We start from the raw sequence: 57,057 nt of genomic DNA, 5'->3' as shown, positions 1-57,057 counted from the left end.
CTTTCCAAGGATAGGGCAAGGGGGTGCTTCGACCCCATGCATGACGGGAGGAAGATCCTCATTCTTGCGCAGAGTAGCCAGCTGAGCTGGCAGTTCGTCAACCAAGAAGCAATCTGCAGATATTACCTATTTATGAGCAAATCGCCATGAATCGGAAGCCGGCATCGCGTAGCGATTCGGCCGCGACAATCGGGGAACTTCTAATTCCGGGTGCATGCGTGGCCGATTCCAATCACCTGTGAGCGTCCCTTGCCGAAAAAAGCTACTGGGTCTTTTTTTCTCCAAATCCAGCCCTTCCGGCCGAAAGCTTGCGGTTGAAGCAAAGTGAAGATTTATTGGCTATGATCACCAGCTTGAGATGTCGCAACCGACAGGCTCCTGGAGCTGTCGGCCAGTGAGATGAGAGACCTTGATACGAAGAGACCTATCGACGCTTCCGGCAGGAAAGACCGCCCGAGCATTTCGCACCCTGGGTTTGAGTCTGCTGCCGGTGACGATGGTGGTGGGCTTACTCAGTGCGGCTCCCGCCGACGCAGCGGAGGCCAGCAGCGGTGTCGCTCCTGCCACCGACCGTGGCCGAGTGCTGGAGATGTGGAAGGCGGGGGGCCCCGGACTCAAGGCCGCAGCTGAAGTCGCCCTGACGGGCAGTGACACCGAAGTCAGGGCGTTTCTGGACCGGTTGGCGGGCGAAGCCGAGCATCAGGACAACCAGGTGGCCGCGACGCAGGTGGCCAGCGTTGGAGGCCGGAGCCTGCAGGACGCAGTGCGCAAGGCTCTGGGAGGCACTGATGCTGAGCTGAAGGCCTTCCTCAAGGACGGTTGGAGGGCGCCGCTGGAAGAGGACCAGAGGGTCCGTGTCACACAGATCGTCAGTACTGGTGGACCTGAGGTCAAGGAAGCGGGCCGTGTCGCGCTCAACGGCAAGCCTGAGGACGTCAGAAATTTCCTCGAGTATGGTCAGTTCCTGGGGCAGGAGCAGGATGACAGGGTCCAGCTCACTCAGATCCTGAGCACCGGCGGCCCCAACGTCCGCAAGGCTGGCAGGATCGCCATCAACGGGTCGGCCGAGGACATCCGTGAGTTCCTGCAGGTCGGCCAGCACACCGCCCGCGCTCAGGACCAGGAGCTTGCCACTGTCGAGGAGCTCGTCCAGCAGGCGACCGAAGCCGGCCGCCAGGCGGCCGCTGAGACCGAGGCGTCGAAGATCGCCTCCGCCTCAGCAGTCGCCGCTGCCAAGATGGCGAAGGAAGCAGCTGCGAAGGCCGCCGTCGAAACCGAGGCCGCCAGGGGCGACTCTCTACGCGCCGCGGGTGCGGCCCGCAGAGCCGCTGCGGCAGCTCAGCAGGCCGCGACAGCGTCCCAGCAGGCCATCAGCGCGGCTCGTGCCGCGAACAACTCCGCGCGAATCGCCTCCAACGCCGCTAGCCAGGCGGCGGCAGCCGCCGCAGGTGCGGGCCGATACGCAACGTACGCGCAGAATGCAGCCGCTCACGCCGCTACCAGTGCCGGTGATGCCGGTGCTGCGAGGAAGGCCGCCGAAGACGCACGTAACGCCGCCAAGGGCGCCCGCTTGGCAGCCGAAGCCGCCGGCAAAACCGGAGACGCCGCCGAGGCCGCAGGAAGCGCTGCACGAGCTGCGGCCAGCGCGGGCGCAGACGCAGACAGTGCCGCCAATTCCGCGTCTACCGCGAGCAACTACGCCGACCAGGCCGGTGCCCACTCGGACGAGGCTTCCGCAGCAGCGGCTTCCGCTAAGCGACACGCGAGGGAGGCCACACGCGCAGCCAACGCCGCCGAGGCTTTGGCTCGTGAGTCCGCAGCAGCGGCCCGTGACTCCCGCAACGCCGCCAACAGTGCAGCAGAGCACGCCGAGAACGCGGCCAGGGCAGCTGATGAAGCCGCCGACCACGCCGGCGAGGCAGCCGGGGCAGCCGAAAAAGCGAACTTGCACGCTGACGGGGCAAAGAAGGCCGCCGACGCCGCGACAGCGGCCGTCGCAAAGGCCAAGGCGGTACACGCCCTCGCGCGAAAGATTGAAACTGAGCAGCTGACAGCCCGCACCAACGAGGCCATGGAAAAGGCGCGGGATCTCGCAACTCAGACAGAACAGCGCGACAAGGCTCGCGTATCTGCAGCGCAGGCTATCAAAGCCATTGATGCCGACGCCCATGCTCTGGCGACTGCAGCGGCTCAGCCCGGCGCCGACATCAAAACCATCGCGACAAAAGGTCGTAATATCGCTCTCCAAACAATGAAGTTCGGAGAGCCCTGGAGCCGGACCGCTGCCCAGGTGGCCGTTGCAAGCTCCGACGCCGCTGTTGCGGACTACATTCGCACCGGGCGCAACACCGCCAAACAACAGGACATTCGGGCCCGTGTTGAAGGCCTATCTGTAGACGCGAAATCCTCTAAGCTCCGTGCAGCAGCGACCGAATCCCTCACTGGGGACCCGGCAAGTGTGGCGGCCTTTCTCACCACCGGCCAATATCAGGTAGCCGCCGAGGACCTCCGCCTGCGCATCACTCAGTTGATATCTACAGGAGGGCCGGTCCTCAAGGACAAGGGTCGATCCGCACTCAACTCTAACAACGTTGACGCCTATCGAGACTTTCTCAACACGGGGCAGTACGCTGCCCGCACGGAAGACGAGCGTGTAACCGCCACGCAGCTGATCAGCAGCGACTGTCCAGAAAACAGCTGTCCAGAACTCAAGGCGGCAGCGCGCATCGCGCTGGAGGGACCGGCAGACCTGCTTCACGTCTTTATTGAGACGGGTCAACACAAGGCGGCACGCAAGGACCAGCTCTCCACCACCCACATCACGCAGATCGAGCAGCTGATATCCGCCGCGAACAGCATCGCGGCCACCGCTCGACAGAAGGCTGCCGAAGCCGCAGGTGCCGCCGCGACCGCAAGCGGTGCTGCTGAGCAAGCCGAAAAGTACGCCGAACAAGCCCGCGCATCATCCAGCGAAGCCAAGGGATACGCCGACCAAGCCGCCAAGTCAGCAAAAGACGCTGCAGCGTCCGCTGCCAAAGCTGCAGCTTCCGCGAAGGCTGCACGGCAGGCCGAGGCCGATGCCCAGCGGGCAGCAGCCAGTGCAGTCAACTCTGCCACGCGGGCACAGAAGTCCGCCAACCAAGCACGGAGCTCTGCTGAACAGGCTGCAGCAGCCGCCCAAAGCGCCCGTAACTCGGCCACCGCTGCTGGAAAGGACTGGGCAAGCGCAGAGACTGCTGCAGTGGAAGCCAGGCAGGCTGTCATCGACAAGCAGCAAGCTGAACTGGCTGAGTGGCAGAAGCAGAAGGAGGCCTGGCTCAAGGCTCATTCGGTGCCAGAGAAGGAGGATGGTGACTGGGTCCCGGACTGGATGAAGAATGCTGCCCGTGTGGGCGGCGCATACCTGCAAGAAATCTTCAGCCAGCCTGACGTATGGATAGGTGCAGCAGAAACCGCCGGCGGGTTCGCGATGATGGCGGCGGGTGCGGGCGGTGATGTCGGTGGCGGCGCGCTCTGCCTCACCGGCATCGGATGTCTCGCGGGAGCGCCGGCGGTCGTCATGTCCACGGGGCTCGTTGTCGGGGGCGCCTATGCTGCCGGCGACGGAATCCAGCGGTTCAGCAATGGTTTCGGTACAGCTCTTCGTGAGGCAGAGTCGGCTTCCACCGGCCGGACCGCGGCGGGTGGAGCGAACGAACAGCTCGCGATGGACTTGGCCAAGGATAATCCCTCTTACGGGACCCAACTGCCGACAGTCCTCAAAGACCCTCGCTGGCCCGCCGAGGAAGGCTGGGTGAAAATGGAGATGAAGGTAAAAGGCGTGGAAGTGCACTACGTCTACAACCGGAGTACGCTAGAAGCCCGCGACTTCAAGTTCAAGGATCGGTCCGAGTGAGTGAAGAAATCGACAAAAATCCCATAGATGACGCCGCACATCTTGGCGCATTTTCTACCGGAGATCGAGTTACGGTAATTCAGGATCCGGGATGGTCCGGACCCTGGCAGCGAGAGTTCGAGGGAGTGATTAGCGACCTGGAAAGCCCCGTCCTGGTGGAGCACCCAATGGCTCAGGATGGAGAGATGGTGTATTGGGTAGACTTCGATGAGCCGCAGTATGAAAGCAATGGCGACGGTCCATATAGCAAAGCTCAAATCTGGGGTCGTTATCTGAGGAAGTCGACACTCTAGGCTCGACACTTCGTGACGGTCCGTCGGTTGTTTCGGCGGACCGTTTCGGCTTGTTCGGCTGAGTTGGGGGGCGCGCCGGTACGAGACTTACTACCGAGAGGCGATCACGGCGAAGGACTACAGCCAGGCCGTGTCGGCCGTTGTCACCACTCTGGAGCAGCTGACGGAGCACGGCGCGGACGCGGCGGTGTGGCGGCCCCTGGGGCGCAAGGACGAGCAGACCCTGACCGAGCCGCTCGACCACCCCGACCCCTCAGGTGCGTCGAAGCCGAGGGCGGCGAGCTGGTCGAGGCGGACGCTGCCGTCGGTCTCCCAGGCCTTGCGGCCATCCTGCTCCGGGGCCTCGATCAGGTCGGGTGCCTCGTGGGGGTCGTGCTCGTCGCGGACTTCGCCGACGACCTCCCACGTTCACCACCGAGCCCGGCACGGAGCGGTTCATCGTACCCACCGCTCGGTACCGGTGACCTGGCCGTGGACCGGCATCGAAGGCGGCGGGGGTCATGAGGCCAGCCCCATGTTGAGGAGCTTGGCGGCCGCGCCGATCGATCCTGGCATGAGGTGCCGGTAGATCTTGAACGTGATCTCGATGCTGTTGTGCCCCATCCATTCGGCGACGTCGGTGATGGGGATGTTGTGCCGCAGGCAGTTGGAGGCGAAGTAGTGACGGAGGCTGTAGATGACCATGCCGTCCGGCATGTCGAGTTCGCCCCGTCGTTTGAGCCGCTGCCATTGGTTCTGCAGGAGGTAGGGCTGGAACGCCCGGCTCGGGTCGCGGGGGTGCCGGAGGAGGTAGCCGTCGACGGTGCCGTGCTTGTCCGCGTACCACTCGATGGTGTCCCTGATCCGTGCCGGCAACGGTACGTCGCGGTACTCGCCGGTCTTGCGGTGCTTGAGCCTGCCGTACGTCTTCGTGGTCTGGTTGACCTGCTCGGTCACTCGGTAGACGTCGTCGGCCACGATGTTGTTGAGGTTGACCGCCGCGGCTTCCGCGTTTCGTAGACCGCAACCGCTCATCAGGTCCGCCAGGAGCAGGAAGGTGTCGTCGCCTGCCACGCGCATGCCCTGGAGCTGGGCCGGCGAGGGGATCACACCTCGTCCAGGGTCGTACTGGGGCGGTCTGACGCCCGACAGCGGGTTGTCGTCGAAGAGGCCCAGCCGGTGTGCGTCGAGCAGGATCGACTTCACCTTGTCGTAGGCGTTCGACTGCGCCGCCAGGCCTACGCCGTTACGCTCCATGGTCCGTATGAACCCATTGACCACCTTGTGGTCGAAGGCGCTCATTCGACGGCTCCCGAGGGCCGGGAAGATGTGGTGCTGGAGGAGCGATTCCAGGTGGCTGATGGAGGAGGGCGCGAGGTGCCGCTGGCCCGCCTTCCACCCCTTGGTGTAATCGCGGAACGTCATCTGCCCGTACTTCTCGATCCGCTCCAGCTTCGCCTGCTGACGAGGAGCGGCCTTCTTGGCTTTGTAGACAGCGGTCAATCGGTCGATGGCCTTGTCCTGGGTGGCGAAGCCGGCTTCCTCCACCTGCTTCCCGCCGGCGTTCCGGTAGCGGATCTTGTAGAGGTGGGGGCACTTCGCCCACCGGGACGCGGGGTGGTCGCAGTCCTTGAAGAAGGTGCCCATTCCTCGTGCGAGCGTCTTGGCGGCCATACGGCAGGGACTCCTCGGATACCGATGCTGACGGTTTGCTGACCGTCAGCGATCCGAAGCCCACTTGACCTGCGGAAACGTGCCATTGCCGCGTTATGTTCTGGAACTGGATCGGCCGCTCCCACGAGGACATCGCGCAGGCCCGCGAAGACTGGATGAACGGGTCCCGCTTCGGCGAGGTAAAGGGCTATGACGGAGCTCCGCTTCCGGCGCCGGAACTACCTCCGACCCACCTGAAGCCGCGTGGGCGAGTGCGCTGACCTGCGAAAATGGCGAAGGACTGCTACTGCGCCCTGATGGTGGAACCATCCTCCGGTTATGCACTCCGCGGGACAGTCGAAAACGCCCCGCGCTCTCCTCTCGGGAGCGCGAGGCGTTTGCATTCCGTAGTTGGGCGTAGGGGTGGCCGTTGCGGAGGTGGGCAAGGGCGAGCAGGGCCTGCCGGCCGGCACTCAGGCGCCGCCATCGGGTGCCGAGCAGCCGGCGGTGTTCTTTCAGGCGAGTGGTGAGGAAGCGCAGGGCAGAGCTGGACAGGTCCAGTCCGGAGGGGTAGACAAGCACACGAAGCCCTTGGTGGAGACGGTTCTTCTTGGTCGAAAACCCATCTACCAGGGGCTTCGCTACGTTGTCAGCCCAACCACCGCATCCTGCCGACAGGTTGGAAAAGGCTCATTGCCAGACTGGTTGATCTTCCATGGAGGTCCGCTATGAGTAAGAGGCAATTGGTAGAGCGCATCACGCGCTCGGTACAGCCAAAGTGGAGGGTGTTGTACGCGGCAGGAGTCGCCCACGTACTCGGCCTACGCAACACCAACCAGGTCAACCAGATGGCCCGCGATCTCGGCGGCTCGTTTTCTCAACACGCCAAACGATGAAGCGGGAGCTCCTACACCTGTCAAATGGCGGGAGCCGTCTGGGTGGGGCCCTTCTCCCAGGTGGGCGGGCCGACGGTGCCGTTGTGAGCGGCCAGCGACTGCTCCAGTCGCTTGATGTGGTAGTACTGCACCCGCGCTGTGCGCTGCAGGGCCATGACCGCAGTGAGGAACTGGTCCATCTCGGCTGCCCGGGTGAGGATGTCGTCCGGCACATGATCGTCCCGCAAGCAGGCCTCCGCGTCCTGGCTGAGCACGGCCTGTGCCCAGTTACGGGTGATCGGTTTGAACAAGCCCGGGTGGTTGGCCACGATCCGCGCCCGGATCGCCAGGTCGTTCTCGGCGGCTTCCACGTGCAGTCCTGTGTCCTTGTTGCGCGCCCCGAACAGCGGCTCATGGATGTGGTGAGCATCGAAACCGTGCTCGACGCAGCCGATCCAGAAGTCCCAGTCTTCCCCGGCCCGCATTCCCTCGTTGTACCCGCCCACGGTCTGCCATGCCTCACGGCGGAACAGCGAGCAGTAGAACATGATGAGCCGTTGGAGCAGCAGTTCTCTGCTGTAGGCGGGGAAGGGCATCGCCTGCGGAGGCAGATCGTCGTCGGTGAAGGCGAACACATCGGTTGAGGCGATGGCGACGCCGGGGTCGCTGTCCAGTACCGCGACGGTCTTCTCCAGCATCGTGGCCGCGATCACGTCGTCGGCGTCCAGCGGAAGGATGTACCGGCCGGCGCTGGCCTCGATCCCCGTGTTGCGCGCGGCGGAGACCCCGGCATTGGCCTGCTGGAGCAGCCTGATGCGCCGGTCGGGGTGGTGGGCGATGAGGGCCTCGGCCACGTCGACGCTGTTGTCGGTACTGCCGTCGTCGACGATGACGATCTCCCAGTCGCGGAACGTCTGTGAAATGACGCTGGACACCGCCTCGGGCAGATAGCGGCCGTAGTCATGACACGGGATGACCACCGAGACCACGGGGTCGGAACTGTGGGGCATGCGCCGTCCTTTGCTTCGGAACGGGAGCGGGAAGGAAGGAGAACCGGGTGATGGGTGGTCGCGCTCGACAGGCCCGGCGTGGCCCCCCGCCCCGTTCCGGGGTCACGCCGGAGCAGACCTGCTGAACCACGTGCTAGCTCTGGCGCTCCAGCGACCCGTAGTCGGGCCAGTGGTCGGGCTTGTGGTCGGGCCTGTGAGGCCCGTGCTCGTCGTGGTCGTGCTCGCGGCAGTACCCGTAGTCCGGGATCGTGATGTTGCCGACGGGCGTGCAGCAGTGCCCGTAGTCCGGGATCGTGATGTTGCCGACGGGCGTGCAGCAGTGCCCGTAGTCCGTGATCGTGACGTTGGCGAACGGGGGGCAGGGGTGTTCCGCCCCCGGGGTGAGGGTGACGTCACCCAGCGGCTGGATCTGCTGCCCGTACTTCGCCGAGACCGTCGTCTTCGGACCGAGGGAGGCGTACGCCGCCTCCGCGGTGCTGAGCAGTCCGGCGGTGGCCAGTGCGGCAGGAAGGGCGAGGGAAGTGATGGCGCGGGCTTTCACGGTGGCGCCTTTCTGTTGTGGGTGGGGAACTGCCCTGGGATGCCGGTGAACTCCACGGCAGGGCAGTAGTGCCACCGTAAGTTTGCCTACCAACCGTGTCAAAACGGACACTCTCTGCGAGGGGGCGCTGGTAGGCGTACAGGCTGTGCCGACGGCCCTGTGGCCCCGGATCAGGACACCGAGACGGCCTCGGTGGCCACAGGCGCCTGGGCGTGATGCGGATGCAGCACTTCCAGGTCGGTCAGCGCCCAGCAGGCGCTGCCCATGTCCCGGGCCATCGCTGCGAACCCTTCGGTCTCGATCAGGTGCTGGTACGGGAAGGGCGGGAAGATCAGGCCGTCACGATGAAGGTCGGCGCGTACCAGCAATGTGGTGCCGCCGACCGAGTCGACGCGCAGGAGTCCTCGCCCGCGCAACTCCTCGAGGTACGTCCGGCCGAAGCCCCTGGGGGGCTGAAGGATGCCGTCACGCAGCCATTGGGACCAGTTGAGCGTGCCGGCCCTCGGGTGAAGGACGAAGGTGTTGAGATCGTACGTAGGCCCACCGGGCGTGGTGGCACAGTGCGGGACGACGATGTCCTTGCGGGCCCCGAGCAGACGCTGGACCAGGTCGGCCGGGTAGCCGGTGACGTCGACGTCGAGCCACAGCACCCACTCCTCGTCGACGAGGGCCCGGGAGAGCAGATGGTTTCGCGCCTTGGCCAGCACCGACCGGCGTCGGCGCTGGATGGCGGGCTCCCAACGGGGTCCGGTCAACTGGAGGCCGAAGTCGCGGCGCACGAGGGTGACCCGCCGGTACTCCGCCTCAAGTTCGGGCAGAACCTGCTGGAGCAGTTCCGGTGTCGTGTCCCGGCTGTCGCCCTCCAGTAGACCCAACGAGATGGCCTCGCGCGGATAGTCCAGCCTGCGAAGGCTGTCCAGGTAGCCGGGCAGGAACGCGGACGCGTCCTTGAGCGGGGTGAGCACCAGCACGAGGGGTCGCTCACTCGCCGGGGCCGTCGCGGACTCGACGGCCGGCCGTCGAGTCCGCTCGGAGGTTCGGGCGGTGGGGGTGCCGGCCTCCGCAGGGGCGATGTCCCCGGGCTCGATCGGCAGCCGAGTCGCCATGGCCAGCAACCGCTCCGCGTAGGCACCGGGTTCGGCCCAGATCTCGGTCGCCACGTCGAAGTGCTCCGCGAAATGGGACTCGTTGAACGTATTGCTCCCGTGGCACACATACGTGTACAGTTCGGGCGCGTCAACCGATACGACCCGACAGGTCCGGACCACCTCTTCCGCTACTGGGGTATCCTCGCCCCGGCGTTGCGCCGGGTAGCGCGGGAGCCGGTCCTTCGCACACACCATCGACCCCTCCCAGACACGTGCGCAGGAGACCGCGAGCTTGCGGCGGGCGGGCCACCACAGTTGTTCTCGGGCGAGGAAGCACGCCTCGGCGCCGAGCGCGAGAATCGCCGCCATCTGCGTCTCGACCCGCTCCGGGTCATAAAGGTCGTCGTCGTCCCACTGGCATACGTAGGGCCCGGTGGCCCGGTCCACCGCCTCATTGCGCAGTTCGCCCAACGGCCGCCCCTCCGGGGGAAGCCGGTGATAGCGGATCCGGGAGTCGCCCAGGTCGCGGATGTGCTGCTCGAGGGCGTCCCCCGTGCCGTCCTCCACGACAACCAGCTCGAGGTTCCGGTAGGTCTGGTTACGGAAGCACGTGATCGCCCGTCGCGCCGTCGCCAAGCGGTCCTTGGTCACCATCAGGCATGACACCGTCGGCGCGGGCGCGCCCGAGGCCCAGCGGCGGCGCTGCGCGTCGAGGCTGAGCGCACCGTCGGCGAGCGGTTGCAGCTCCTGGCTCGCCCAGAACGGAAACCGCTTGCCGGCCGAGATCCGCGGCGTCCCGGAGGTGTCGCACGCCCAACTGTCCGACCAGTGGTGCACGGCGTACGCGCGGTCGTAGTCGGCTTCCTGCGGGCCGAACAGCTCTGTCGCGTACGGACTCACCTTGGGGTACAGGACCTCCGGGCCGAGAACCGTGATCGAGTCAGGCTCCGGGGTGCTGTCGATCGCTCTGGTGAGGAAGAACGGGCCTGTCGCGTCCAGAGTGCTGGGCAGCTTGTGGGCACTGACCAGTTGGCGGTGGACATGGGCCCAGAAGGGGTGGCCTGGCCGTGACGCCATGAACGCGTTGCCGACGATGCGGCCGAATCCGCGCTGGCGGGCCAGAAGGAGCTGGGTGTGTGCCTCGGGCTCGCATCCGAGGACAAGCTCGTGCCCGTCAAGGATTCCGGAGACCGGGCTGAGGCACTCGAAGTCCAGATCCACATACAGCCCGCCGAAATGGTCGAGCAGGAAATAGCGAATCGCGTCGGCCCGCATGATCGCTTCGGGGTAGCCGTCGTAGACCGGCAGGAACCACGGATAGTGCTCCTGGAGGAATGCGCGATTGTCCGCGTCGGTCCACAATCGATACCCCCAGTCGGGGTGGTGCAGTCGCCAGGAATCAGACCACTTCTGCCATTCCTGAGGTAGGTCCGTATCTTTCCATGTCTGGTGGATAAGCGGGGGAATTTTCTCCTGTGCGGACATTCGTGCAGTATGACCGGCTACCTGGCCGAGCCGAGATCTCAAAGACCCTGTCGGCAGTACATTCACCCGGGCGGTCCACGAGACACCGCTGTGTGTGTCGGCACGTACGACAACGCCGCGGGCATCGCCTTGCTGGACGCGCCAAGCCGAAACGCCTCGTCAAGCTCGACGTCCTCGCCGAGGTCGACACCGGCCGCTTCACCAAGAAGCAGTAGCCGACCGAAGCCCCGCGACCAGCAGCCCTGCCCCGACCTCACCTGAAAACGGGCATCTACGTCGCTCGCCGCGACGGTGCTTCATACCCGGCGGCGCTCGTGCGCGCCGCGACTGCATTCACTGCTGCGCTGACCACGGCAGCATCCCTCGTAGTTGCTGCTGATGTCCTAGCGCACTGACCCATGTGCAATCGGCGCTGGCGACGGCGGCATGCCCCGCATGTAGCAACAAGCAGGCCAAAAGCAGTCCGCCGGCTCGGATAGGTCGGGGGCTCCGGCCCCCGGCCAGGCTCTGGGTTGGATTGGCTTTCGGTCAGGGCTTGTCGCTGTGGGACACAGCTTGGGCTTCGGCGGCCGTCGCCGCTCCGTCGGTGGAGGGGCTGACCAACGCATTTCACCGATGCATGCCCGAGTGTGACGAGGGCCCTCGTTCAAGAGCCGATTCGTCTGGAAATAGTCTGGCTCCCCGCAGTGTTGTCCCTCCGCGCGCACGAGAAGAGGGGGTGTCGGGTCTGAAGCTGTTCAACGCGGCAAACGGCGTGACCGAAGTTAGGCCACGGATGGCTGACACGGAGGCCGAGGTGCAGGCTCTCGTCGAGGGGGCGATGGAGACCATGCTCGGTGTCCGGTTCCTGGCCACTGAGTACAGTACCGGCCCCGTGCACGGCGGGCGCATCGACTCGCTCGGCTTGGATGAGAACGGCGCACCAGTCGTTGTCGAGTACAAGCGGGCAACCGACCCGGGCATTATCAACCAAGGCCTCTTCTATTGATCAGAAACGGTTTGGGTTCTGGGATCCACCCCGAAGCGCCTCCCGGGCGCCTTCCCCGCATGTGGTGACGGCACCCTGCCGCGGAGCGGGGCAAGGAGGAGGTCGCCAAGGCTCAACCAAGCCGAAGCTCTACTGAGGCCGAGGCCGAGGCCGGGGTCGTTCCCCTGGCGCCGACCTCGACCGAGGCCTGGGCACTCTTTCCGTCCGCCGCGGTGCCCTGCACCGTGTAGACGCCCTCGGTGGACACGGAGAACGAGAACCGACCGTCGGCGCCGGTCAGGGCGGCGATGTCGGGGAAGGGCCCGGGCCCCTCGGCGATGGCGACGGCGACGCCCGGCACCGGATCACCGTGCGCGTCGAGCACCGCTCCGCTGATCGGGTACGTACGGCCGCCGCCGTCTGCGCTCATAGGCCGGGTCACGCCTTCCAGAGCAGCAGGTTGTCGTAGACGGCCTTGGTGATGCGGGTCCCGGAGTTGACCGTCGCGCCGCCGTAGGCGTGGACCGCGATGCCGTAGCGGCCGCCATTGTGGATGCGGTAGACGGCGCTGCCGCTCTGTCCGCCGAACGTGTCGATGTCGTAGAAGACCTTCAGGGGGTTCACCGAGCTGATGCCTCGGCCGTCGTACCACTGGGTCCCCGGGGGCTTGTCGCCCGGGTATCCGGAGATGTTGGCGGAGATCTTGAGCAGATCGGCATCCGGCCAGGCGCCGAAGCCGAACCAGCCGGTGGTGGCGCCGAGTTCGGTGGGGATGATGATGGCGCCGTAGTCGAAGTTCTCGTCGCCGCTGTTGGTCCAGCCGGTGACAGAGCGGAAGTTCGTGCTGGTGACAGAGCCGAAGGGCAGCGAGGTGCCGTTGCGGCCCGGCATGACCTGGATGCTCTTGACCCAGCCGTCGCGTCCGGGCACGCCGCTGTTCTTGATGTGCACGACGTGTCCTGCGGTGGCCAGCGTGTGTGGCCCGATGAACCAACCGGTGCCGATCCACTGAGAGTTGTCGGCTGCGGTGATGAGCAGCGAGGCGTGGGCCCGCCACGGATAGCTCGTGGTGTCCGTGATCTGGACCCGGTCGTCCGGACCGTGCACCGTCTCCAGCATGTCCAGGGGCCCGAAGGATGCCTCCCCGATGTCGGACAGCGGTGTCGTGGGCGCCACCCACGTCTCGGCCGGCACCTCTTCGAACAGGCTGCGGGTGTGGCCGACCTGTTCCAGGCCGTCGGAGGTGAAGGGTGTGGGGCTGCCCTGCACACCCTCGGAGGGCCCTTCGAAGATCGGCTGGTCCGCAACGACGGTGGTCAGCTCCTCGGGCTGGTTGGATACAGCCGTGTGCGGACCGTTCGCGTTCGGCATGAAGACTCCTTGGGTGAGTCGCCTGAAGGCACGTAAGGGCATTCGAGAAGGGGCCGCACCCACGACGGATCCACCTCAACGACACACCAGGTCTGAGCGCGTACCGTCCGGAGGGCGCCCCCACAACCATGTAAAGCCGATCCGTCGTTGATCGCCACGCGACAACCCCCGGCCGAGCTCCGGTTCAGGGCAGGTCGGCACCCGCGGGGGTTTCGTCGAGGGAACCGCCCGACTGGTGCTGCCACAGCTTTGCGTAGGCGCCGTCCGTGGTCGAGGACGACGAGCCGGTCCATGGTGGCGACCGTACTCAGCCGGCGCGCCGCCACCAGCGTCGTCCGCCCGTCCATGAGCCGCCACAGCCACCGCCAGGAACATCCAGACGGGTGGTGTCGATGTGGATCTGCTCCCCGGGCGGCAGCGCCACGGTCGGGGTGAACCCGCGACCGTCGCTGGTGATGGGCGAGGTGCGCACGGGGGCGGCCGTGGAGCTCAGCGGGCCGGGCGAGCTGGCGAACGAGCCGGTAGAGCGTGGCGTGCGACGGCGCGGGCACGGCGCCTGGTCTGTGCCGGTCTTCAAGGATCTGCAGGACGAGGTGTCGGTGTACCGGTGTACCCGTGCGCCGCTGGCATTCGCTGCGCATCCCGGCCTGCGAGACCCCGCGCGGCGGGCGGCCGGAGAAGTTTGCCGGTGTCCCGGCAGGCTCCGATGTGGAGCCGTGTGGGGAGCCGGCCAGCGCCGATCCCGCGTTGGACCAGCCACGTGGGCCGCTCCTGCACCGCCGCCGGTTTCCGGGCGGTGGCGGCCTCGCGCTCGGCTGCGGCGAGGGCTTGTTCCGCGCGGCCGAGTTCGCCGCGCAGGTATTGATCCGCAACGGTTGGGGTTCTGGGTCGTCGTATGGGTGTGAGCGATCTGGTGGGGGACGCGCGGCATCTGTCGCCGTCGGCGCAGGAAGCGTTGCGGCTGCGGGCGGTGGCCGCGTTGGTGGAGGGCCGGGACCGTGAGGAGGTCGCGGCGGTGTTCAGGGTCTCGCTGAAGGCGGTGGATGGCTGGTGGGTGAAGTGGCGGGCCGGTGGCCGTGAGGCTCTGACCGCTCGCCCGCGGGGCAAGCGTGTGGGTGAGCATCAGGTGCTGTCCGAGGCCGAGCAGGCGGCCCTTCGGCAGGCGGTACTCGATCACCGCCCTTGTGACCTGGGGCTTTCGGGGCAGTTGTGGACTCGTGGCCAGGTCGGTGTGCTGATCTCGAAGCTGTACCGGGTGAGGCTCACCGAGCCGGGAGTGGGCAAGTACCTCAAGCGATGGGGACGGTCGTTCCAGCGACCCGACAAGCGGGCGATCGAGCAGGATCCGCAGGCGGTGCGGGCCTGGCTGGAGGAGACCTGGCCGGCGATCCGCGCGAAGGCGAAGGCCGAGGGCGGCGAGATCCTCTTCGCGGATCAGGTCGGCATCCGCTCCGACCAGGTCAGCGGCCGCACTTGGGGCGAACGGGGCCGCACCCCGATCGTGCGGCGGACCGGGAACCGGATCTCGGTGAATGCGATGTCAGCGATCAGCACGAAGGGCCGCATGCACTTCATGGTGTTCACCGAGAGCTTCGACGCGAAAGTGATGTGCCGTTTCCTCGACCGTCTGGCCGGCCACTTCGACCGCAAGGTTCCACCTCGTGGTGGACCGGCACTCCGCCCACCGCTCCCGCACGGTCCGCGACGGGCTGGCCGATCACTCCGACCGAGTCGAGCTGCACTTCCTGCCGTCGTACTCACCCGAGCTGAACCCCGACGAACTCGTCAACGCCGACCTCAAGCGCAGCCTGCCCGCGAGCAGCAAGGCACGCAGCCAGGCCCAACTCGCCAGCGAGACCAGACGGTTCTTCCACCGCCGTCAGCATCAGCCGCACGTCGTCCGCAGCTACTTCCACGGCCCCCACGTCCGATACACCCTCGACGAGAACCCTTTGAGTTTCTGATCAATACATGGCGTGGCTGATGGACCACCGCTCCGAGTTCCAGACGCTGGTTCGCGACCGCCTCGGGGCGACGGCAGCTTCGCAGGTGCTTTGGAGTGCGCCGCGTCTGATCTGCATCGCTGGCGACTTCAGTAGGTACGACCTGCACGCGGTGCACGAGCACCGCCACTCGATCGACCTGGTGAGGTACCGCCTCTACAGCGATCACCACATCGCGCTGGACACGCTCGCTTCGGTCGGCGCCCGGGTCAGGTCGGCTTCACACGGGCGCCGGAGTCGTGGCGCGGAGGCGGTGCCTGCCCGACGCGAGACCGGGGCTGTGGCGGAGCTGGCGGCGGTGGATGAGGTGTTGCTCAGCTTGGGGGAGGACGTGTCGAAGGTCCGGCGCAAGCAGTACGACGCGTACCAGCGGCTCCGGAATTTCGCCTGCCTCACGACGCGCCAGGACAAGATCCTCGTTTACCTCAAGTGCGCGCTAGGAGCCGTCGACCTGGAGACGGGCTTCACCAGGGACGTGACGGGGCTGGGGCATCACGGCACGGGGAATCTGGAGGCCGATCCGCCCTCGCGGAGGCCGAGGGCGTCAAGCGCGGCGAGCCCGATCGCGCCCGGCGTGCGCCATCGCCGACGCCGTCCTCCAGCAGGGCGAGGCTGAAGTCACTGCCGGCGGCGATCTCCTTGACCTTGCCCAGGCCCCCGACCCGGCCCGGAGCGGTCCGGTCGTCGCCGGTGGTGGCGCTGCCGAGCTGTCCGTAGGTGTTGTCACCCCAGGCGTACACCTTGCCGACGGCGTCGAGCGCCAGGGCGTGCCGCCCCCGGCAGCGACGTCCTTGATACCCGCGAGCTGGGAGACGGACACCGGCTCCGAGTGCTGCGTGGTGCTGCCGTCGCCGAGCTGACCCGCGTGGTTGGCGCCCCATGACTTGACCGTGCCGCCGGTGCCCAGGGCGAGCGTGAGGGTGTCGGGGGAGTTCGTTCCCCCGCTGGCGATCTTCACCACATCGGCCGGCACCAGCCCCGTCACCGCCCGGGGCTCAACCGGTCCGCGGTCGTCCCGTCACCCATCTGCCCGACCCTCCCCGCTCCCCAGGCCAGAACCGTTGCGGCAGTGCTGCGCGGCGAAGGCGCCATGGCTGTCCTCCAAGTCAAAGATCGTCATGCGTCCGCACCAGCCTCTTGTTCCCGATCCCCAAGATCGACCAGCCCCGCCGTGGGTCTTTCGAAAGGGGGAGCGGCGCAAGAGCTGACCGAAAGCCGTCGGGCTTTGACCAGGCAGGGGTGGCCGGATCGGCGTCGGGGGCTTGCTGCTCGGGGCAGTGATGCGGCGGGTGCGGAACACTACTAAGGATCCATGGTTTCCTGAATTCAGGATTCTGTGTACTGTCGTGGTGTGCTGACTGTTGCCCCCGACATCGAGGTGCTGGCCCGGTTCGGCCGCGCTCTCGCCGACCCGATCCGCTGCCGCATCCTGCTTGCCCTGCGTGATGCCCCCGCCTATCCGGCCGATCTCGCCGACGCGCTCGGGATCTCCCGTACGCGGCTGTCCAACCACCTGGCGTGCCTGCGGGACTGCGGCCTCGTCGTCACCGTGCCCGACGGCCGCCGCACCCGCTACGAGCTGGCCGACGAACGCCTCGGCCACGCCCTGGACGATCTGCGCACGGCCGTGGTGGCCGTGGAGAGCGACCGTTCGTGCGTGGATACCGAGACGAAGGGCTGCTGCTGACCATGGCCGCCGAGACATCCCTGTCCCTCGGACCGTCCTCGGCCCGCCGCGAAGCGCTCGCCAGGCGCATACGCCTGCTGGTCGCCGCGACCATCACCTACAACGTGATCGAGGCGGTCGTCGCCCTCACCGCCGGCACGATCGCCTCCTCCACGGCCCTGATCGGCTTCGGCCTCGACTCGATCATCGAGGTGTCCTCCGCCGCCGCGGTCGCCTGGCAGTTCTCCGCCCGCGACCACGCCGTCCGCGAAGCGCGCGAGCAGCGCACCCTGCGGATCATCGCGGTGTCGTTCTTCGCCCTCGCCGCGTACGTCACCTTCGACGCCGTCCGCGCGCTCACCGGCACCGGCGAGGCCGAAGGGTCCGTCCCCGGCATCGTCATCGCCGCCCTGTCCCTGGCGGTCATGCCGTTCCTCTCCTTCGCCCAGCGCAAGGCCGGCCGCGAACTCGGCTCCGCCTCCACGGTCGCGGACTCCAAGCAGACCCTGCTGTGCACCTACCTGTCCGCCGTGCTGTTGGTCGGCCTGGTCCTCAACGCCACGCTCGGCTGGTCCTGGGCCGACCCGATCGCCGCCCTCGTGATCGCCGTCATCGCGGTGAAGGAGGGGCGCGACGCCTGGCAGGGCAAGGGCTGCTGCGCCCCCACCGCCCGCACGCCGGCCCCCGTCGGAGCGGCCGAGGCCGAGGCGGACGCGTGCGGCTGCAAGCCGGGCTGCACCTGCTGCTCGTGAACATCTCATTGCCGCCCCGCCCTCCCTCCGGGTGCTCCGTCGATACTGACCGGGCAATTACGGAGCGGCGGGGGCAGCGGTGGAGTGGACGATCTGGGCCGGGTTCGCGGCCGGCCTGCTGATCTCGGCGGTGACCGCGCCGGTCGGCGTGTCCGGGGCGGTCTTCCTCCTGCCGGTCCAGCTCAGCATCCTCGGCGTGCCGAGTCCCGCCGTCACGCCGACGAACCTGCTGTTCAACGTGGTCGCCGGGCCAGGCGCACTGTGGCGCTACCGCCGCGACGGCGCCCTGCGCGGCCCACTGGCCCGGCGCCTCGTCGCCTGGACACTGCCCGGCGTCATCGCCGGCGCCGCCCTCCGCGTCTTCGCCCTCCCCGGCCCCGACGTCTTCCGCATCCTGGTCGCCGCGCTCCTGCTGCCGCTCGGCGCGTGGCTGTGCCTGCGCACCCTGCGCCCCGCCCGGCGGCGGCCGGACACGGCCGAACCGTCGGCGCGCGTACTCGCCGCTCTCGCCCTGACGGTCGGGGTGGTCGGCGGGATCTACGGGATCGGCGGCGGTTCCCTGCTCGGGCCCGTCCTCGCCGCGCGCGGCATGCCCATGGCCCGCATCGCACCGGCCACCCTCGCCGCCACCTTCACGACCTCCCTCGCCGGGGCCGCCGCGTACGCCGTGCTGAGCCTGGCGAGTCAAGGGGCCGTCGCGCCCGACTGGTGGCTGGGCCTGGCCTGCGGCGCCGGAGGGCTGATCGGCGGCTACCTCGGCGCACGGCTCCAGCCCCGCGTTCCCGAAACCGCGCTCCGGCTCCTGCTCGGCGCCCTCGCGGCGGCCCTCGGCGCGGTGTACGCCACCCAGGCCCTGGCCTGACCCCGAGGCGGCCGGCTCAGGCAACGAAGGCCCCGCACCCCCTGCCCGACGAACGCTCGCGGCCGGCCCTCAGGCCACGCGGCGCTGCCGAGCCCAATCCGGCCAGGGTCCGGCGGCCCCGCCGCCAGCGGGGCCGCCCTGTCAAACGAGGCCGGTGGCTGCTACAGGAGGCCGCCGGCAAGGGGGAGCGGTGCCACGGCGGAGTGGCCGGCGGGGAGGAAGTGGCCCCTGGCGTGGCTTTCGCCCCTGGCGTTGCCGAGGAGCTGGCCGCCGACGCCGAGGCCCAGGCCGTGCAGGATGTGGTTGAGATCGATCCCGAGGATCCCGTCAGCCGGAACGGCCCTGCTGGGGCCGTTCGCCGTCGCGGCCTCGGCGTGGGCAGCTCCCGACACGGTCAGGACGGTTCCGGAAAGGATGAGGGCGACAAGTACGCGCTTGGTGTTGTTCATACAGGAGTGAACGATCTTGGACAGCACTGGTCACCATCCCTTCCGAGTCGTGGGCGTGCCTGGTCAGGGAGCGGGGTCCGGACCGCCGTGCGTGAAGCCTTCTACTTCTCCGTGTCATGTTTCCCGAGCCAGGAGGGAACGCCGCCCCAGGCGGGGTGCCAGCGCCGCGGCCCGACTCGTGGGCGGGCGGGGCGATACGGCGCCTCTCCCACCGGGACTCGGAACGCGCGGCCGGGTCGGGCCTGGGGTCCTGGCGTCCCCGAGTACAGCGTCTGCCGCAGCGGGCACGACAGTTGAATCCCTGCTCACCCCAGAGCGATCGGCCCTTGCAACTTGTAGAGCTGGCCGCTGGTGGAGGAGCCGTCAGTCGACTTTTGGGGCGGCGGCGGGAACCCGGCTCCCACCACGGGGGCCGAGCCGGTCATCAGGGCACGCGGAGCGATGACCTCCTCCCCGTCGACCACGACCTCGTCCACGAGGCCCTGCTCGGCTGCCACCTGAGACAGGACCTCAGCGACTTCCTCCGCGCTCTGATCCTCACAGGGGACGATACGGACCACGTCGTCGTTCACGATGCCCTCCGGCTCTCAGGGGCCCGGGACGATACCCCAGCCCAACTCCGTCAGCGCATCATGCCCGGCCGCACCCCGCAGCGCGGCAAGCCCCGGCTTCACCTATACGAGCGTCGGCATGACGGGCGGTCGGCGGCACGCTCACCGCTCGTTCGTCGACCGTAGTCACTGAACAGGTGATCACGCCCTCCGCTGCACACTCAAATGAGGACGGGGAGGGCCTGTATCTGCTCTGCCACGCCGTGCTGGCGGGCTGGATGCCCGTGGAGATCGTCGTACGCCCGCGCCAGCGGCCCGCACCCGATGGGCGAGGCCGGTACGGTGCTGGCCGGGCCGCACCACGCCACCGGACCCGCTCTGCGGGGAAGAGCCACGGTGACGGCCGGGTCGAGCGCGAGGTCCGCGTGCACGGTGAAGCCGTGTCGGCGGAGATCGTGGACGGTCTGCCGGGCCCGGCGCCGCAGATCCTGGTCGGGCTCGTACACCCTGTACCCGAAATCTCTCCCTGGTGGTCGGGTGCAGGGCTTGCTCAGCCGGCTCCGACGGACAGCAGACCAAGCTGGTTCTCGAGCCGGGCCGGCAGGGGCAGCAGGCGGACGCCCTCTTGTTCGTTCGGGTCGGTCCGCGCGACCAGGCACACCATGTCCTGGTCGCCGCTGTTCACCGGCATGTGCGGGGTGTCTGGGGGGATGTAGATGTAGTCACCCGCGCGCAGCACCGTGTGCTCGGCCAGGTCCTCCCCGTGCCACACCTCGACCTGCCCGGACTGGATGAAGATGGCCGACTCGTGTCCCTCGTGCAGGTGAGGGCGGCCCCGGGTGCCCGCGGGCATCACCAGCCGATGGAGACACAACCGCTCTGACCCGGCCGATTGCGCGCTGACACCCGTGCCGAAGGTGCCGCCCTGGACTCCCTCGTACTCTCCGGTTCGGACCACCGTGCACTGCTTCTGATCTGTCACGTGCGCAGTACATCAGTCCGGTGACGACAGCCGATCGGTTCACGCCATGCCTCTCATTGAGGGCTGTCCTCCCGGCACACGGCGTCCAGCACTTCATTCCGGCAGACGCCACGCCCCTCCGTACTCAAGACGCCCGGTCCATCCCTCAGCCTGCCGGCGTCGGATCCCGCCAGGGACGTGCTCGCCGCGCTGCACACCTTCTTCACCTCCCCGAAACCGGTACGGGCAGCGGCTGACGGCTGCTCCCGTACCGGCCCCCGGCGTCGTTGACCCCGTGGGCCCGGCGGGGCGGGTCAGTGCCGTGAGTCGGTGCGCTCGTTGCCGTTGGCCTGCTCGGAGAAGCTGCTCAGGTCGCTGTTGAGGCTGGCGCCGGGGGCGTTGAGGCTGTTCGCCGCGCCGGCGTTGTCGCCGAGGCCGTCGAGGATCGAGGCGTGGTCGGGAGCGGCCGCCGGCAGGGGCGGGCCGGCCGCGAGCGTGGCCGCCGCGGCGAGGGGCCGGTTCATCCTCATACGGTGATCCACGCGGCGAAGGAGCGCAGGACACGCGCCGCGGCGGCCCCCCTGCCCCGCCCGTGCGGGGGTGCGGACCGCACGGGCCCGTTCCGTTCACGGCCGGGGCAGCGGCTGCCCCGGCCGTGAACGGGGTGGCTACTTCGCGCCGGCCACGAGGTAGGTGCCGGTCCAGTCCTGGCTCGCGCCGGCGGTCCGGGCCTGGGAGAGGCCCGCGGACCTGGCGGCGGTGGTGATGTCTCCGCTTCCGAGGTAGCCGGGCAGGCCGCTCTTGGGCGTCAGGAGCCAGATGCCGCCGTCGGCGCTCACCGCCGCCGTCCTCCTCGCGGCACCAGAGCAGCACCGGGTTGGCGATCTCGTCGGACTCGCTGTCCACGAGTCCGCAGGCGCGTTCAGTTCGTCAGCCATGGCAGTCCCCTCTCGCGGCCCGGCCCCTGCCGGGCCACCGCGATCACGGCATGACCAAGAGCCGGCGAGTCGGTGCCTCTTGACAGATCCAAGGTCCGGCAGCCCCACGAATCCCGGAGCCACCCCACCGTGCCGAGCCTCGACAGGTGTCCCCAGACCGTGCGGGCTGTCGGTTCGGGGGCCACTACCTGAAGTGCGGTGTCGTGTTGGTCAAAACACGCGAACAGCCGCCGATGCTGCGGTCCCCGTGAATGACCACTCGCGTTGGGCACACCACCGCGAAGGAGAGTCCCATGGCAGATTCCGTGTCGTCCCCGGGCGTCTACGTCGAGGAGTTGTTCGCCCTCAGCCTGTCCGTCCATGGCGGGCCGACCGCGGTGACGGCGTTCGTCGGTGACTTCCCCGGCGTGCCGGCGTCCGGGACCCGGCTGAGCAGCTGGCTGGACTTCACCAAGCTGGCCGACGAGGACGGCAACGCGGACCTGCGCAAGGCGCTGGGTGCGGTCCTCAAGAGCTACTTCCAGAACGGCGGCGGGCACTGCTACCTGGTCAGCACCGCCGGCTCCTCCCTCACGGAGGCGCTGAAGGCGGTCACGACGGACGTGACGATCCTGGTCGCCCCCGGCCTGTGGGACCAGGGCGCCGAGGCCGCCGGGGAGTGGGCCCGCGCCCTGACCGGCTGGGCCGCGCGCAACCAGGCGGTGGCGATCCTGCACACCGACCGCGACCACACCCCCGAACAGGCCGGCACGGCGATCGACGCCTGGAACCTGGACGCGGACACGCGCGGCTACGCGGCGGTGTACTTCCCCTGGCTGCGGCAGAGCGGCGACGACGAGCCGGTCGTGCCCAGCGGCGCGGTCGCGGGCGCCTGGACCGCGGTCGACCGCGAACGCGGCGTGTGGAAGGCCCCCGCCAACATCGCCCTGCGGGGCGTCGACGCCCCGCTCCACCCGAGCACCGACGCCGACCAGGCCGCCCACCTCAACCTCAACTTCATCCGCGCCTTCGAAGGGCGGGGCACGCTGATCTGGGGTGCGCGTACCCTCTCCGCCGCCGACCAGTGGCGCTATGTACCCGTCCGCCGGATCGCCAACGCGGTCGAGCGCGACATCCAGCGTGCGCTGCACTCCACGGTGTTCGAGCCCAACACCCCGGCCACCTGGGAGCGGGTGCGCTCCGCCGTCGACACCTACCTGAACGACCTGTGGCGGCAGGGCGCCTTCATGGGCAGCACCCCGCAGGAGGCGTACTTCGTCCAGATCGGCAAGGGCCTCACCATGGACGACGACCTCACGGCAGGCCGCCTCATCATCAAGGTCGGCCTCGCCACCATGCGACCCGCCGAATTCATCGTCCTGCAGCTCACTCAGGAGATGTACCAGGCATGACCCGCCACCGGGGGCCCCGGCATCCCTGCTCCCAGAGCCACCCGAACACCATCACAACCGCGATCACAACCAGCGCCGGCGCCGCGCTGGACACGCCGCTCGCCGTCGCCGTCCTTTGACTGGCCCACGCATGTGTGAGCTGCAACGGGCCCCAGTGCCGAGATCGCCCGGGGGTGGATTCGTGGGGGTTCTCCGGCACCGGGGTGGGGCCGGGGTGGGCGGGGACGGTTGTCGGGCCGGCCCGCCCACCCCGGTGGTCACTCGGCCGCGATCTCGTTCACGAGCCACGCCCCGAGTTCTTCGGTGATCGTGGTGTGGCCCTCGTTGCGCCCTGCGCAGTGGAAGGCGTCGAGCGCGCTGTCACCCGCCGCGATCGGGTTGTGCAGCGCCTGCGCGTCGGTGATGTCGCCCGACGCGACGGCGCTGATGCTGGGGATGAAGCAGGACGTGGTGATGACGTCAGGGTCGACCACGTTGCCGAGAAGGCTCATGAGGAGGGCGGCGAGGCCGAAGCTGCCGGTATCGCCGACCGGGGACTGCATGGTGAACAGACCGCCGGGAGCGCCGTCGATGTCGGGCAGCCCGCTGGTGCGGACCATGGTCGCCTCGTCGCCCGCCGCCTGCAGCCGGGCGACGATCTGCTCACCCTGGGCCTGGATCTTCAGCCAGGTGTCCTGCAGCGTCTCTCCGTCGCCCCTCACCGCGGTCGCACCGGCCTCGGCGCCGTTTCCGACGCCGGTCTTCACGCCGTTGGCGACACCGATCTTGCGGACGTTGCGCGGCCATCCGCCGAGTTCGGCGAGCTTGTTGAGGAACGCCAGCCGCTCCGGTGCCTGCGCCGGCTCGGCGTCGACCTTGCCGATGTGCCAGGCGGCCATCTCCTTGGCTGCCGGGCTGTTGAGCAGCCCGGAAAGCTGTCGCAGCACAGGGCCCAGGGTGGGGGTGTCTCCCCACTTGTCCGTCGCGTAGTGGGTGAAGGCTTGGAGGGAGACGGGGAACCACGCCCCCTGGTGCGGGGTGTCGTAGGAGAGGTAGGTGGCGGTCTCGTGGTCCGGAAGGCTGGGATCGTTCTCCATCCTGGCCAGCGCGTAACGGGTGATGAGCCCGCCCATGCTGAAGCCGCCCACGGCCAGCTTCGCGGTACCCACCCGCTCGTGGATGGCCCGGCGGATGCACTCGATCGCGGTCTCGGCGTTGGTCGTGATCGGGGCCGTACGGTCGTGGTAGCCGAGGATGATCACATCGCGGCCGGCGGCGTGGAGTTCGCTGACGAAACGGTAGTTTCCGTTCTCTTCCAGCCCTTGCCAGATCTGGTCCAGGTCGGTGGATCCGCCCGAGAAGCCGTCGGAGAGGATCACGGGCCGGATGAGCTGCCGGCGGTTCAGCGGGCTGTAGTACACCCAGGCCGTTCCGCCCTCCAGGGGCCACTCGTCGTGCGCTGCCGGCGCGGGGGGAAAGGAGGAACGGGCCTGCGGGGAGGCGGGCCCCCAGATGTCAACGACAGGGGTGGACATGCTTGGTCGGCTCCTTGCGTAGTCATGGAATCACCGCACGGCACGCGCGGTGACCCGGGGCGGACGGGGAGCTCCTGAGAGTCGGCAGCTCCCTGCCGCACGGCATCCTCACACTGCCGTCTCGGTCGCTCCCCGTGCCTCTGATCAGCGAAACCATCCCTCCGAGTGATCATTTGGAGCAGTCGGGTCGTTTACGGCACACCAAAATCGTTTCACCGTCGGGAGGATGCTGAGCGCGGACCTGTCATCGACGCAGCGGTGGCGGCACCGAGCCGAGGAGGGAGGGCGCAGGGGCGGGGTCAGCCTCCGGCCTTGCGCTTGTTGTAGACGTCGAAGCCGACGGCCGCCAGCAGGACCAGGCCCTTGATCACCTGCTGGTAGTCGGTACCCACGCCGACCAGCGACATGCCGTTGTTCAGCACGCCCAGCACCAGACCTCCGGTGAGCGCACCGAGGACGGTACCCACACCGCCGCTCGCGGAGGCCCCGCCGATGAAGGCTGCGGCGATCGCCTCCAACTCGAAGTTGATGCCGGCCTGCGGTGTACCGGCGTTGAGCCGCGCGGCGAAGACCATCCCGGCCAGGGCCGCGAGAACGCCCATGTTCACGAAGGCCAGGAAGACGACCCGCTTGCTCTTCACCCCGGACAGCCGCGCCGCGGCCTCGTTGCCGCCGATGGCGTAGGTGTGCCGGCCGAGGATCGAGTTGCGCATCACGTATCCGAAGCCGACCAGCAGGACGCCGAGGATCAGCAGGACGATCGGCACCCCGTGGTAGCTGGCCAGCAGCAGCGTGAAGGCCACCACGGCCGCGGTGATCGCGCCGAGCTTCGCCAGGAACAGCCCGGCCGGGAGCGGCTCCAGCCCGTACGAGGCGGCTCGCCGCCGTCCGCGCACCTCCTGCAGGATCGCGACGGCCAGCACCGCGAGGCCCAGCAGGAGGGTGAGGTTGTGGTAGTCGGTGTGGGGGCCGACGGCGGGGAGGAAGCCGCTGCTGATGTTCTGGAAGCCCTTGGGGAACGGCGCCACCGACTGGCCCTGCAGGAGGATCTGGGTCCCACCGCGGAACAGCAGCATGCCGGCCAGCGTGACGATGAACGAGGGGATCCCGAGATAGGCGATCCAAAAACCCTGCCAGGCTCCGGCGAGGGCCCCGATCAGCAGCGCGGCCACCAGCGCCACGGGCCACGGCACGTGGTGCTCGACCATCATCACCGCGGCGGCGGCCCCGACGAAGGCGGCGAGCGACCCGACCGACAGGTCGATGTGCCCGGCGATGATGACGATCATCATGCCGATGGCCAGGATGAGGATGTAGCCGTTCTGCTGGATCAGATTGGTGATGTTGAGCGGCTGGAGCAGGATGCCGTCCGTCCAGAACTGGAACAGCAGCACGATCAGCGCCAGCGCGAGCAGCATCCCGTACTGGCGCAGGTCGCCGCGCAGCGCTCGGGCCAGTACGGCACCGGCCGACGTACGCCGGCCGGTCTGCGGTGTGCTGGGCGTGGTCTCTGGGGTGGTCTTGGTCTGGGCCATGCCTCATACCTGCTTGTCGGGGTATGCCGCGCTCATGGTCATGAGCCGCATGAGGGATTCCTGGGTGGCTTCCGCGCGGTCGACCTCACCGGTGATCCGGCCCTCGGCCATGGTGTAGATCCGGTCGCACAGGCCCAGGAGTTCAGGGAGTTCGGAGGAGATGACGAGTACCGTCTTGCCCTGGGCGGCGAGTTCGGCGATGACGGTGTAGATCTCCGCCTTGGCGCCGATGTCGATGCCCCGGGTGGGTTCGTCGAGGATCAGCACCTCCGGCTCGGCGAAGATCCACTTGCTGAGGACGACCTTCTGCTGGTTGCCGCCGCTGAGCTTGCCGGTCTCCGCGAACACCGAGGGGGCCTTGATGTTCATGGTCCGCCGGAACGATTCGGCGATCCGGGTCTCCTCGTGCCGGTCGACCCAGCCCCGCCGGGCGACCTTGCCGAGGGCGCTCAGCGAGATGTTCCGGCTGATGTCGTCGTTGAGGTTGAGGCCGAGCTGCTTGCGGTCCTCGGTCACGTAGGCGATGCCGTGGCCGATCGCCTCCGGCACCGTCCGGGTACGGATCTCCCGGCCGTCCAGCCGCACCCGGCCGCCGGTCCACCGACCGTACGAGCGGCCGAAGACGCTCATGGCCAGTTCGGTGCGGCCGGCGCCCATGAGGCCGGCGATGCCGACGATCTCGCCTCGACGGACGTTGAGCGAGACGCCGTCGACCACCTTGCGCCGGTGGTCGATCGGGTGCTGGACGCTCCAGTCCTCGATCTCGAAGGCGACCTCGCCGATCTCGGGGGCGCGCTCGGGGTAGCGGTGTTCCAGGTCGCGGCCGACCATGCCACGGATGATCCGCTCCTCGGAGATGCCCTCGGGACCGATCGCGAGGGTCTCGATGGTCCGCCCGTCGCGCAGGATGGTGACGGAGTCGGCGACCCGGGCGATCTCGTTCAGCTTGTGCGAGATGAGGATGCAGGAGATGCCCTGGGCCTTGAGTTCGAGGATCAGGTCGAGCAGCTTGCGGCTGTCCTCGTCGTTCAGGGCGGCCGTCGGCTCGTCCAGGATGAGCAGCTTGACCTTCTTGGCGAGCGCCTTGGCGATTTCGACCAACTGCTGTTTGCCCACGCCGAGATCGGCGATCCTGGTGTGCGGGCTCTCGTCGAGTCCGACCTGCCGGATCAGCGCGGCGGCGTGGGTCAGCGTCTTGTGCCAGCTGATGACGCCCCGGGTGGCGTGCTCGTTGCCGAGGAAGATGTTCTCGGCGATGGACAGGTAGGGCACCAGCGCGAGTTCCTGGTGGATGATCACGATGCCGCGCTGCTCGCTGGCCCGGATGTCCCGGAACCGGCAGGGCTCGCCCTCGAAGTAGATATCGCCCTCGTAGCCGCCGTGGGGGTAGACCCCGCTGAGCACCTTCATCAGCGTGGACTTGCCGGCGCCGTTCTCGCCGCAGACGGCGTGCACCTCACCTGTGGCGACGGTCAGGTTGACCTCGGAGAGGGCCTTGACACCGGGAAACGTCTTGCTGATCGACCGCATCTCGAGAACGGGTCGGGCCATGGTTGTGCATCCGTATCGTCGGGGCGGTGCGGTGCCCGGCGGTCTCCCGGGCGTCGCACCGCCGTTTCGTCGTCGCCGGACCCGCCGGTCGGGCCCCGCGGGCTACTTCAGCTGGTCCGCGGTGTACTGGCCGCTGTCCACCAGGACCTTCTGGTAGTTCTCCTTGTCGACGCTGACGGGCTGGAGCAGCTGCGCCGGCACGGTCTTGACCCCGTTGTTGTACTGGCTGGTGTCGTTGACCTCGGGCTTGCCGCCGGTCAGCAGCGCGTCGCCCATCTGGACGGCGGCCTTGGCCAGTTGGCGGGTGTCCTTGTAGACGGTCTGGGTCTGCTCGCCCGCGATGATCGACTTCACCGAGGCCAGCTCGCCGTCCTGGCCCGTGACGACGGGCAGCGGCCGGCCGGCGCCGTAGCCGACGCCCTTGAGCGAGGAGATGATGCCGATCGAGATGCCGTCGTACGGCGAGAGCACGGCGTCGACGCGGGCGGCTGTATACGACTTGCTCAGCAGGTTGTCCATCCGGGACTGGGCGAGACCGCCGTCCCAGCGCAGTGTGGCGATCTGGTTGAGGGAGGTCTGGCCGCTCTGCACGACCAGCTTCTTGTCGTCGATGTACGGCTTGAGGACGCTCATCGCGCCGTTGTAGAAGAACGCGGCGTTGTTGTCGTCCGGCGAGCCGGCGAACAGCTCGACGTTGAAGGGGCCCTTGCCTTCCTTCACGCCGAGCTTGTCGACGATGTAACTGCCCTGGAGGACGCCGACCTTGTAGTTGTCGAAGGTCGCGTAGTAGTCGACGTTCCCGGTGCCGCGGATCAACCGGTCGTAGGAGATGACGGGGACGTGGGCGTCGGCGGCCTTCTGCAGCACGTTCGTGAGCGAGGAACCGTCGATGGCGGCGATCACCAGCAGCTTGGCCCCCTTGGTGATCATGTTCTCCACCTGGGCGACCTGGTTCTCCACGACGTTGTCGCCGTACTGGAGGTCGGTCTTGTACCCCTTGGCCTGGAACTCCTTGACCATGTTGTTGCCGTCGTTGATCCAGCGCTCCGACGACTTGGTCGGCATCGCGATGCCGATGAGGCCGCCCTTGGCGTTCCCGGCGGCCCCGGCGTCGCCCGTTCCGTTGGCGCTCTGGCCGCAGGCTGCCAGCGACAGCGTCAGACCCAGGGTGACAAGTCCCGCTGAAAGCTTCCGCACAGTTCCTCCAGTGATGTTCCGCGACCGGCACAGTGCGACCCGGCTGGGAGAACCGGAAGCGGTCGAGCGGGGCCGGCCGGGAGTCGTTCCTCGCGCCGGCGCGAAGTTCAGGTCTGCAGCGGCTCCGGCCTGGCGATACCTGAGTGTTAACGCTCACAAGTGTGTCGTCAAGGGTCTGTTCGGATCACCATGGGGCAACATCGCCGCAGGCGGGCAGCCTCCTCGCCGGGGCGGCTCCCCGGCGGGACGTCCGGGCGCGCCGGCCACGGACGGCTTCCGCGGTTTCTGCGGCTTTGCCGAGCGCGGCGACGGGAGTGGGGGTGCAGGGGCCGGCTGCCGGGTGGGATCGCGGATCGCCGGTCCGGGAGGCGTCCCGCCGTCTTCCGTGCCGACGATGACATCGTCCTCGGTCTGCTGCGCGCGTGCCCCGCACGACTCCGGCCGTTCGCTTCCCGGAGGCATCGGCTCTGCGGCCTCGACGGCGTTCTGAGTCCACCTGCTGCACTCCGCCCTTGGCTGCCGTCCGGCCGGGTTTCGGCGACCCCGGCCGCCGGCCCTGCAGCCTGCGCCGTCGGACCCGGGGCCGGCCGCAGCGTCGGCCGAGGCCCTCCGCCCCGCCGGTCGCACCTTTTCGAGGCCTCGTCCAGTTCCTTGACAGGCATATTGTGAGCGCTAACAATATGCCTCATCGGGAGAGGTGACGTTTCAATCCCGAGGACTGGGCGAGGCGCGGTGAACGCGACCACCAGCTTCGTCCGTCGCCAAGTCGGCGACCTCCACCAGGAACTCGTCCGCCACGGCCTGGTGGTCCGGACGGTGGGCAATGCCTCCTTCCCGCGTTCCCGTGGACCTCGATGGGGGCGTCGCCGAAGGCGACCGTGCGCCCTCCTCTCCTCCGGCGCCACCGCACACCCCGACGTCTGGTGATCGACGCCGGCACCGTCATCCGCCGGTTCACCGAGGAACTGAGCTGGGGCCCGGCCCGCCGCCGACCGGCCGACGCCGTGTCTCGGCGCCACCTGGGACGAGGGCCTGGTGCGCCGGGTCGCCGAGGCGGTCTCGACCGCCCGGACCTGCGGGGCGAGGCCCCCCGAGGCCGCCGAGCCTCGTCTCCCCGTCTCCCCGTCTCCCTGTCTCCCCGTCACGCCTTCAAGCCGTCACCTCTCCGACCGGAGGAAGCCCCCCATGCCGCTCACAGACCTCGGCGCGGACGAACTCATCGACTACCGCCCCGAGTTGCCGGATCCGACAGGTTTCGACGACTTCTGGCGACGGACCCTCGCCGAAGCCCGCTCACACGACGGGGCGATCAAGGTTGAGCGGGTCACCGCCCGGCACATGCTGCACACCGTCGAGGTCGACGACGTACGCTTCCCCGGCTGGAACGGCGAACCGGTGGCCGCCTGGCTGCTGCGCCCGCGCGACGCGGCCGGCCCGCTGCCGGTCGTCGTCACCTACATCGGCTACGGCGGCGGTCGCGGACTTCCCACCGACCACCTGCTCTGGTCCGCCGCCGGCTACGCCCAACTCGTCGTCGACAGCCGGGGCCAGGGCCGCGACACCCCGGACCGGGGCCTGGGCGACGGCACGCAGTGGGTCGAGGGGTTCATGACCCGTGGCATCGACTCACCCGACACCTACTACTACCGGCGATTGATCACCGACTGCGTGCGAGCCGTGGACGCGGTCGCGGAGCTGCCCGGACTCGACAGCCGTCGGATCGTGGTGGCCGGAGGCAGCCAGGGGGGCGGTCTGGCGCTCGCCGTCGCCGGTCTCGCCGGGGACCGCGTGGCGGCCGCGATGCCGGACGTCCCGTTCCTGTGCCACTTCCGCCACGCCGCCGCGATCTGCGGCGAAGGCCCGTACCAGGAGATCGCCAAGTACCTGCGCTGGCACAGCCGACACCGCGTGGAGCCGGCCTTCGCCACCCTCGGCCACTTCGACGGCGTCCACTTCGCCCGGCGGGCCAGCGCGCCGACGCTGTTCAGCGTGGCCCTGATGGATCCGGTCTGCCCGCCCTCCACGGTCTACGCCGCCTTCAACCACTACGCGGGCGCGGACCGCACCATGACCGTATGGCCGTTCGGCGACCACGGCGGCGGCCTCGGCTCCAACCCGCCCGTCCAACTGGCCTGGCTGCGCGAGCGCGGCCTGGCGCCGGAGCTCTGACCGCCCGCACCCCCGGACCGGGCGCAGCGCGCGAGGACGGCTCCCGGGCCGAGCAGACCGCTCGGCCGCCCCGCGCACTGAGCCCCGCCCGGTCTCTGCTGGACGACTCCGAGTGGGCGCGTGCTACGGCCGGCGCTTCGGCCTGGCCGTGGTTCCGGGCCCTGATCGCCGCGCACCGAGCGCGGACGGCGGAAGCCACCCGGTGGACGGCCCGGTGGTCGAGCTCAGTGCGGGTGAGCTGTCGCTGCGGGTGGGCACAGCCGCCTGCACGGCAGCAAGTCCTACCGCGTTCCGTGGGAGTACGGGGAGGAGGCCGTCGAGGTCACCCGGGAGTTCACCCTGCTCAAGCACCGCCTCGCCCCGTAGCTCCAGCGCGCCGCCCAACAGGCCCACGCCACCGGCATCCCCGTCATGCGCGCCATGGCGTTGGAATTCCCCGACGCCCCCGCCGCGGCCGCGCTGGAGCGGCAGTACATGCTCGGAGACGACCTGCTCGTCGCCCCGGTCTTCACCGACGACGGCACGGTCGACTACTGCGTGCCGGAAGGGACGTGGACGAACGTCCTGACCGGTGCCCGGATCAACGGTCCCCGCTGGGTCCGTGAACACCACGGCTTCCACACCCTGCCGCTGCTGGCCCGCCCCGACTCCGTCATCCCGCTCGGCGCCGACGACCAGCGCCCGGTCTCCGCCTGGGCGGACGGCGTCGAACCCACCCGGCCTGAGCCGGCAGGCCGGCGCGAAGGCGCCGGCCCCCTGGGGAGTGGCGGAGCCGGGCCGTGGATCCGTCACGGCCCGGCTCTTGCGCGCACCGGCTCAGCGGGCGCCGAGGAGGTGTTCGAGGGCGAGCTGGTCCAGCTGTTCGAAGGCCATGCCGCGGCGGGCGGCGGCATCGACGTCGAACTCGTCGAAGGCGGACCGGTCGGCCAGCAGCCCGGCCAGGCCGTCCTCGGCGGTGGGCAGGGCGAGCTCGGGCAGCCGGGAGGCGGCGAGCGCGGCCTGGACCGCCGGATCGGACCGGAAGGCGCGGGCTCGCTCCGCCAGGAGCAGGTAGTTGCGCATGCAGGCGGCCGCCGAGGCCCAGACGCCGTCGGAGTCCTCGGTGCGCGGCGGCTTGAAGTCGAAGTGGCGGGGGCCGTCGTAGCCCGCCGACTCCAGCAGGTCGACCAGCCAGAAGGCCTGGCGCAGGTCGCCCGCGCCGAAGCGCAGGTCCTGGTCGTACTTGATGCCGGTCTGGCCGTTGAGGTCGATGTGGAACAGCTTGCCGTGCCACAGCGCCTGGGCGATGCCGTGCGGGAAGTTCAGTCCGGCCATCTGCTCGTGGCCGACCTCCGGGTTGAGGCCGACCCGGTCCGGCCGGTCCAGCTCGTTGATGAACGCCAGGGCGTGGCCGATGGTGGGCAGCAGGATGTCGCCGCGCGGCTCGTTGGGCTTGGGTTCGATCGCGAAGCGCAGGTCGTAACCCTGGTTCTCGACGTACTCGCCCAGCAGGTTGAAGGCCTCCTTCAGCCGGTCGAGGGCGGTGCGCACGTCCTTGGCCGCGCCGGACTCCGCGCCTTCGCGGCCGCCCCAGGCGACGTATACCGGCGCGCCGAGTTCCACGGCCAGGTCGATGTTGCGGATCGTCTTGCGCAGCGCGTACCGGCGCACGTCCCGGTCGTTGGCGGTGAAGGCGCCGTCCTTGAACACCGGGTGGGTGAAGAGGTTCGTCGTGGCCATCGGCACCTTCAGCCCGGCCGTGTCGAGTGCGGTGCGGAAGCGCTTGACCGCCTGCTCGCGGGCGGCGTCGCCGGCGCCGAAGGGGACCAGGTCGTCGTCGTGGAACGTGACGCCGTAGGCGCCGAGCTCGGCCAGCCGCTCCACGCTCTCGACGGGATCGAGGGCGGTCCGGGTGGCGTCGCCGAAGGGGTCCCGCCCCTGCCAGCCGACGGTCCACAGGCCGAAGGTGAACCTGTGCGCGGGGGTGGGAACGAGCGGGTCGCTGGTCATGAGGCGCTCCGGATCAGGCCGAGGGCTATTTGTAATGACGAAAAACAAATTAGTATCCCGAGACGTCAGAAGGAACCCCACCGGAGGAACGCATGTCTGCTCAGCGTGTCGTGATCGGTGTCGACAGCTCGACCCAGTCCACCAAGGCCCTCGCCGTCGACCTGGAAACCGGCGCCGTCCTGGGCGAGGGCCGCGCCTCGCACGCCGTAAGCGCCGGCGCCGGACGCGAGAGCGACCCCGAACAGTGGTGGCGGGCGCTCGGCGAGGCCACGGCCGGCACCGGCTGGGCGGATCGCGCGGCCGCCTGCTCGATCGCCGGCCAGCAGCACGGCCTGGTCACCCTCGACGCGGCCGGCCGGCCGGTGCGCCCGGCGCTGCTGTGGAACGACGTCCGCTCCGCCCCGCAGGCCGCCGCACTCGCAGCCGCGTTCGGCCCGGCAGAGCTCGCGCGCCGCACCGGCAGCGTCCCGACGGCCGCCTTCACGGCCGCCAAGTGGGCCTGGCTGCACGCGAACGAGCGTGCCGCGGCCGACCGCGTCGCGGCCGTCCGGCTTCCCCACGACTTCCTGACGGAGCGGCTGACCGGCGAGGCGGTGACGGACCGCGGTGACGCGTCGGGAACCGGCTGGTGGGGCCCGGACGGCTACGACCAGGACGTCCTCGGCCGGATCGGCCTCGACCCCGGGCTGCTCCCACACGTCCTCCCGCCGGGCGCCCTCGCGGGCACCGTACGGGCCGGTATGCCGCTGCGCGAGGGCGCGCCGGTGGCCGCCGGGACCGGTGACAACATGGCCGCCGCCCTCGGGCTGGGCCTGACCCCCGGACGTCCCGTGCTGAGCCTCGGTACCTCCGGCACCGTCTACGCCGTCGGCCGGACCCGGCCGGCCGACCCGAGCGGAACCGTCGCCGGCTTCGCCGATGCCCTCGGCGGCTGGCTGCCGCTCGCCTGCACGCTCAACTGCACCCTCGCCGTCGACCGCTTCGCCGCCCTCGTCGGCCGCGACCGCGAGGACGTCGAGGCAGGCGGCACGGTGGTGGTGCTTCCGTATCTGGACGGCGAGCGCACTCCGGACCTCCCGGGCGCTTCCGGCCTGGTCCACGGCCTCCGCCACGACACCACGCCGGGCCGGCTGCTCCAGGCCGCCTACGACGGCGCCGCCCACGCCCTCCTCACGGCCCTGGACGACGTACTGCGCGCCGGAGGCGAGAACCCCGCTCCCGACGAACCACTGCTGCTGATCGGCGGCGGAGCCCGCGGCAGGGCCTGGCAGCAGACCGTCCTGCGACTGTCCGGCCGAGCGGTCCAGGTGCCCGAGGCCCGGGAGCTGGTCGCGCTGGGGGCCGCCGCCCAGGCCGCCGCACTGCTCACGGGTGAGCCCGCCGACGCCGTCGCCCGGCGCTGGCGGACCGCCGGGGGCCGGGTCCTGGACCCCGTACCCCGTGACGACGACACGCTCGAACGGATCACCAGTACGCTGCGGCGGGCGCGGGCCTTGCAGGAGCTCCCGCCGGCACAACGATAGGAAGGTCGGCCCAATGGCGGGGATCGGCAGGGCGAGCGGGGGCGTGGAGGCCGTGCCCGCCTCGCAGCAGGGCATGCGTCGGCAGAACCTCGCGGTGGTGATCGGCGCGGTCGCCGCGCACGGTCCGCTCTCCCGGGCGGACGTCGCCGGGCACACGGGCCTGACCAGGCCGGCCGTCTCCTCCATGGTCGACGAGCTCATCGGCCGCGGCGCGCTGACCGAGACGGAGACCGCGCCCAGCGGCCGCGTCGGCCGCCCCGGGCGGGCGCTGGCCCTGAACGACCGGGGTCCCGCGGGCCTCGGCCTGGAGATCGGCGTCACGCATCTCGCCGCGTGCGTCGTGGACCTGCGCGGTGAACCCCGGGTGTGGCGCCGGGTGGAGCGGGCCAACGCGGGCCGGCCGGCCGGGCAGGTACTGGCGGAGGCCGCCGCGCTGGGCGCCGAGGCGGAGGCCGAGGCCGCCGCCCTCGGGCTGCGCGCCGCGGGCCGCGTCCTGGCCGTGCCGGGGGTGGTGCCGAACGAGCCGGGCGGGCTGGTCGGACACGCCCCCAACCTCGGCTGGCAAGCGGTACGCCCCGCCGACCACTGGCCCGACCCCGACACTGTGCCCGAGCCGGAGAACGAGGCCAACCTCGGGGCGCTGGCCGAGCAGTGGCACCGGGGAGACCCCACCGGGACCTTCGTGCACGTCTCCGCCGAGGCCGGAATCGGTGCCGCACTGGTCGTCGGCGGGCAGTTGTTCCGCGGCGCCCGCGGATTCGCGGGGGAACTCGGCCACCTGCCCGTCCACCCGGAGGGCACCCGCTGCGCCTGCGGGGCACGCGGCTGCCTGGAGCAGTACGCGGGCGAAGCGGCCGTGCTGCGCGAGGCCGGGCTCGCACCCGCCGGCGACCCGGTGGCCCTGCTGGCCGAGCGGGCGGCCGCCGGGGACGCGGCGACCCTGCGCGCCCTGGACGGTGCGGGACGGGCCCTGGGCCTCGCCCTCACCTCTGCGGTGAACCTGATCGACCCGGACGGCCTCGTTCTGGGCGGCGCCTACGCCGAACTCGCCGACTGGCTCCTCCCGGCCGTCCGCGCCGAACTCGCCGCCCGGATCACCGTCCGGCCCTGGACCCCGGAGGCGGTACGCCCCTCCGCCCTGGGCCGGCGCGGACCGGTGCTGGGCGCTGGATGGTCGACCGTCCGCCGGATCATCGCCGATCCCACCCGCCTGCCCGCCCGCTCCTAGGCCGTGACTTTGGACCAGGCCGGGCCTCAGACGGAGAAGGTGACGCGTGCGAGCCGCATCCGGCCGCGCAGTCGGAGGCGGACGTCGTGCACACCGGCCGCCACGACGACCGGGGCGCTCACGGTGGCGTAGTCGTACGGCCCGAGCGTGCCCGTTCGTGCAGGACGCGCGGGCGGACCGAGGAGGACGTCACGTCACGTCGCGGCCCGTCCCGTTGTTGCCGGCCCGTCGGGCCAGGAGGCGGGGGAGGGTGCCGACCCCGTGCCACAGGGCAGCGCATCGGGGTGGGCCAGGGTGGGCCGGGGCGGCGGGGAAGCGGTCGGGGTGGCCAGGTCGACGGCCACGCCGTACGCGTGCAGGCGGTCGACGTGGGCGTCGAGCCAGGTGAAGTCGTAGCGCCCCTCCTCCGGTTCGAGCAGGGACGACAGCCGCATGCGGGGGTGCTGCCGGCACAGCCGTCAACCCCGGTGAGCCGTGGACGCCCGAGAGCTTCGCGGCCGACCGTCGCAGCGCCTGCGGCGACTTCCTCCGGACGCTGCGTACGAGCCACGGGACCGGGACGGCCATCGTGGCAGTCGGTGCCGGCGGCGTGCCGGTGGGCTCGCACCGCTGCCGAGTCCACCGGCCTCGCCCGCTACGCCTCGCCGGGAGCGCGCAGCTCTCCCGTCCGGGCCACGCGGGAGTACCAGTGCGCGCTCGATTTGGGCGTGCGCTCCAGGGTGTCGTAGTCGACGTGGATGGCGCCGAACCGCTTGGCGTAGCCGTAGGCCCACTCGAAGTTGTCCAGCAGCGACCAGAGGAAGTAGCCGCGCACGTCCGCCCCGTCCGTGATCGCCCGGTGCACCGCGTCGAGGTGGGCATGGACGTAGGCGGCGCGCTCCGGGTCGTGGACCGTGCCGTCGGGTCCGACCTCGTCCTCGTACGCCGCGCCGTTCTCGCTGACCAGGAGCGGAAGCCCGGGGTACCGGGCGGCGGTCCGGGTCAGCAGGTCGTACAGGGCACCGGCGTCGACCGGCCAGTCCATCGCCGTACGTTCACCCGGCGCCCGGTGGAAGGCCACGCCCTCCGCTCCGGGCCACGGCGAGTGCTCGCTGTTGCCGTGCCCGTCGTCCTGCGGCACCGGCACCGCCCCGCCCTCCGCCGCGTGCGAGACGACCGTCGGGGTGTAGTAGTTCACGGCGAGCAGGTCCAGGGGCTGGTGCACCGTGGCGGTGTCGCCGTCCCGGACGAAGGACCAGTCGGTCAGGTGCGCGGTGTCCGCGAGGAGGTCCTCGGGGTAGGCACCCTCCAGCATCGGCCCGAGCCAGATCCGGTTGCCGACGGCGTCGACGCGCCGGGCCGCCTCCCGGTCGTCGGCCGAGGAGGTCAGGGGGCGCACCTCGTGGAGGTTGAGGGAGACCGCGACCTGACCGTCCCCGGGCAGCGCCGCCCGCAGCGCCTGGACGGCGAGGCCGTGACCGAGGTTGAGGTGATGGGCGGCGCGCAGGGCGGCGACCGGGTCCGTACGGCCGGGGGCGTGGACGCCGGAGGCGTAGCCGAGGAACGCGCTGCACCAGGGCTCGTTGAGGGTGATCCAGTGCTTCACCCGGTCCCCTAGGGCGTCGGCCACCAGGCCCGTGTACGCGGCGAACCGCTCCGCGGTCGCGCGCTCGGGCCAGCCGCCCGCGTCCTCCAGGTCCTGGGGGAGGTCCCAGTGGTAGAGGGTGAGGGCGGGGGTGACGCCGGCGGCGAGCAGTTCGTCGACGAGCCGGCGGTAGAAGTCCAGGCCCTTCTGGACGGCGGGGCCCCGGCCGGTCGGCTGGACGCGGGACCAGGAGACGGAGAACCGGTAGGCGCCCAGGCCGAGTTCCGACATGAGACGGACGTCCTCGGGGAACCGGTGGTAGTGGTCCACGGCCACGTCACCGGTGTGGCCTCCGAAGACCTTGCCGGGGGTGTGGGAGAAGGTGTCCCAGATGGAGGGGGTCCGGCCGTCCTCCTGGGCGGCGCCCTCGATCTGGTACGCGGCGGTGGCAGTGCCCCAGAGGAAGCCGGGCGGGAAGCTGCGGGTGGCCGTGAGCGGCCGGGTCTCGGACGCGGTCATAGGAGAGCGCTCCCAACGCGGGTGTGGATGAAGTGGTGCCGGATGAAGTCGTGCCGGATGGAGCGGTGGCGTAAGGCAGGGTGTGCGAACGGACCGACGGGTCGGCCGTCCTCGACGGACGCCGTCAGTTCTTGACGGCGCCGGCGGTGATGCCCCCCACGATGTGCTTGCCGAGGACGGCGAAGACCAGCAGCAGCGGCAGGGTGGATATGAGCGCCCCGGTCAGGACGACGGCCTGGTCGACGGTGTGGTTTCCCGCGCCGAGGCCGGCCAGGGCGACCTGGAGGGTGGGGCTCCCGTCGGGGGTCAGTGCGATGAACGGCCAGAAGAAGTCGTTCCATGCCTGTACGAAGACGAGCATGCCCAGGACGGCCATCGCGGGCCGGGCGACCGGGAACACCACGTGCCAGATGATGCGCAGGCTGTGCGCGCCGTCCATCCGCGCCGCCTCCACCAGCTCCACGGGCAAGGCCTCGATGAGGTACTGGCGCATGAAGAACACGCCGAAGGCGGCGACCAGCGAGGGCAGGACGACCGACTGCAGCTGGTCGACCCAGCCGAGGTCGGTGATGATCTGGTAGAGGGGGATCACACTGAGCTGCGGCGGGATCGTCATGGTGGCCACCACGAGCGCCAGCAGCGCGCCCTTTCCCCTGAAGGCCAGTTTGGCGAAGGCGAAGCCGGCCAGGGTGGAGAACAGGACGGTGGACAGGGCCACGAGCCCGGCCACGATCGTCGTGTTGACCAGCGCCTCGCCCATGTCGACCTGGTTCCAGGCGAAGGAGAGGTTGTCGAACAGCCGGGGGCCGGGCAGGAGCGGGGCCGGAGCCTCGACCACGCGCTCGCCCGTGTGGGAGGCGGCGACCAGGTTCCAGTAAAGGGGGAAGAGGGAGAGCAGGGCGGCGAGGCCGAGCAGGACGTAGGCCAGCGGTCCGGCGTGGTGCTGGCGGCCGGCCGACGGGCGAAGGCGCCCGGCGCGCGGCGCACCGGCGGAGGTCGTGTCGAGTGTGCGGCTCATGGGTTCAGCTCCCCGCCTTCGTGCGCATGCGGCCGGCGCGGTTGCGGTTGCGGTTGTGGTTACGGCTGCGGCTGCGGCTGCGGCTGCGGTTCGAGCGGGAGAGCAGGGCTTGAAGGCCGCCGATGAGCAGGAGGAGCAGGAGCATGACCCAGGCGATGGCGGAGGCCTGGCCCAGCGCGCCGGTCACCCAGCCCTTCTCGTACATGAGCAGGCTCAGCGTCTGGAACTGGTTGCCGCTGCCGCCGCTGATGCCGACACTGCCGCCGAAGAGCATCGGCTCGCCGAAGAGCTGGGTGGCCCCGATGGTCGAGACGATGACGGTGAACAGGATCGTCGGCCGGATCGAGGGGATGGTCACGCTGAGGAACTGGCGCCAGCGCGAGGCCCCGTCCAACGCGGCCGCCTCGTAGAGGTCCTGGGGCACGGCCTGCATCGCGGCCAGGTAGATGAGGGCGTTGTAGCCGGTCCAGCGCCACGTCACGATCACCGAAATCGCGATCTGAGCGGGCCACTTGGAGGATTCCCAGGCGACCGGCTCGAAGCCGGCCCAGCCCAGCACCGTGTTGATCAGCCCGTAGTCGGTGTTGAACAGCTGCGCGAAGACGAGCGTCGCCGCCGCGATCGAGGTGGCGTACGGGGCGAGCACCGCCACGCGGAAGAAGCCGCGGCCACGGAGTCTGTAGTTCAGCAGGTGGGCCAGGCCGAGGGCCATCAGCAGCTGGGGAACGGTGGAGATCACGCCGATGGTGAAGGTGTTGGCGAGGGCGTTCCAGAAGAACTCGCTTCCCGCCAGGGAGGTGTAGTTCTCCAGCCCCTTCCACTGCGCGCTGCCGCCGAGTTCCACCCGGTGGAGCGAGAGCCAGCCCGTGTAGAGCAGGGGGAAGAGTCCGAAGGCCGCGAAGGTGAGGAAGAAGGGGGCGAGGAAGACGTAGGGGACCGCCTTCAGGTCCAGGCGGTAGAGCGTGCTGCGCAGTCCGCCCCGGCCGGAGGGCCGCTGCTTGCGGGAGCCGGTGCCGGGGGCCGGGGGCTGTGCGGCGGGCGGCGCGGAGCCGCCGCTGGTCGCCCGTACGGAGGTGGCCACGGGGGCGTCCTTCCAGGTCGATGCGTGCGGTGGTGCGGTGGTGCGGACGGCGACCGCCCGCCACCACCGCGGGGAGGCGGTGGGAGGCGGGTGCGGGCGGGCCGCCGCGTGCCCCGCTACTTGTCGATCTTGTCGGCGACCAGCTTCTTGACGTTCTCCCAGGCCTTCGCCGGATCGGTGCCGCGCTGCTCGATGTCGAGGATGCCGTTGTCGGTGAGGAAGGTCTTCACCTGTCCGTCCCAGCGGCTGATCGGGGCGGGCGTGATGCCGGCCGCGGCTTCCGAGTAGATCTTGCCGACCGGGGTGTCACCGAAGTACGGCAGCTTCGCGCCCTGCACCGCAGGAGAGCTGAGGGTGTCCTTGGAGGAGGGGATGTTGCCGTTCACGCCGAAGACCTTGGCGTGCTGGGCCGGAGCGGTGAGCCAGGCGGCGAGTTCGGCCGCCTCCTTGGCGTGCTTGCCCGACTTCGGGACGGCGAGGAAGGAGCCGCCCCAGTTCCCGGCCACGGGCGGTGCGGCGATGTCCCACTTGCCCTGGTTCTCCGGGCCCGCCTGGTCCTTGATGATGCCCGTCATCCAGCTCGGGCAGGCCACGGTGGCGAACTTCGAGTTCTTGAAGGCCGCGTTCCACGTGCCCTTCTCGTCGAACTGGCGGAGCTTCGCGGTCATGTCGCCCTTGGCCGCCGCCACGGCGGTGTCCCAGGCCTTCTTCACGCCCGGACTGTTCTCGTAGTCCAGCTCGCCCTTGGCGTTGGCGTACTGCACGGGCTCGCTGGCGATCACGGCGTTGAACAGGCCGCTCGCGGAGTCGTGGAAGGAGGTCCCCTCGGGGGCGCTCTTCTTGTACGCCTCGCCGGTCTGGATGAACCTCGCCCAGTCGCCCGCCCAGAGCTTGGCGACTTCGGCGCGATCGGTCGGCAGGCCGGCCTTGGCGAAGAGGTCCTTGTTGTAGCAGATGGCCATCGGGCCGATGTCCGTGCCGAGGCCGATCACCTTGCCGTCGCCCGTCGTGGCCTGCTTGACCTTCCAGTCGAGGAACACGCCGAGGTCCGCGCCACCCGTCTTGCCGAGGTCGGCCCACTTGCCGGCCATGGCGGGTCCGGTCGCCTCCGCGATGTAGCCGACCTCCAGGGCCTGGATGTCCGCGAGGCCGCTGTCGCGGGAGAGGCGCAGCTTGAGGGTGTCCCAGTACTTCTGGCCGTCCGCGACGTTCGACTCTTCTATCTTGATGTTCGGGTGGGCCTTCGTGTACTCGGCGTAGAGCTTGGCCCCGGTCGCGTCGTCGTAGCCGAAGGAACCGAAGGTACCGATCCGCAGCGTGATCTGCTCGCCGCCGGCCGCGCCGTCACCCTTGCCCTGGTCGCCGTCACCGCCGCAGCCGGTGAGCAGGGCCGTACCGGTCGCCACGACGGCGACCGCGGCGACCGCGTGGAGCACGGTGCGGCGTCCGCGTCCGCGTCCGTGTCCGCTGCTGGAAGAACGCATTCCACTCTCCTCGTCCAAGGTGCTGCTCGGTGTGCCCCATGGGGGTCCGGCGGGCTGTTCGCGGCTCGGCCAAGGGCCCGCCCGGACCTGATGTGAAAGCCGTTGTCGCACCCCTGGATGGGAGCGCTCCCACGTCGTAGCCGGAAGGTTGCTGCCTGGCAGGTACGGGTGTCAAGAGATGAACGCGAATTCATTACACAGGAGCCTCCGACGTGCGGGGCCGCCCGTGGGGCCGCCTTCTCGGACGCGCTGCCCGTGTCAGGCGGTGAACGCGACCGTGGTGGCAGAAGGGAATGGGGAGTACTGTGGGAGCGCTCCCACCTCTGGTCGGCGTAACGTGTCCCACGGCTACGGGGCGGGTGCACCGTCCTACGTACCTGATCAGCAGGCCGGGCCCGCGCCCGGCACGGAGTGCGATGGCAGATGAGGGGAGTTCAAGAGCGTGAGCGGACGGCAGAGCGGCGGCAGGCCCACTCTGGAGGAGGTAGCGGCCCTGGCCGGTGTCGGCCGGGGCACGGTCTCCCGGGTCATCAACGGTTCGCCGCGGGTGAGCGAGCGGGCCAGGGACGCCGTGGCCCGGGCTGTCGCAGAGCTGGGGTACGTACCCAATCAGGCGGCCAGGGCGCTGGCCGGCAGCCGGACCGACGCGGTGGCCCTGGTCATTCCGGAAACCGAGGCCCGGCTGTTCTCGGAGCCGTACTTCCTCGACCTGATCCGCGGGGTCAGCGCCGAGCTGGCCGAGGCGGACAAGCAGTTGCTGCTCACCCTCGTCCGGACCGAGGCCGAGCGGCAGCGGTTCGAGCACTACCTGGCGGCCCAGCGGGTCGACGGCGTGCTGCTGGCATCGGTCCACGGGAACGACCCGCTGCCCGACCGGATCGCGCGGCTGGGTCTGCCGGTCGTCATGAACGGGCGGCGTTCGGAGGGCGAGCCGGTGGCCTATGTGGACTCCGACAACATCGGTGCGGGACGGGCGGCCGTCGCCCACCTCGCGGGGCGCGGCCGGTCCAGGATCGCGACCATCAGCGGGCCGTTGGACATGTACGTGGCCCGCGCCCGTCTGGGCGGCTACCGGGCGGGGCTCGCCGAGGCAGGAATCCAGCCCGACGAGTCGCTCGTGGCGACGGCGGACTTCACCGAGGAGGGCGGCCGGCTGGCGATGCGCGAGCTCCTGGAACGCGCCCCCGGCCTGGACGCCGTCTTCGCCGCCTCCGACGTGATGGCGGCGGGCGCGCGCGGGGTGCTGCGCGAGGCCGGCCGGCGGGTCCCCGAGGACGTCGCCCTCGTAGGGGTCGACGACTCCACGGTGGCCCGTCTGATGGACCCGCCCCTGACCAGCGTGCGCCAGCCCATCGAGGAGATGGGCCGCACGATGACCCGGCTCCTGCTCCAGAAGATCGCGGAGCTGTCCCGAGAAGCCGGCCCCGCCCGGGGGCGGGGCATGGGCGAGGAGCCGCGCCGGGTGCTCCCGACGGAACTGGTCGTGCGGGATTCCTCCTGAAGCCGCCCCGGCAGCCTGCCGGCAGCCCGCACTCCGGCCACGGCGCTGGCGTGCCGAGGCCCGGAGCCCCGCGGAAGGGAATGCTTCCGCAAGGCTCCGGGCTCGTCACCTGCCCTGCGTCACAGCGCCGGGTAGGCGTTCTTCATGAGCTCCTGGAACTGGGCCGAGAACCACTGGCCGGCGAGCGGTGCGTTCGGCAGGGCTCCCGACATGCTGTTGCCGTTGCGTACGTTGCCCGTGTAGGTGGGGTCGCACATCCGGTCGAATCCCTTGCCCTCGTTGTTCGGGATCTCCTTGCTCGCCCCGTCGGACTCGCCCGGGGGCTTGATCCACACGTAGGCGTCGATGCCGGCGGCCGGGGCCGCCTTCGGCCGCTCGCCGAGTCCGGCGCCGGACTGGTTGCACCAGTTGCCGAGGTGGATGCGCCGGTCGTAGCGGCCGCCGTTGACGTAGGTGTCCACGCTCGTCAGCGCGCCGGGTCCGGTCGGGCGGGCGGTGCCGCCCCAGCCGTTGCGGGAGGTGTCGATGAGCATGCCGATGCTGGCGTCGAAGCCCAGGGAGACCAGCTTGGTGCGCATGGCTTGGGCGTAGGACAGTTCGTCGGTGTAGCGGTTCCAGTCGACCCACTTCGACTGGCGCACGGAGGTGCCGTTGACGGAATCGTCGATCTTGAAGTTGTCCTCCTTCAGTGCGCTGTAGTTGGCGGTGTTGACGATGAAGCCGTGCACCTTGGAGAGCGTGGAGCCCTCGGCGGTCGCGGCTTGCTTGAACATTTCGGCGGAGGGGCCGAAGTTGTCGTCCCAGCCGAGCCAGCCGTGATGGCCGGCGTCCACGTAGTTGTAGACGTTGGCGATCGAGCCGAGCTTGTTCAGGGCGTAGCCGACGCCCTTGATGTAGTTGCCGTTGGTCTTCATCACGTCGCAGTTGGCGGTTGCGGTGGGGCGGCCGGAGACGTTGGTGACCAGGTTCGGCAGTGAGTCGATCTCGACGGTGGTGACGATCCGCAGCCCCGCGTACTTGGGTTCGGCGAGGATCGCGGCGATCGGGTCGATGTACTGCGTCTTGTACTTGTCGATCTCGGTGGGGCCCAGTTCGCCGTTGGAGGCGAGCGCGGAACAGTCCCGTCCGGGCAGGTTGTAGATCACCAGCTGGACGACGAGTTCGCCGCTGCCCTTCTGTGTCAGGGCCGCGTCGAGGTGGTCGCGCAGTCCCATCGTGCCGCTCGTGCCCGTGACGAGGGCGATGCGGTCCAGCCATACGGCGGTGGGCTGGTTGGACACCCTGCTGCCGCCCGGTTCGGCGGCGGCATGGGCGGACCACTCGGGGTTCACGTACATCTTGGCGCCGGCGTAGGGGTTGTCGGCCTTGCCGCCGGTGGGCGGAGGCGTGGTCGGCGGCGTCGTGGGCGGGGTCGTCGGGGGTGTGGTGGGGGGCTGGGTCGGGTCGGTGGCGCCGTTGCAGGTGACGCCGTTGAGCTTGAAGGTCGCGGGGACGGCGTTCGTGCCGGTGTGCGAACCGTTGAACCCGAAGGAGGTCGAACCGCCCGTGGCCAGCGACCCGTTGTAGGACATGCTCTTCGCGGTCACCGCGGCCCCGGACTGGGTGATGGTGGCGTTCCAGCCCTGGGTGACCTGCTCGCCGTTCGCGTAGGACCACTCCAGGGTCCAGGAGGCGACCGGGTCACCGGTGTTGGTGACGACCACGTTGGCACCGAAGCCGGTGTTCCACTGGTTCGAGATCTGGTACTCGACCTTGCAGCCGGCGGCGGCGCCGGCGCCGGCGCTGGTACCGAACGCCGTGGCGGTGGCGCCGGCGGCCGTGACGAGACTGAGGGCCGCCAGTAAGGCGGTGCGGGGTACGGTGCGGCTCATTTCGCGGGGTGCCTTTCAGTTCAGGGTGCGCAGGCGGTCGCGCACCCGGTGCCGAATGGGGGGAGTGCCGTTGTGCGCAGGGGTGCCGTCGTACGGAGCGGGCGCGGTCGTCGCAACCGGGCCGTGGCGCGGTCGGTGAACGCGTGTCCGCAGGTGTGCTCGCCGCTCTCGCCCGCGACCGGGGGCCCGGTCCGCGACCGAGGCGAGGGGGGGAACGGGTGGGCCACTGGCTCGGGTCGTTGTAGACGATCCCGGGGACCGGCAGGAAACTGCGGGCCCCGGTCGCATGCACGGCCTGCACCAGGTCCTGTGTGCCGGCGATGGTGTGGCCGATGCCGGCAAGTACCGCCGTCGCGCGAGGTTAGCGCCGCTCCGCCGAGCAGTGCTGACAGGCGCGGGGTCTCGATGAGCGAGTCCTTGCAGCACGTTGCGCCCTGACGGGCGCCGACTGATGGAACCGCTCCCACTGGTTGGGGCCAGACCGTAGCGCCAAGTGCCGCCAAGCAAAAGAGGAGTTGAGTAAATTCCTCGGAGATTGCTTTCGACTCTTCACAGGTCTTGACGCCGTCGGGCCACCTCTGCACAGTGGGAGCGCTCCCACTGGTTCGGAGCTTGTGCGCACCCGCTCCTCTCATCCCGTCTCCCCCGAGCCGCGAGGAGAACCATCCGCATGCCGTCACATCCCCCACCCGGATTCCACGGACGACGCACACTGCTGATCGCGTCCGCCACGGCCATGGCCCTCTCCCTCCCCCTGGTCCTCACGGCCGTCGGCGCCGCCACCACCACCACCACCACCACCGCGGCGGCGGCGGCGGTGCAGTGCAGCGTCGACTACAAGACCAACGACTGGGGTTCGGGCTTTACCGCCGAGATCACCCTCGCCAACCGGTCCGCGACCGCTCTCGACGGCTGGAATCTCACCTACGACTACTCCGGCAACCAGCAGCTGACCAACGGCTGGAACGGCGTGTGATTTCTTCGATGCGGGTCAGCATCGTGTCGGTGAACGCATTCCGCCTGTACTTGGTGACAAAAACCAATTGAACATGCAGGTTGTAGACAACATGGCGGCCAGTTCTGACGTCGGGATTCGGGTTCCATCGAGGTGACATAAACCAATGCTATGGTCGGGAACGCGAGCGAACAGGCGGCAGTGAAGCGGCAGTTCGGGCATCGCGCCCGGCTCGCGCTGTCGCCTGCCGGGGTTCGCAAGGCGGATGATCAGGCGCATGCGGCCCGCACGATGTGGAATCTCCTGCATGCGTGGTGGCAGATGATGCCGAAGGAGAAGCGGACTCTCGCACACGCGGACGCCGCGATCCGCCAGGCCCGCGAGGACATCGACTTTCTCGCTGTGCTTCCCGCGCAGGCCGCGCAAGCGGTGTTGAAGACGTACTTCCAGGCGTGGAAGAACTGCTGGGACGGCCGCGCCGACGCCCCGAATTTCAAAGGCCGTTTCCGCACGGTGATGTCCGTGGACATCCCGCAGGGCCGCGACCTGTACATCACCCGCGTGCACCGCCGCTGGGGCATGGTCAACCTGCCGAAGATCGGCCGGGTCCGCTTCCGGTGGACCAAGGACCTGCCGGTCGGCAAGCGTGCCGACGCGGAGAACCGGATCACCGGGGCCCGGCTGGTCAAGGACGCCCTCGGCTGGCATATCGCCTTCCGCGTCCAGACCCTGGAGACCGGGCCCGAGCCCCACCAGGGGCCGGAAGTGGGCGTCGACGTGGGCGTCACCGTGCCCCTCGCCCTCTCGGACGGTGAGACGTACGAGCACGACGAATGGCTGACGGAGAAGGAGAAGGCCAAACTCCTGCACCTGGAGCGGCGCGCCGCCCAGCGCAAGGCACACCGCAAGCCCGGCGAGCGCGCCAGCCGCCGGCTCCAACACACCTACGACCAGATCGCAGGACTCCGCGCGAAAGCCAAGCGCAGGGCACTGGACTGGCAGCACCAGACGACCACCGCCATCGCCCGCACATACGGCACGATCGTGGTCGAAGCACTCACCATCACGAACATGGTCAAGTCCGCCAGGGGAACCGTCGAAGAGCCGGGGAAGAACGTCGCCCAGAAGTCCGGGCTGAACCGCTCCATCAGCGGGGAAGCGTGGGGCCGGACCGTCACCATGCTGACGTACAAGACCGCCCGGCACGGTGGCACCCTGCACAAGGTCCCCGCCCCCGGCACCTCCCAACGCTGCTCCGCGTGCGGCCTCACCACACCCGGCAGCAGGGAGTCCCAGGCCGTGTTCGTGTGCAAGAACCCGGACTGCGGCTGGTCGGGCAACGCCGACCACAACGCAGCCCGGAACGTCTTGCACCTGTACCGGATGGGCCTCTCGCTCATCCCGGCTGCCGGGAGGGCAGTCGTCAGGCGCGCCAAACGCGTCAAGCCCGCTGCCGCAAGGTAAGCAGGAATCTCCCGGCTCCGGCCGGGAGAGCACTTCAAGGCTACGGCAACGGGCCCGGAAAGTGCTCCGCCGGACCGACCGCGACCGGACCCTCGTACATCAACACCTTCCAGCGCGGACCCGAGGAATCGGTCTGGGAGACCGTGCCCCACCCCACCTGCGACAACTTCACCTACGGCGGCAAGAACGGCTACCTCGACCTGTTCACCGGGGACGCCTCCTACGCCAAGCAGTGGAAGTTCACCGATGCCCCGGACGCCGACGCGCGGGCCGTCCAGGCCGCCTACTGGGCCGACGTCTGGGCCAAGGAGCAGGGCAAGGGGACCCAGGTCACCGCGACCGTCTCCAAGGCGGCCAGGATGGGCGACTACCTGCGGTACTCGATGTTCGACAAGTACTTCAAGAAGGCCGGGAACTGCGTCGGCCCGACCGTCTGCCCCGCCGGCACCGGCAAGGACAGCGCGCACTACCTGATGTCCTGGTACTACGCCTGGGGCGGCGCCACCGACACCGCGGCCGGCTGGTCCTGGCGGATCGGCTCCAGCCACGCGCACAGCGGATACCAGAACCCCCTCGCCGCCTACGCGCTCAGCGAGTACGCCCCGCTGAAGCCCAAGTCGCCGACCGGCGCCGCGGACTGGGCGACCAGCCTCGACCGGCAGCTCGAGTTCTACCGCTGGCTCCAGTCCGACGAGGGCGCCATCGCGGGCGGCGCCACCAACAGCTGGCAGGGGCGCTACGCACAGCCCCCGGCCGGGACCCCCACCTTCCACGGCCTCTTCTACGACGAGAAGCCGGTCTACCAGGACCCGCCGTCCAACCAGTGGTTCGGCTTCCAGGCCTGGTCCATGGAGCGGGTCGCCGAACTCTACGAGCAGACGGGCGATGCGGGCGCCAAGGCCCTGCTCGACAAGTGGGTCGGCTGGGCCCTGTCGAAGACCACGATCAACCCCGACGGCACCTACCGCATCCCCTCCACCCTCAAGTGGTCCGGCGCCCCCGACACCTGGAACGCTTCGGCTCCCGGCGCCAACGCGGGCCTGCACGTCACCGTCGCCGACTACACCGACGACGTGGGCGTGGCCGCCGCATACGCCAAGACGCTGACCTACTACGCCGCGAAGTCCGGGAACGCCGAGGCCAAGCGGGTCGCCAAGGCCCTGCTCGACGGCATGTGGGCCCACCACCAGGACCCGCTGGGCCTCTCCGTGCAGGAGACCCGGACCGACTACAAGCGCTTCAACGACCCGGTGTACGTGCCCGGCACGTGGACCGGAAAGATGCCGAACGGCGACGCGGTGAACTCCTCGTCCACCTTCGCCTCGATCCGCGGCTTCTACAAGAACGACCCGGCCTGGCCGAAGGTCGAGGCCTACCTCGCGGGCGGCGCCGCACCCGTCTTCACCTACCACCGGTTCTGGGCCCAGGCGGACATCGCCCTGGCGATGGGCTCGTACGCGGAGCTGCTCGAATAACGGAGCGCCCCGCCCGGAGACGGCTCCGCGTACGACGAGTCCGGGCAGGCCCCCAGGGCCTGCCCGGCCTCCACGCGTGCGCCGGGATCCGAGCGGTTCAGAGCCCCAGTGCGAGCCGGTGGTACGCCTGGTTCCAGCGGAGATCGCGCCGGAACTGCCTCGGAGTGGTGGTCTCGTCGATGAGCGCGAGTTCCATGCGGAGCATCTCGGCCAGGTCGTCGAGGTGGTCGGAGGTGAGGGCGGTGCTGAGGACGGTGTGGTGCGGTCCTCCGGCCGTCAGCCAGGATTCGGTGGAGGTCCGCAGGTCGGGTCGGGGCCGCCAGACCGCGCGGGCGACGGGCAGGGCGGGCAGCGGGTGAGGGGGTGCCACCACGTCGATGTCATTGGCGACCAGGCGGAAGCGGTCGCCGAGGTCGGCGAGCCCGACCACCACGGCCGGTCCGGGGGCCGCGTCGAACACCAGGCGCACCGGGTCCTCCCGCCCGCCGATGCCGAGGGGGTGGATCTGACAGCTGGGCCTGGCGGTCGCGAGGGTGGGGCAGACCTCCAGCATGTGTGCGCCGAGGATGAGCTCGTTGCCGGGTGTCATGTCGTAGGTGTAGTCCTCCATGAAGGAGGTGCCGCCCGGGAGACCGGTGGCGGCCACCTTGAGGGCGCGCAGCAGGGTGGCGGTCTTCCAGTCGCCCTCTCCTCCGAAGCCGTAGCCCTGGGCCATGAGCCGCTGGACCGCGAGGCCGGGCAGCTGGCGCAGTCCGCCCAGGTCCTCGAAGTTGGTGGTGAAGGCCCCGAAGCCGCCCGTTTCGAGGAAGGTGCGCAGGCCGGCTTCGATGCGGGCCGCGTAACGCAGCGCGTCGTGCCGTTCGCCGCCCGGTCGCAGTCCGGGCGCCAGGTGGTAGACGTCCGCGTACTCCTCGACGAGGGAAGCCACCTCGCTCTCGTCCGCGCTGTCGATGACCTCCACCAGGTCGTTGACGCCGTAGGTGTTGACGGAGACGCCGAAGCGCAACTGGGCCTCGACCTTGTCGCCCTCGGTGACGGCCACGTCGCGCATGTTGTCGCCGAAGCGGGCGACCTTGAGGGTGGCCAGTTCGGATCGCGCGGCGGCCGCCCGCGCCCAGATCGCGACGCGTGCGGTCGTGTCCGGATCGGTGACGTGGCCGGCCACGGTCTTGCGGGGGACGCCGAGGCGGGCCTGGACGTGCCCGAACTCGCGGTCTCCGTGGGCGGCTTGGTTGAGGTTCATGAAGTCCATGTCGATGGTGTCCCAGGGCAGGGCCACGTTCGACTGGGTGTGGAGATGCAGCAACGGCTTGCGCAGTGCGTCCAGTCCGGCTATCCACATCTTGGCCGGCGAGAAGGTGTGCATCCAGGCGATGAGCCCGATGCACCGGTCGTCGGCGTTCGCATCGAGGCAGGTCCGGCGGATGGCGTCGGCGTCGGTCAGTACCGGCTTCCACACGACACGTGGGGGAAGGCCGGAGACGTCGGCCAGGGTGGTGGCGATCTGCCGCGACTGTTCGGCGACCTGCTTCAGGGTGTCCTCCCCGTACAGGCCTTGGCTGCCGGTGAGGAACCAGATTTCCTGGGCGGGAGATGTTCGGCTGGGCACATGGACTCCTGAAGGTGACGTCCCGCAACGGGGTGAGGGTGCCGGGCGGGTGGGGAAGTGGTGACGGACAGCGGGGCGCGGTCAGCCCCCGGTGCGGGCCGCGTCGCGGATGCTCCTCAGCCGGTGCAGCAGGCCGCCGTCCGCGAAGTGGTCGTGCAGGAGCCGGTATTCGGCGTAGAGGGCGTCGTAGGCGTCGGCCCGGGAGGCGTCGGGCGTGTAGACGGCGGGCAGGCGGCGGCCCATGGCGGCGGTGGCCGTGCGTACGTCCGCGTGCGCGCCGGCGGCCACGGCGGCGTGGATGGCCGACCCGAGGGCGGGGCCCTGGTCGGAGGCGGCCAGGGAGACGGGGCGGCGCAGCACGTCGGAGTAGATCTGCATCAGCAGTTCGTTCTTGGCCAGTCCGCCGGCGACGATGAACTCGTGCACCGGTACGCCGCCGCTCTCCAGGGCCTCCACGATGACGCGGGTGCCGAACGCGGTGGCTTCGAGCAGTGCGCGGTAGACGTCCTCGGGGCGGGTCGCGAGGGTGAGGCCCACGATGACTCCGGAGAGGTGGTGGTCGACGAGGACCGAACGGTTGCCGTTCAGCCAGTCGAGGGCGACCAGGCCGTGTGCGCCGACCGGCTGGCCTGCGGCTTTGCGGGTCAGCAGGGCGTGCAGGTCCTCGCCGCGGTCGGCGGCCTCGGCGAGGTAGTCCGGCGGGACGCCTTGGTCCAGTACCCAGGCGAAGATGTCGCCGACCGCGCTCTGGCCGGCCTCGTAGCCGTAGGTCCCCTCGACGATCCCGCCGGCCACGACACCGCAGATGCCTGGTACGTCGGCGAGGACGGGGGCGTTCACGACGTGGCACGTGGAGGTCCCCATGATGGCGAGCAGCGAGCCGTCCTCGACGGCCTGGGCCGCCGCCGCGGTGACATGGGCGTCGACGTTGCCCGCGGCCACGGCGATGCCGGGGGGCAGCCCCGTCCACGCTGCCGCCTCCGTACTGAGCAAGCCCACGCGTGAGCCCAGCGCGGAGAGGGGGAATTCGAGGCGGGTGCGCGCGAAGTCGGCGAACCGGGGGTTCAGCGCGGCCAGGTACTCCTCGCTCGGGTAGGCGCCGTCCTGGTGGATGCCCTTGTATCCGGCCGTGCAGGCGTTGCGGGACTCGGCTCCGGTGAGCTGCCACACGATCCAGTCGGCGGCCTCGATCCACCGCGCGCAGGTTTCGTAGACGAGCGGATCCTCCTCCAGGACCTGGAGGGCCTTCGCGAACTGCCACTCGGCGGAGATCCGGCCGCCGTAGCGGGCGATCCATTTCTCCCCGCGGGCGTGGGCGAGTTCGTTGATGCGGTCGGCATGCGACTGGGCGGAGTGGTGCTTCCACAGCTTGGGCCACGCGTGCGGCCGTCCGGCGAGGTCGGTCTCGGCGAGGGGGGTCCCGTCGGCCAGCGTGGGCAGGACGGTGCAGGCGGTGAAGTCGGTGGCGATGCCGATCACCGCGGCGGGGTCGATCCCGGCCGCCGCCACCGCCTGCGGGACGGCGTGACGCAGTACGTCCCGCCAGTCCTGGGGGTGTTGCAGGGCCCAGTCCGGAGGAAGTGGCGCACCGCCGTGCGGCAGGTGGCGGTCGATGACGCCGTGCCGGTAGACGTGGACCGCCGCGGCCAGCTCCTGACCGTCGCGAACCCGCGCCACCACGGCGCGGCCCGACAGCGTGCCGAAGTCGACGCCGACCGTGTACCGCTCCGATTCCTCGGAATACGGGGTGGGCGCGAGGGGACGGGGTGAGGTCAACGGAGTGCCTTTCGAAGGAGCCGGGGGGCGGCAGGCGGCGGCCCGGCGGGCGGCGGCCCGGCAGGAGGCGTCGCCCGCCCGCGATCGTGGCGGTCGGCCGGGTGGGTCCAATGCACTGCATTGTGAGCGCTAACAATGTCGAGAGGCAAGGGGTCTGTGTGGATCACGTGTGAGCTCCGTCGGCGCAGTGGCCTCCGTATACGGCGGCCCGGACTGATCTGCGTTCGAAGTGGCGCAGGTTGTGCCGTCAATCCGGGTGGTGAGGCCGATGGCCTCGGGAACGGATTGACGTCCGCCTCGCTGCCGAGCCCGAGGCGGTAACGGGGAGGTAACGTGCGCAAGGGGGTTGAGAACCTGGCTTGTTAGCGCTCACAATGCCACGGTGCCCCCCTCTCAAGGGGTCCCTCTCCTGCCGAACCGGACGCCGGCCACCGCCGGCCGTCGTGGGCCGCGGCACTCCTGGGGCTCCTGGTGGGCAAAGCCCGGCCCCGGCCGTGCGGCGCCTCTTCCTGTACACCCTGAAAGGACATCCGACATGGCTCGCAGAGCAGTTCTCGTCCTCACCGCCGGCCTTCTCGCCTCCTCGTTGACCGCCTGCTCGACCAGCGCCCCCGCCTCCGGGTCCCCCTCGGAGGCCAAGGGGGGGTCCGGCAGGACGATCACGCTCGGCTTCGCCCAGGTCGGCGCCGAGAGCGGCTGGCGCACCGCCAACACCAAGTCCGTCCAGGAGGCGGCGAAGAAGGCCGGGATCACCCTCAAGTTCTCCGACGCGCAGCAGAAGCAGGAGAACCAGATCAAGGCGATCCGCAACTTCATACAGCAGAAGGTCGACGTCATCGCCTTCTCGCCGGTCGTGGAGTCCGGCTGGGACACGGTGCTGAAGGAGGCCAAGGACGCGGGCATCCCGGTCATCCTCACCGACCGCGCCGTGGACACCAAGGACACCTCCCTCTACAAGACCTTCCTGGGCTCGGACTTCGTCAAGGAGGGCAAGTCCGCGGGCGAGTGGCTGACCGCCGCCTATGCGAACGAGCAGGGCCCGGTCGACATCGTCGAGCTCCAGGGCACCACGGGCTCCGCACCCGCCAACGACCGCAAGGCCGGCTTCGCCGAGGCCATCCGCGCCGACGGCAAGTTCAAGATCGTCGCCTCGCAGACGGGCGACTTCACCCGTGCCAAGGGCAAGGAGGTCATGCAGGCGTTCCTGAAGTCCCAGAAGGACATCGACGTCCTCTACGCCCACAACGACGACATGGCCCTCGGCGCCATCCAGGCCATCGAGGAGTCCGGCAAGAAGCCCGGTACGGACATCAAGGTGATCTCGGTGGACGGAATCAAGGACGCCTTCGTCGCGATGACCGAGGGCAAGATCAACGTCGTGGTGGAGTGCAACCCGATGCTCGGTGACCAGCTGATGGAGCTGACCAAGAAGGTCGCGGCGGGGGAGAGCGTGCCGCCTCGCATCGAGACCCAGGAGGGCGTCTTCCCGCAGGACAAGGCCGCGGCCGCGCTGCCGTCCCGGAGCTACTGACGCAGCAGGTTCCGGTGCGGGAGGAGGCCCGTCCCGGGCCGTCTCTCCGGCCGTCTCTTCGGCCCGTCTCTTCGGCTCGTCTCCTTCGGCCCGGCCGACAGGACCGGAAAGAGACGACCCAGGTGCCTCCTCCAGTGTCGGCAACCCGCTCCACCACCCCACCCACGAGAGGAGGGCGGATGGCATCCCCGTCCACCACCCCGCGGCCCACGGACGCGGGCGGCCCGCGACCCGTCCTGGAAGCCCAGGGCATCCGCAAGCAGTTCCCGGGCGTGCTCGCCCTCGACGGAGTCGCCCTGCGGCTCTTCCCCGGTGAGGTGCACGCCCTGATGGGTGAGAACGGCGCCGGGAAGTCCACCTTGATCAAGGTGCTCACCGGTGTCCACCCCGCCGACGGCGGCACCCTCGTGGTCGACGGCCGGCCCCACGCGTTCGCGGACCCACTCCAGGCGCAGCAGGCCGGAATCAGCACCGTCTACCAGGAGGTGAACCTCTGCCCGAACATCTCGGTCGCCGAGAACATCCTCATCGGGCGCGAACCGCGCCGGTTCGGTCTCATCCACTGGTCCGCGATGCGGCAGCGGGCGGCCGAGCTGCTGACGGAACTGGACCTCGACCTGGACGTCACCAGTCTGCTCGACGCGCATTCGCTGGCGGTACAGCAACTGGTCGCCATCGTACGGGCGGTGGACGTCTCGGCGAAGGTGCTCGTGCTGGACGAACCCACCTCCAGCCTGGACCGCGAGGAGGTCGCCCAGCTCTTCACGCTGGTGCGGCGCCTGCGGGACCGCGGTGTGGCCATCCTGTTCGTCACGCACTTCCTCGACCAGGTCTTCGACCTCTGCGACCGCGTCACCATCCTGCGCAACGGCCGACTGGAGGGCGAGTACCCCATCGGGGAACTGACGCCGGTGACGCTGGTACAGCGCATGATCGGCGGCGAACTGGCCACCCTCGACCAGCTGTCCGAACGTGCCCACGAGGAAGCGGTCGAACGGGAGACCGGCGAACCGTTCCTGCGGGCACGGCGACTGACCCGCACGGGCTCGATCGAACCGTACGACCTCGACATCCACGCCGGCGAGGTCATCGGGCTGGCAGGGCTCCTCGGTTCGGGCCGCACCGAAGTGGCGCGCCTCCTGTTCGGCGCGGACAGCGCGGACGCCGGAGAGGTGAGCATCGAGGGCGAGAAGGTGGTCCTGCGGACCCCCCGCCACGCCATCGCCCGGGGCATCGCGTTCTGCTCCGAGAACCGCAAGTCCGAGGGGCTGGTGGGCGAGCTCACGGTCCGCGAGAACATCGTCCTCGCCCTCCAGGCCGCCCGCGGCTGGACCAGGCCGCTGGCCCGGGCGAAACAGGACGAACTGGCGCGGCACTGGATCGAAGCCCTGGACATCCGGCCCGCCGACCCCGAAGCGCAGGTACGCCACCTCAGCGGAGGCAACCAGCAGAAGGTGCTGCTCGCGCGCTGGCTGCTGACCGCCCCCCGGCTCCTGATCCTCGACGAACCCACCCGGGGCATCGACATCGGGGCCAAGGCGGAGATCCAGAAACTCGTGGCCCGCCTGGCGGGCGACGGCACCTCGGTGCTGTTCATCTCGGCGGAACTCGAAGAGGTCCTGCGCCTGAGCCACCGGATCGCGGTGCTCCGCGACCACCGCATGGTGGCCACCCTCGCGAACGACGACACCGTCACGCCCGAACGCCTCCTCACGACCATCGCCACCGGAACGGACTCATGACCACCCAGCCCGCCAAGTCCGAGGCGGCCGGCGGAATCGGGAGACGACTGGCCGGCCACCGCCTGCTGTGGCCCGCGCTCATCCTGCTCGCCCTGCTCCTCGGCAACCTCGCGTTCCACCGCGACTTCTTCTCCGTCCGCGTACGAGACGGCCACCTCTACGGCAGCCTCATCGACATCCTGCAGTTCGGCGCACCCCTCGTCCTGGTGGCGCTCGGCATGACCCTGGTCATCGCCACCCGCGGGATCGACCTCTCGGTGGGTTCCACCGTCGCCATCGCCGGCGCCCTCGCCTGTGGGCACATCTCCACCGCCGCGGATCCCGGCAGTGCCGCCACCATGCTCACGGCCGTCGCCCTCGCGCTCGGCGTCGCCCTCGTGCTGGGCCTGGCCAACGGTTTCCTGGTGTCCGGTCTGGGGGTGCAGCCCATCGTGGCCACGTTGATCCTCATGGTCGCTGGCCGCGGTGTCGCCCAGCTGATCACCGACGGTCAGATCATCACGGTGACCAGCGCCCCCTACAAGATGATCGGGGGTGGCTACTGGCTGACCTTCCCGTTCGCCGTACTCCTGGCAGCCGCCCTCGTCGCGCTCACCGCCTTCGTCACCCGTCGCAGCGCACTCGGCATGCTGATCGAGTCCGTGGGCGGCAACCCCGCGGCCAGCCGTCTGGTCGGCATCCGCGCGGGCGGTCTGCTCGCCCTGGTCTACGTCTTCAGCGCGCTGTGCGCCGCCGTCGCCGGGCTGATGATCAGTTCCAACGTCTCCAGCGCCGACGGCAACAACGCGGGCCTGTGGATCGAACTCGACGCGATCCTCGCCGTCGTCGTCGGCGGCACCGCCCTGACCGGAGGACGCTTCTCCCTCGGCGGCACGGTCCTGGGCGCCCTGATCATCCAGACGCTGTCCACCACCGTCTACACCCTCGGTGTCCCGCCCGAGACCACCCTCGTCTTCAAGGCCTTCGTCGTCATCGTCGTCTGCCTCGTGCAGTCCCCGGTCTTCCGGGCCAAGGTCCTGCGCCGCCGCAGGACGACCACTCCCCGATCCCACACCACGGCGGGCGCCGCCCCGCAGCAGCAGGAGGCAGGCGCATGAGTACCGGCATCGCGGGCGCCGCCGCGCAACTCGCCCGCCCCTTCGCGACCGTGTCGCCGCGCAGCCGCACCCGTATCCCACTGATCGTCACGGCCGTCCTGCTGGTCGTCATGTTCAGCGTCGGGTCGGTGCGCTACGAGGGCTTCCTCTCCGCGCAGGTCGTGCTGAACCTGCTGATCGACAACGGATTCCTCCTGGTCGTCGCGGTCGGGGCGACCTTCGTCATCCTCACCGGCGGCATCGACCTGTCCGTCGGCTCCATGGTGGCCCTGTCGACCATGCTCACCGCCTGGCTGGTCGAGTCGCACGGCTGGCCCCTGGCCACCGTCATCCCCCTCGTCCTGCTGGTCGGCGCCGCGAGCGGGACGCTCATGGGCTGGATCATCCACACCTTCGAGATCCAGCCGTTCATCGTCACCCTGGCGGGCATGTTCCTCGCCCGCGGGCTCTGCTACACGATCAGCACCGAATCCATCACGATCAGCGACCCCACCACGGCCGCGATCGCGCAGACCCGGCTGTACGGCCCGGGGGGCCTGTTCGTCTCGATCCCGGTGGTCATCGCCCTGGCCGTGCTGGTGATCGCCTTCGTCGTACTGCACCACACGCGTTTCGGTCGCAACGTGTACGCGCTGGGCGGCAACGAGTCCTCCGCACGCCTGATGGGCCTTCCGGCGGGCTCCACCAAGATCGCCGTGTACGCCGTCAGCGGCCTGTGCTCCGCACTCGGCGGCCTGCTGCTGACCTTCTACATGCTCTCCGGCTACGCCCTCCACGCCATGGGCATGGAACTCGACGCGATCGCCGCCACCGTGATCGGCGGCACCCTGCTGACCGGCGGCTCCGGCTTCGTCCTGGGCACGGCCCTCGGCGTGCTCGTCCTCGGCATGATCCAGACGGTCGTCAACTTCCAGGGCACGCTCAGCTCCTGGTG

The 57,057-nt window shown here is 69.7% G+C and carries 41 protein-coding genes and 10 pseudogenes (1 of these 51 cut by a window edge); 22 read left to right on the top strand and 29 right to left on the bottom strand.

All coding sequences use genetic code 11. The features are described 5' to 3' along the window. Positions 1–496: 496 nt before the first annotated feature. The gene (locus ACZ518_RS08815) at positions 497–3,895 is read left to right on the top strand and encodes an ALF repeat-containing protein (protein ID WP_469112353.1); all 3,399 of its coding nucleotides are present in this window, start codon (positions 497–499) and stop codon (positions 3,893–3,895) included. Continuing rightward, positions 3,892–4,188: a ferrous iron transport protein A gene (locus ACZ518_RS08810; protein ID WP_469112290.1), complete on the top strand. Its 297-nt coding sequence runs from the start codon at positions 3,892–3,894 to the stop codon at positions 4,186–4,188. Before ACZ518_RS08815 ends, ACZ518_RS08810 begins: the two co-directional genes overlap by 4 nt. Positions 4,189–4,686: 498 nt before the next feature. Here the strand turns inward: ACZ518_RS08810 and ACZ518_RS08805 are convergent, their stop codons facing one another. Continuing rightward, positions 4,687–5,841 (bottom strand): tyrosine-type recombinase/integrase, encoded by a 1,155-nt coding sequence (locus tag ACZ518_RS08805; RefSeq protein WP_469112289.1) that lies wholly within the window; start codon positions 5,839–5,841, stop codon positions 4,687–4,689. A 92-nt stretch (positions 5,842–5,933) separates the two neighbouring features. Here ACZ518_RS08805 and ACZ518_RS08800 point away from each other — a divergent pair. Continuing rightward, positions 5,934–6,101: pseudogene (locus ACZ518_RS08800) on the top strand (pirin family protein); the annotation flags it as partial. A 127-nt stretch (positions 6,102–6,228) separates the two neighbouring features. Here the strand turns inward: ACZ518_RS08800 and ACZ518_RS08795 are convergent. The 4 genes and pseudogenes from ACZ518_RS08795 to ACZ518_RS08780 all read right to left on the bottom strand — a co-directional run. Beyond that, positions 6,229–6,402 (bottom strand): annotated as a pseudogene (locus ACZ518_RS08795) (IS5/IS1182 family transposase); the annotation flags it as partial. Positions 6,403–6,736: 334 nt separating this feature from the next. Beyond that, the gene (locus ACZ518_RS08790) at positions 6,737–7,684 is read right to left on the bottom strand and encodes a glycosyltransferase family 2 protein (protein WP_469112288.1); all 948 of its coding nucleotides are present in this window, start codon (positions 7,682–7,684) and stop codon (positions 6,737–6,739) included. Positions 7,685–7,838: 154 nt separating this feature from the next. Then, on the bottom strand, positions 7,839–8,246 hold the full coding sequence (locus ACZ518_RS08785; RefSeq protein WP_469112287.1) for a hypothetical protein: 408 nt from the start codon (positions 8,244–8,246) through the stop codon (positions 7,839–7,841). 170 nt (positions 8,247–8,416) lie between these two features. Further along, on the bottom strand, positions 8,417–10,819 hold the full coding sequence (locus ACZ518_RS08780; protein WP_469112286.1) for a glycosyltransferase: 2,403 nt from the start codon (positions 10,817–10,819) through the stop codon (positions 8,417–8,419). 718 nt (positions 10,820–11,537) lie between these two features. Between ACZ518_RS08780 and ACZ518_RS08775 the strand changes: the two are divergent. After that, a pseudogene (locus tag ACZ518_RS08775) lies at positions 11,538–11,804 on the top strand (DUF5655 domain-containing protein); the annotation flags it as partial. A 115-nt stretch (positions 11,805–11,919) separates the two neighbouring features. Here ACZ518_RS08775 and ACZ518_RS08770 read toward each other — a convergent pair. From ACZ518_RS08770 to ACZ518_RS08760, 3 genes and pseudogenes are all read right to left on the bottom strand, one after another. Next, positions 11,920–12,216 carry a carboxypeptidase-like regulatory domain-containing protein gene (locus ACZ518_RS08770; RefSeq protein WP_469112285.1) on the bottom strand — a complete coding sequence of 99 codons (297 nt, stop codon included), beginning with the start codon at positions 12,214–12,216 and terminating at the stop codon, positions 11,920–11,922. An 8-nt stretch (positions 12,217–12,224) separates the two neighbouring features. Then, entirely contained in the window at positions 12,225–13,157 is a 933-nt protein-coding gene (locus ACZ518_RS08765) for a trypsin-like serine peptidase (RefSeq protein WP_469112284.1), read from the bottom strand. Positions 13,158–13,341: 184 nt separating this feature from the next. Continuing rightward, positions 13,342–13,516: pseudogene (locus tag ACZ518_RS08760) on the bottom strand (ABC transporter ATP-binding protein); the annotation flags it as partial. A gap of 542 nt (positions 13,517–14,058) precedes the next feature. Between ACZ518_RS08760 and ACZ518_RS08755 the strand changes: the two are divergent. Together ACZ518_RS08755 and ACZ518_RS08750 are read left to right on the top strand one after the other, a co-directional pair. Then, entirely contained in the window at positions 14,059–15,141 is a 1,083-nt protein-coding gene (locus ACZ518_RS08755) for an IS630 family transposase (RefSeq protein ID WP_469112283.1), read from the top strand. Continuing rightward, a complete protein-coding gene (locus ACZ518_RS08750; RefSeq protein WP_469112282.1) occupies positions 15,129–15,776 on the top strand; it encodes a DUF5655 domain-containing protein in 648 nt (215 codons plus the stop codon). Before ACZ518_RS08755 ends, ACZ518_RS08750 begins: the two co-directional genes overlap by 13 nt. A gap of 46 nt (positions 15,777–15,822) precedes the next feature. Here the strand turns inward: ACZ518_RS08750 and ACZ518_RS08745 are convergent. Beyond that, positions 15,823–16,041: pseudogene (locus ACZ518_RS08745) on the bottom strand (hypothetical protein); the annotation flags it as partial. Then, a pseudogene (locus ACZ518_RS08740) lies at positions 15,990–16,118 on the bottom strand (RCC1 domain-containing protein); the annotation flags it as partial. The pseudogenes ACZ518_RS08740 and ACZ518_RS08745, both read right to left, overlap by 52 nt. A gap of 393 nt (positions 16,119–16,511) precedes the next feature. On the opposite strand from ACZ518_RS08740, the gene ACZ518_RS08735 reads away from it, so the two are divergent. The 3 genes from ACZ518_RS08735 to ACZ518_RS08725 all read left to right on the top strand — a co-directional run bounded on the left by ACZ518_RS08735 (position 16,512) and on the right by ACZ518_RS08725 (position 18,440). Then, positions 16,512–16,847, top strand: a complete 336-nt coding sequence (locus tag ACZ518_RS08735; protein WP_469112281.1) for an ArsR/SmtB family transcription factor — start codon at positions 16,512–16,514, stop codon at positions 16,845–16,847. A 2-nt stretch (positions 16,848–16,849) separates the two neighbouring features. Further along, positions 16,850–17,578, top strand: a complete 729-nt coding sequence (locus ACZ518_RS08730) for a cation diffusion facilitator family transporter (RefSeq protein ID WP_469112352.1) — start codon at positions 16,850–16,852, stop codon at positions 17,576–17,578. A gap of 79 nt (positions 17,579–17,657) precedes the next feature. After that, a complete protein-coding gene (locus ACZ518_RS08725; protein ID WP_469112280.1) occupies positions 17,658–18,440 on the top strand; it encodes a sulfite exporter TauE/SafE family protein in 783 nt (260 codons plus the stop codon). 161 nt (positions 18,441–18,601) lie between these two features. On the opposite strand, the gene ACZ518_RS08720 is transcribed toward ACZ518_RS08725, so the two are convergent. The 5 genes from ACZ518_RS08720 to ACZ518_RS08700 form a co-directional block, all read right to left on the bottom strand. Continuing rightward, positions 18,602–18,889: a hypothetical protein gene (locus tag ACZ518_RS08720; protein WP_469112279.1), complete on the bottom strand. Its 288-nt coding sequence runs from the start codon at positions 18,887–18,889 to the stop codon at positions 18,602–18,604. A 305-nt stretch (positions 18,890–19,194) separates the two neighbouring features. Next, positions 19,195–19,461: a hypothetical protein gene (locus ACZ518_RS08715; RefSeq protein ID WP_469112278.1), complete on the bottom strand. Its 267-nt coding sequence runs from the start codon at positions 19,459–19,461 to the stop codon at positions 19,195–19,197. A 529-nt stretch (positions 19,462–19,990) separates the two neighbouring features. After that, positions 19,991–20,293 carry a cupin domain-containing protein gene (locus ACZ518_RS08710; RefSeq protein WP_469112277.1) on the bottom strand — a complete coding sequence of 101 codons (303 nt, stop codon included), beginning with the start codon at positions 20,291–20,293 and terminating at the stop codon, positions 19,991–19,993. A gap of 422 nt (positions 20,294–20,715) precedes the next feature. Then, the gene (locus ACZ518_RS08705) at positions 20,716–20,925 is read right to left on the bottom strand and encodes a hypothetical protein (RefSeq protein ID WP_469112276.1); all 210 of its coding nucleotides are present in this window, start codon (positions 20,923–20,925) and stop codon (positions 20,716–20,718) included. A gap of 144 nt (positions 20,926–21,069) precedes the next feature. Further along, positions 21,070–21,240 (bottom strand): DUF3052 family protein, encoded by a 171-nt coding sequence (locus tag ACZ518_RS08700; RefSeq protein WP_469112275.1) that lies wholly within the window; start codon positions 21,238–21,240, stop codon positions 21,070–21,072. Positions 21,241–21,632: 392 nt separating this feature from the next. Between ACZ518_RS08700 and ACZ518_RS08695 the strand changes: the two genes are divergently transcribed. After that, positions 21,633–22,730 carry a phage tail sheath family protein gene (locus ACZ518_RS08695; RefSeq protein ID WP_469112274.1) on the top strand — a complete coding sequence of 366 codons (1,098 nt, stop codon included), beginning with the start codon at positions 21,633–21,635 and terminating at the stop codon, positions 22,728–22,730. Positions 22,731–22,987: 257 nt separating this feature from the next. On the opposite strand, the gene ACZ518_RS08690 is transcribed toward ACZ518_RS08695, so the two are convergent. The 4 genes from ACZ518_RS08690 to chvE form a co-directional block, all read right to left on the bottom strand. Next, positions 22,988–24,244: an esterase/lipase family protein gene (locus ACZ518_RS08690; protein ID WP_469112273.1), complete on the bottom strand. Its 1,257-nt coding sequence runs from the start codon at positions 24,242–24,244 to the stop codon at positions 22,988–22,990. Positions 24,245–24,543: 299 nt separating this feature from the next. Beyond that, on the bottom strand, positions 24,544–25,779 hold the full coding sequence (gene mmsB / locus ACZ518_RS08685; protein ID WP_469112272.1) for a multiple monosaccharide ABC transporter permease: 1,236 nt from the start codon (positions 25,777–25,779) through the stop codon (positions 24,544–24,546). A gap of 3 nt (positions 25,780–25,782) precedes the next feature. Beyond that, positions 25,783–27,330, bottom strand: a complete 1,548-nt coding sequence (gene mmsA, locus ACZ518_RS08680; protein ID WP_469112271.1) for a multiple monosaccharide ABC transporter ATP-binding protein — start codon at positions 27,328–27,330, stop codon at positions 25,783–25,785. Between the two features lie 102 nt (positions 27,331–27,432). Then, on the bottom strand, positions 27,433–28,527 hold the full coding sequence (gene chvE / locus ACZ518_RS08675) for a multiple monosaccharide ABC transporter substrate-binding protein (protein ID WP_469112270.1): 1,095 nt from the start codon (positions 28,525–28,527) through the stop codon (positions 27,433–27,435). Positions 28,528–29,712: 1,185 nt separating this feature from the next. Between chvE and ACZ518_RS08670 the strand changes: the two genes are divergently transcribed. Both ACZ518_RS08670 and ACZ518_RS08665 read left to right on the top strand, forming a co-directional pair. Beyond that, positions 29,713–30,696: an acetylxylan esterase gene (locus ACZ518_RS08670; RefSeq protein ID WP_469112269.1), complete on the top strand. Its 984-nt coding sequence runs from the start codon at positions 29,713–29,715 to the stop codon at positions 30,694–30,696. A 255-nt stretch (positions 30,697–30,951) separates the two neighbouring features. Beyond that, a pseudogene (locus tag ACZ518_RS08665) lies at positions 30,952–31,407 on the top strand (alpha-xylosidase); the annotation flags it as partial. A 105-nt stretch (positions 31,408–31,512) separates the two neighbouring features. Here ACZ518_RS08665 and xylA read toward each other — a convergent pair. Continuing rightward, positions 31,513–32,685, bottom strand: coding sequence for a xylose isomerase (gene xylA / locus ACZ518_RS08660; RefSeq protein WP_469112268.1), 1,173 nt, complete (start codon positions 32,683–32,685; stop codon positions 31,513–31,515). 92 nt (positions 32,686–32,777) lie between these two features. On the opposite strand from xylA, the gene xylB reads away from it, so the two are divergent. Further along, positions 32,778–34,208 carry a xylulokinase gene (gene xylB / locus ACZ518_RS08655; protein WP_469112267.1) on the top strand — a complete coding sequence of 477 codons (1,431 nt, stop codon included), beginning with the start codon at positions 32,778–32,780 and terminating at the stop codon, positions 34,206–34,208. Positions 34,209–34,221: 13 nt separating this feature from the next. Next, positions 34,222–35,436 (top strand): ROK family protein, encoded by a 1,215-nt coding sequence (locus ACZ518_RS08650; protein ID WP_469112266.1) that lies wholly within the window; start codon positions 34,222–34,224, stop codon positions 35,434–35,436. A 194-nt stretch (positions 35,437–35,630) separates the two neighbouring features. Here ACZ518_RS08650 and ACZ518_RS08645 read toward each other — a convergent pair whose 3' ends face one another. From ACZ518_RS08645 to ACZ518_RS08625, 5 genes are all read right to left on the bottom strand, one after another. After that, the gene (locus ACZ518_RS08645) at positions 35,631–35,870 is read right to left on the bottom strand and encodes a beta-galactosidase (protein WP_469112265.1); all 240 of its coding nucleotides are present in this window, start codon (positions 35,868–35,870) and stop codon (positions 35,631–35,633) included. 200 nt (positions 35,871–36,070) lie between these two features. Further along, positions 36,071–37,519 carry a glycoside hydrolase family 1 protein gene (locus tag ACZ518_RS08640; RefSeq protein WP_469112264.1) on the bottom strand — a complete coding sequence of 483 codons (1,449 nt, stop codon included), beginning with the start codon at positions 37,517–37,519 and terminating at the stop codon, positions 36,071–36,073. Between the two features lie 124 nt (positions 37,520–37,643). Continuing rightward, positions 37,644–38,537 (bottom strand): carbohydrate ABC transporter permease, encoded by an 894-nt coding sequence (locus ACZ518_RS08635; protein ID WP_469112263.1) that lies wholly within the window; start codon positions 38,535–38,537, stop codon positions 37,644–37,646. Positions 38,538–38,541: 4 nt separating this feature from the next. Further along, positions 38,542–39,618 carry a carbohydrate ABC transporter permease gene (locus ACZ518_RS08630; protein ID WP_469112262.1) on the bottom strand — a complete coding sequence of 359 codons (1,077 nt, stop codon included), beginning with the start codon at positions 39,616–39,618 and terminating at the stop codon, positions 38,542–38,544. Between the two features lie 116 nt (positions 39,619–39,734). After that, positions 39,735–41,102: an ABC transporter substrate-binding protein gene (locus tag ACZ518_RS08625; protein ID WP_469112261.1), complete on the bottom strand. Its 1,368-nt coding sequence runs from the start codon at positions 41,100–41,102 to the stop codon at positions 39,735–39,737. A 442-nt stretch (positions 41,103–41,544) separates the two neighbouring features. Here ACZ518_RS08625 and ACZ518_RS08620 point away from each other — a divergent pair, with 442 nt between their 5' ends. Further along, complete coding sequence (locus ACZ518_RS08620; protein ID WP_469112260.1) at positions 41,545–42,603, top strand: LacI family DNA-binding transcriptional regulator; 1,059 nt, start codon at positions 41,545–41,547, stop codon at positions 42,601–42,603. Between the two features lie 119 nt (positions 42,604–42,722). Here ACZ518_RS08620 and ACZ518_RS08615 read toward each other — a convergent pair whose 3' ends face one another. After that, positions 42,723–44,474: a glycoside hydrolase family 6 protein gene (locus tag ACZ518_RS08615; RefSeq protein ID WP_469112259.1), complete on the bottom strand. Its 1,752-nt coding sequence runs from the start codon at positions 44,472–44,474 to the stop codon at positions 42,723–42,725. 736 nt (positions 44,475–45,210) lie between these two features. Here ACZ518_RS08615 and ACZ518_RS08610 point away from each other — a divergent pair. Beyond that, positions 45,211–45,444 (top strand): annotated as a pseudogene (locus ACZ518_RS08610) (cellulose binding domain-containing protein); the annotation flags it as partial. Here the strand turns inward: ACZ518_RS08610 and ACZ518_RS08605 are convergent. Further along, positions 45,443–45,589 (bottom strand): annotated as a pseudogene (locus ACZ518_RS08605) (transposase); the annotation flags it as partial. The pseudogenes ACZ518_RS08610 and ACZ518_RS08605 sit on opposite strands and share 2 nt — an antisense overlap. Before the next feature lie 11 nt (positions 45,590–45,600). On the opposite strand from ACZ518_RS08605, the gene ACZ518_RS08600 reads away from it, so the two are divergent. Together ACZ518_RS08600 and ACZ518_RS08595 are read left to right on the top strand one after the other, a co-directional pair. After that, positions 45,601–46,893 carry an RNA-guided endonuclease InsQ/TnpB family protein gene (locus ACZ518_RS08600; protein WP_469112258.1) on the top strand — a complete coding sequence of 431 codons (1,293 nt, stop codon included), beginning with the start codon at positions 45,601–45,603 and terminating at the stop codon, positions 46,891–46,893. Between the two features lie 38 nt (positions 46,894–46,931). Continuing rightward, a pseudogene (locus ACZ518_RS08595) lies at positions 46,932–48,368 on the top strand (glycoside hydrolase family 48 protein); the annotation flags it as partial. 97 nt (positions 48,369–48,465) lie between these two features. On the opposite strand, the gene araA reads toward ACZ518_RS08595, so the two are convergent. Beyond that, the gene (gene araA / locus ACZ518_RS08590) at positions 48,466–49,977 is read right to left on the bottom strand and encodes an L-arabinose isomerase (RefSeq protein ID WP_469112257.1); all 1,512 of its coding nucleotides are present in this window, start codon (positions 49,975–49,977) and stop codon (positions 48,466–48,468) included. Between the two features lie 81 nt (positions 49,978–50,058). Further along, positions 50,059–51,753, bottom strand: a complete 1,695-nt coding sequence (gene araB / locus ACZ518_RS08585; RefSeq protein ID WP_469112256.1) for a ribulokinase — start codon at positions 51,751–51,753, stop codon at positions 50,059–50,061. A gap of 535 nt (positions 51,754–52,288) precedes the next feature. Here araB and ACZ518_RS08580 point away from each other — a divergent pair. The 4 genes from ACZ518_RS08580 to yjfF all read left to right on the top strand — a co-directional run. Then, positions 52,289–53,284 carry an ABC transporter substrate-binding protein gene (locus tag ACZ518_RS08580; RefSeq protein ID WP_469112255.1) on the top strand — a complete coding sequence of 332 codons (996 nt, stop codon included), beginning with the start codon at positions 52,289–52,291 and terminating at the stop codon, positions 53,282–53,284. A 179-nt stretch (positions 53,285–53,463) separates the two neighbouring features. Beyond that, positions 53,464–55,026, top strand: a complete 1,563-nt coding sequence (locus ACZ518_RS08575; protein WP_469112254.1) for a sugar ABC transporter ATP-binding protein — start codon at positions 53,464–53,466, stop codon at positions 55,024–55,026. Further along, positions 55,023–56,123, top strand: a complete 1,101-nt coding sequence (locus tag ACZ518_RS08570; RefSeq protein WP_469112253.1) for an ABC transporter permease — start codon at positions 55,023–55,025, stop codon at positions 56,121–56,123. Before ACZ518_RS08575 ends, ACZ518_RS08570 begins: the two co-directional genes overlap by 4 nt. Continuing rightward, positions 56,120–57,057, top strand: partial view of a galactofuranose ABC transporter, permease protein YjfF gene (gene yjfF, locus ACZ518_RS08565; RefSeq protein ID WP_469112252.1) — the 5' portion only. The gene runs 85 nt beyond the window's last position; 938 of the gene's 1,023 nt are visible here — the first part of the coding sequence; its start codon is at positions 56,120–56,122; the stop codon falls past the right edge of the window. Before ACZ518_RS08570 ends, yjfF begins: the two co-directional genes overlap by 4 nt.

The sequence above is a fragment of the Streptomyces sp. NPDC033966 genome (genome assembly GCF_055575955.1).
Note: the sequence above shows the minus strand (reverse complement) of the source record. Positions and strands in the feature narration are given on the sequence as shown.

What these genes read in the sequence shown, in the direction of transcription:
- ACZ518_RS08770 (WP_469112285.1), bottom strand. Translation starts at nt 12,216, where the DNA reads ATGAGCGCAGACGGCGGCGGCCGTACGTACCCGATCAGCGGAGCGGTG.
- mmsA (WP_469112271.1), bottom strand. Translation starts at nt 27,330, where the DNA reads ATGGCCCGACCCGTTCTCGAGATGCGGTCGATCAGCAAGACGTTTCCC.
- ACZ518_RS08625 (WP_469112261.1), bottom strand. Translation starts at nt 41,102, where the DNA reads ATGCGTTCTTCCAGCAGCGGACACGGACGCGGACGCGGACGCCGCACC.
- ACZ518_RS08635 (WP_469112263.1), bottom strand. Translation starts at nt 38,537, where the DNA reads ATGAGCCGCACACTCGACACGACCTCCGCCGGTGCGCCGCGCGCCGGG.
- ACZ518_RS08615 (WP_469112259.1), bottom strand. Translation starts at nt 44,474, where the DNA reads ATGAGCCGCACCGTACCCCGCACCGCCTTACTGGCGGCCCTCAGTCTC.
- xylA (WP_469112268.1), bottom strand. Translation starts at nt 32,685, where the DNA reads ATGACCAGCGACCCGCTCGTTCCCACCCCCGCGCACAGGTTCACCTTC.
- ACZ518_RS08645 (WP_469112265.1), bottom strand. Translation starts at nt 35,870, where the DNA reads ATGCGGCTGTCGTCCCTGCTCGAACCGGAGGAGGGGCGCTACGACTTC.
- ACZ518_RS08580 (WP_469112255.1), top strand. Translation starts at nt 52,289, where the DNA reads ATGGCTCGCAGAGCAGTTCTCGTCCTCACCGCCGGCCTTCTCGCCTCC.
- ACZ518_RS08670 (WP_469112269.1), top strand. Translation starts at nt 29,713, where the DNA reads ATGCCGCTCACAGACCTCGGCGCGGACGAACTCATCGACTACCGCCCC.
- ACZ518_RS08815 (WP_469112353.1), top strand. Translation starts at nt 497, where the DNA reads ATGGTGGTGGGCTTACTCAGTGCGGCTCCCGCCGACGCAGCGGAGGCC.
- ACZ518_RS08695 (WP_469112274.1), top strand. Translation starts at nt 21,633, where the DNA reads ATGGCAGATTCCGTGTCGTCCCCGGGCGTCTACGTCGAGGAGTTGTTC.
- ACZ518_RS08720 (WP_469112279.1), bottom strand. Translation starts at nt 18,889, where the DNA reads ATGAACAACACCAAGCGCGTACTTGTCGCCCTCATCCTTTCCGGAACC.
- ACZ518_RS08710 (WP_469112277.1), bottom strand. Translation starts at nt 20,293, where the DNA reads ATGCCCGCGGGCACCCGGGGCCGCCCTCACCTGCACGAGGGACACGAG.
- ACZ518_RS08640 (WP_469112264.1), bottom strand. Translation starts at nt 37,519, where the DNA reads ATGACCGCGTCCGAGACCCGGCCGCTCACGGCCACCCGCAGCTTCCCG.
- ACZ518_RS08600 (WP_469112258.1), top strand. Translation starts at nt 45,601, where the DNA reads ATGGTCGGGAACGCGAGCGAACAGGCGGCAGTGAAGCGGCAGTTCGGG.
- ACZ518_RS08570 (WP_469112253.1), top strand. Translation starts at nt 55,023, where the DNA reads ATGACCACCCAGCCCGCCAAGTCCGAGGCGGCCGGCGGAATCGGGAGA.
- ACZ518_RS08690 (WP_469112273.1), bottom strand. Translation starts at nt 24,244, where the DNA reads ATGTCCACCCCTGTCGTTGACATCTGGGGGCCCGCCTCCCCGCAGGCC.
- ACZ518_RS08750 (WP_469112282.1), top strand. Translation starts at nt 15,129, where the DNA reads ATGGCGTGGCTGATGGACCACCGCTCCGAGTTCCAGACGCTGGTTCGC.
- ACZ518_RS08805 (WP_469112289.1), bottom strand. Translation starts at nt 5,841, where the DNA reads ATGGCCGCCAAGACGCTCGCACGAGGAATGGGCACCTTCTTCAAGGAC.
- ACZ518_RS08780 (WP_469112286.1), bottom strand. Translation starts at nt 10,819, where the DNA reads ATGTCCGCACAGGAGAAAATTCCCCCGCTTATCCACCAGACATGGAAA.
- ACZ518_RS08650 (WP_469112266.1), top strand. Translation starts at nt 34,222, where the DNA reads ATGGCGGGGATCGGCAGGGCGAGCGGGGGCGTGGAGGCCGTGCCCGCC.
- ACZ518_RS08765 (WP_469112284.1), bottom strand. Translation starts at nt 13,157, where the DNA reads ATGCCGAACGCGAACGGTCCGCACACGGCTGTATCCAACCAGCCCGAG.
- ACZ518_RS08730 (WP_469112352.1), top strand. Translation starts at nt 16,850, where the DNA reads ATGGCCGCCGAGACATCCCTGTCCCTCGGACCGTCCTCGGCCCGCCGC.
- xylB (WP_469112267.1), top strand. Translation starts at nt 32,778, where the DNA reads ATGTCTGCTCAGCGTGTCGTGATCGGTGTCGACAGCTCGACCCAGTCC.
- mmsB (WP_469112272.1), bottom strand. Translation starts at nt 25,779, where the DNA reads ATGGCCCAGACCAAGACCACCCCAGAGACCACGCCCAGCACACCGCAG.
- ACZ518_RS08575 (WP_469112254.1), top strand. Translation starts at nt 53,464, where the DNA reads ATGGCATCCCCGTCCACCACCCCGCGGCCCACGGACGCGGGCGGCCCG.
- ACZ518_RS08705 (WP_469112276.1), bottom strand. Translation starts at nt 20,925, where the DNA reads ATGAACCGGCCCCTCGCCGCGGCGGCCACGCTCGCGGCCGGCCCGCCC.